This is a genomic window from Oerskovia sp. Root22 (genome assembly GCF_001429135.1).
Classification (GTDB): domain Bacteria; phylum Actinomycetota; class Actinomycetes; order Actinomycetales; family Cellulomonadaceae; genus Oerskovia; species Oerskovia enterophila.
The window spans coordinates 57,672-113,603 of sequence record NZ_LMIL01000001.1 but is presented as its reverse complement, the minus strand read 5'-3'; the positions used below and the strand labels follow the sequence as shown (position 1 = coordinate 113,603).

At 72.9% G+C, this 55,932-nt stretch carries 52 protein-coding genes, 2 tRNA genes, 1 pseudogene and 1 riboswitch (2 of these 56 running past the window's edge); of the genes and pseudogenes, 30 read left to right on the top strand and 25 right to left on the bottom strand.

What is annotated here, in order from left to right:
• On the bottom strand, positions 1-159 hold the 5' end (the start) of the coding sequence (locus ASE15_RS00475) for a hypothetical protein (RefSeq protein ID WP_235534045.1). It extends 309 nt beyond the left edge of the window; only the first 159 of its 468 coding nucleotides appear in the window; its start codon is at positions 157-159; its stop codon lies beyond the left edge, outside the window.
• Between the two features lie 107 nt (positions 160-266).
• Here ASE15_RS00475 and ASE15_RS00470 point away from each other — a divergent pair, with 107 nt between their 5' ends.
• Both ASE15_RS00470 and ASE15_RS00465 read left to right on the top strand, forming a co-directional pair.
• The gene (locus ASE15_RS00470; RefSeq protein ID WP_056645445.1) at positions 267-734 is read left to right on the top strand and encodes a MarR family winged helix-turn-helix transcriptional regulator; all 468 of its coding nucleotides are present in this window, start codon (positions 267-269) and stop codon (positions 732-734) included.
• On the top strand, positions 731-2,074 hold the full coding sequence (locus ASE15_RS00465) for an MFS transporter (RefSeq protein WP_056760487.1): 1,344 nt from the start codon (positions 731-733) through the stop codon (positions 2,072-2,074). Before ASE15_RS00470 ends, ASE15_RS00465 begins: the two co-directional genes overlap by 4 nt.
• Positions 2,075-2,186: 112 nt before the next feature.
• Here ASE15_RS00465 and serC read toward each other — a convergent pair whose 3' ends face one another.
• Entirely contained in the window at positions 2,187-3,320 is a 1,134-nt protein-coding gene (gene serC / locus ASE15_RS00460; RefSeq protein ID WP_235534043.1) for a phosphoserine transaminase, read from the bottom strand.
• Positions 3,321-3,452: 132 nt separating this feature from the next.
• Here serC and ASE15_RS00455 point away from each other — a divergent pair, with 132 nt between their 5' ends.
• From ASE15_RS00455 to ASE15_RS00445, 3 genes are all read left to right on the top strand, one after another.
• The gene (locus ASE15_RS00455) at positions 3,453-4,169 is read left to right on the top strand and encodes a metal-dependent transcriptional regulator (RefSeq protein ID WP_056645453.1); all 717 of its coding nucleotides are present in this window, start codon (positions 3,453-3,455) and stop codon (positions 4,167-4,169) included.
• Between the two features lie 221 nt (positions 4,170-4,390).
• Positions 4,391-4,580: riboswitch (cyclic di-AMP (ydaO/yuaA leader) on the top strand.
• A gap of 149 nt (positions 4,581-4,729) precedes the next feature.
• Complete coding sequence (locus ASE15_RS00450) at positions 4,730-5,368, top strand: C40 family peptidase (protein WP_231907562.1); 639 nt, start codon at positions 4,730-4,732, stop codon at positions 5,366-5,368.
• Positions 5,369-5,634: 266 nt separating this feature from the next.
• Positions 5,635-6,582, top strand: a complete 948-nt coding sequence (locus ASE15_RS00445; RefSeq protein WP_056645459.1) for a universal stress protein — start codon at positions 5,635-5,637, stop codon at positions 6,580-6,582.
• An 83-nt stretch (positions 6,583-6,665) separates the two neighbouring features.
• On the opposite strand, the gene ASE15_RS00440 is transcribed toward ASE15_RS00445, so the two are convergent.
• The 5 genes from ASE15_RS00440 to ASE15_RS21315 form a co-directional block, all read right to left on the bottom strand.
• Positions 6,666-7,508 carry an ABC transporter permease gene (locus tag ASE15_RS00440; protein WP_056645461.1) on the bottom strand — a complete coding sequence of 281 codons (843 nt, stop codon included), beginning with the start codon at positions 7,506-7,508 and terminating at the stop codon, positions 6,666-6,668.
• Entirely contained in the window at positions 7,508-8,515 is a 1,008-nt protein-coding gene (locus tag ASE15_RS00435; protein ID WP_056645464.1) for an ATP-binding cassette domain-containing protein, read from the bottom strand. Before ASE15_RS00435 ends, ASE15_RS00440 begins: the two co-directional genes overlap by 1 nt.
• 157 nt (positions 8,516-8,672) lie before the next feature.
• Complete coding sequence (locus tag ASE15_RS00430) at positions 8,673-9,944, bottom strand: aminotransferase class I/II-fold pyridoxal phosphate-dependent enzyme (RefSeq protein WP_056760484.1); 1,272 nt, start codon at positions 9,942-9,944, stop codon at positions 8,673-8,675.
• Between the two features lie 10 nt (positions 9,945-9,954).
• Positions 9,955-11,187 (bottom strand): aspartate aminotransferase family protein, encoded by a 1,233-nt coding sequence (locus tag ASE15_RS00425; RefSeq protein ID WP_056761349.1) that lies wholly within the window; start codon positions 11,185-11,187, stop codon positions 9,955-9,957.
• A gap of 137 nt (positions 11,188-11,324) precedes the next feature.
• Positions 11,325-12,290 carry a dimethylarginine dimethylaminohydrolase family protein gene (locus ASE15_RS21315; protein WP_056760481.1) on the bottom strand — a complete coding sequence of 322 codons (966 nt, stop codon included), beginning with the start codon at positions 12,288-12,290 and terminating at the stop codon, positions 11,325-11,327.
• Positions 12,291-12,827: 537 nt separating this feature from the next.
• Between ASE15_RS21315 and ASE15_RS21310 the strand changes: the two genes are divergently transcribed.
• On the top strand, positions 12,828-13,160 hold the full coding sequence (locus ASE15_RS21310) for a hypothetical protein (RefSeq protein WP_235534041.1): 333 nt from the start codon (positions 12,828-12,830) through the stop codon (positions 13,158-13,160).
• 11 nt (positions 13,161-13,171) lie between these two features.
• A complete protein-coding gene (locus tag ASE15_RS21305) occupies positions 13,172-13,615 on the top strand; it encodes a PadR family transcriptional regulator (RefSeq protein WP_068706591.1) in 444 nt (147 codons plus the stop codon).
• Positions 13,616-13,772: 157 nt separating this feature from the next.
• Here the strand turns inward: ASE15_RS21305 and ASE15_RS00410 are convergent, their stop codons facing one another.
• From ASE15_RS00410 to ASE15_RS00400, 3 genes are all read right to left on the bottom strand, one after another.
• Positions 13,773-14,345, bottom strand: coding sequence for an SRPBCC family protein (locus ASE15_RS00410; RefSeq protein WP_056760479.1), 573 nt, complete (start codon positions 14,343-14,345; stop codon positions 13,773-13,775).
• Entirely contained in the window at positions 14,342-15,361 is a 1,020-nt protein-coding gene (locus ASE15_RS00405; RefSeq protein WP_200960486.1) for a hypothetical protein, read from the bottom strand. Before ASE15_RS00405 ends, ASE15_RS00410 begins: the two co-directional genes overlap by 4 nt.
• A 64-nt stretch (positions 15,362-15,425) precedes the next feature.
• A complete protein-coding gene (locus tag ASE15_RS00400; protein WP_082608424.1) occupies positions 15,426-15,905 on the bottom strand; it encodes an OsmC family protein in 480 nt (159 codons plus the stop codon).
• A 163-nt stretch (positions 15,906-16,068) separates the two neighbouring features.
• On the opposite strand from ASE15_RS00400, the gene ASE15_RS00395 reads away from it, so the two are divergent.
• The 3 genes from ASE15_RS00395 to ASE15_RS00385 all read left to right on the top strand — a co-directional run bounded on the left by ASE15_RS00395 (position 16,069) and on the right by ASE15_RS00385 (position 19,092).
• Positions 16,069-16,908: a thymidylate synthase gene (locus ASE15_RS00395; RefSeq protein WP_056760476.1), complete on the top strand. Its 840-nt coding sequence runs from the start codon at positions 16,069-16,071 to the stop codon at positions 16,906-16,908.
• Positions 16,905-17,504 carry a dihydrofolate reductase gene (locus ASE15_RS00390; protein WP_056760474.1) on the top strand — a complete coding sequence of 200 codons (600 nt, stop codon included), beginning with the start codon at positions 16,905-16,907 and terminating at the stop codon, positions 17,502-17,504. Before ASE15_RS00395 ends, ASE15_RS00390 begins: the two co-directional genes overlap by 4 nt.
• Before the next feature lie 112 nt (positions 17,505-17,616).
• Positions 17,617-19,092, top strand: coding sequence for an ATP-binding protein (locus ASE15_RS00385; protein WP_235534040.1), 1,476 nt, complete (start codon positions 17,617-17,619; stop codon positions 19,090-19,092).
• On the opposite strand, the gene ASE15_RS00380 is transcribed toward ASE15_RS00385, so the two are convergent.
• Positions 19,089-20,555, bottom strand: coding sequence for a HAMP domain-containing sensor histidine kinase (locus ASE15_RS00380; protein WP_082618055.1), 1,467 nt, complete (start codon positions 20,553-20,555; stop codon positions 19,089-19,091). The two genes, ASE15_RS00385 and ASE15_RS00380, sit on opposite strands and share 4 nt — an antisense overlap.
• Entirely contained in the window at positions 20,552-21,208 is a 657-nt protein-coding gene (locus ASE15_RS00375; RefSeq protein WP_056645481.1) for a response regulator transcription factor, read from the bottom strand. Before ASE15_RS00375 ends, ASE15_RS00380 begins: the two co-directional genes overlap by 4 nt.
• Before the next feature lie 144 nt (positions 21,209-21,352).
• Between ASE15_RS00375 and ASE15_RS00370 the strand changes: the two genes are divergently transcribed.
• The 6 genes from ASE15_RS00370 to ASE15_RS00345 all read left to right on the top strand — a co-directional run bounded on the left by ASE15_RS00370 (position 21,353) and on the right by ASE15_RS00345 (position 26,626).
• Positions 21,353-21,973 carry a hypothetical protein gene (locus ASE15_RS00370; RefSeq protein ID WP_056760468.1) on the top strand — a complete coding sequence of 207 codons (621 nt, stop codon included), beginning with the start codon at positions 21,353-21,355 and terminating at the stop codon, positions 21,971-21,973.
• Complete coding sequence (locus ASE15_RS00365; RefSeq protein WP_056760465.1) at positions 21,970-23,142, top strand: efflux RND transporter periplasmic adaptor subunit; 1,173 nt, start codon at positions 21,970-21,972, stop codon at positions 23,140-23,142. Before ASE15_RS00370 ends, ASE15_RS00365 begins: the two co-directional genes overlap by 4 nt.
• Positions 23,139-23,999 (top strand): ABC transporter ATP-binding protein, encoded by an 861-nt coding sequence (locus ASE15_RS00360; RefSeq protein WP_369800524.1) that lies wholly within the window; start codon positions 23,139-23,141, stop codon positions 23,997-23,999. Before ASE15_RS00365 ends, ASE15_RS00360 begins: the two co-directional genes overlap by 4 nt.
• Positions 23,993-25,192 carry an ABC transporter permease gene (locus tag ASE15_RS00355; RefSeq protein ID WP_231907611.1) on the top strand — a complete coding sequence of 400 codons (1,200 nt, stop codon included), beginning with the start codon at positions 23,993-23,995 and terminating at the stop codon, positions 25,190-25,192. Before ASE15_RS00360 ends, ASE15_RS00355 begins: the two co-directional genes overlap by 7 nt.
• Before the next feature lie 107 nt (positions 25,193-25,299).
• A complete protein-coding gene (locus tag ASE15_RS00350) occupies positions 25,300-26,361 on the top strand; it encodes a glycoside hydrolase family 6 protein (protein WP_056760462.1) in 1,062 nt (353 codons plus the stop codon).
• A gap of 189 nt (positions 26,362-26,550) precedes the next feature.
• Positions 26,551-26,626, top strand: a tRNA-Arg gene (locus tag ASE15_RS00345).
• A 35-nt stretch (positions 26,627-26,661) separates the two neighbouring features.
• Here the strand turns inward: ASE15_RS00345 and ASE15_RS00340 are convergent.
• The 5 genes from ASE15_RS00340 to ASE15_RS00320 all read right to left on the bottom strand — a co-directional run bounded on the left by ASE15_RS00340 (position 26,662) and on the right by ASE15_RS00320 (position 31,502).
• Positions 26,662-27,849 (bottom strand): alpha/beta hydrolase, encoded by a 1,188-nt coding sequence (locus ASE15_RS00340; RefSeq protein ID WP_082618053.1) that lies wholly within the window; start codon positions 27,847-27,849, stop codon positions 26,662-26,664.
• 197 nt (positions 27,850-28,046) lie between these two features.
• On the bottom strand, positions 28,047-29,237 hold the full coding sequence (locus ASE15_RS00335) for an ABC transporter permease (protein WP_056760460.1): 1,191 nt from the start codon (positions 29,235-29,237) through the stop codon (positions 28,047-28,049).
• A complete protein-coding gene (locus tag ASE15_RS00330; protein ID WP_056760457.1) occupies positions 29,234-29,923 on the bottom strand; it encodes an ABC transporter ATP-binding protein in 690 nt (229 codons plus the stop codon). Before ASE15_RS00330 ends, ASE15_RS00335 begins: the two co-directional genes overlap by 4 nt.
• Entirely contained in the window at positions 29,920-31,023 is a 1,104-nt protein-coding gene (locus ASE15_RS00325) for an efflux RND transporter periplasmic adaptor subunit (RefSeq protein WP_056760454.1), read from the bottom strand. The genes ASE15_RS00330 and ASE15_RS00325 overlap by 4 nt, the downstream gene beginning before the upstream one ends.
• A complete protein-coding gene (locus ASE15_RS00320) occupies positions 31,020-31,502 on the bottom strand; it encodes a hypothetical protein (RefSeq protein WP_056760452.1) in 483 nt (160 codons plus the stop codon). The genes ASE15_RS00325 and ASE15_RS00320 overlap by 4 nt, the downstream gene beginning before the upstream one ends.
• A 189-nt stretch (positions 31,503-31,691) precedes the next feature.
• Here ASE15_RS00320 and ASE15_RS00315 point away from each other — a divergent pair, with 189 nt between their 5' ends.
• From ASE15_RS00315 to ASE15_RS21015, 4 genes are all read left to right on the top strand, one after another.
• A complete protein-coding gene (locus tag ASE15_RS00315; protein WP_056761338.1) occupies positions 31,692-32,354 on the top strand; it encodes a response regulator transcription factor in 663 nt (220 codons plus the stop codon).
• Positions 32,347-33,618: a HAMP domain-containing sensor histidine kinase gene (locus tag ASE15_RS00310; protein WP_082618052.1), complete on the top strand. Its 1,272-nt coding sequence runs from the start codon at positions 32,347-32,349 to the stop codon at positions 33,616-33,618. The genes ASE15_RS00315 and ASE15_RS00310 overlap by 8 nt, the downstream gene beginning before the upstream one ends.
• Before the next feature lie 326 nt (positions 33,619-33,944).
• Positions 33,945-34,589 carry a vitamin K epoxide reductase family protein gene (locus tag ASE15_RS00305; protein ID WP_056645508.1) on the top strand — a complete coding sequence of 215 codons (645 nt, stop codon included), beginning with the start codon at positions 33,945-33,947 and terminating at the stop codon, positions 34,587-34,589.
• A 462-nt stretch (positions 34,590-35,051) separates the two neighbouring features.
• Positions 35,052-39,194: a hypothetical protein gene (locus tag ASE15_RS21015; protein ID WP_369800523.1), complete on the top strand. Its 4,143-nt coding sequence runs from the start codon at positions 35,052-35,054 to the stop codon at positions 39,192-39,194.
• A 498-nt stretch (positions 39,195-39,692) separates the two neighbouring features.
• Here ASE15_RS21015 and mscL read toward each other — a convergent pair whose 3' ends face one another.
• Complete coding sequence (gene mscL, locus ASE15_RS00295; protein WP_056645515.1) at positions 39,693-40,139, bottom strand: large conductance mechanosensitive channel protein MscL; 447 nt, start codon at positions 40,137-40,139, stop codon at positions 39,693-39,695.
• A gap of 185 nt (positions 40,140-40,324) precedes the next feature.
• Positions 40,325-41,023 carry an RcpC/CpaB family pilus assembly protein gene (locus ASE15_RS00290; protein WP_082618051.1) on the bottom strand — a complete coding sequence of 233 codons (699 nt, stop codon included), beginning with the start codon at positions 41,021-41,023 and terminating at the stop codon, positions 40,325-40,327.
• Positions 41,024-41,102: 79 nt separating this feature from the next.
• Between ASE15_RS00290 and ASE15_RS21775 the strand changes: the two genes are divergently transcribed.
• Positions 41,103-41,312 (top strand): hypothetical protein, encoded by a 210-nt coding sequence (locus ASE15_RS21775; protein WP_056760440.1) that lies wholly within the window; start codon positions 41,103-41,105, stop codon positions 41,310-41,312.
• Positions 41,313-41,326: 14 nt separating this feature from the next.
• Here the strand turns inward: ASE15_RS21775 and ASE15_RS21770 are convergent.
• Positions 41,327-41,467: pseudogene (locus ASE15_RS21770) on the bottom strand (FmdB family zinc ribbon protein); the annotation flags it as partial.
• Positions 41,468-41,626: 159 nt separating this feature from the next.
• Here ASE15_RS21770 and ASE15_RS00280 point away from each other — a divergent pair.
• Entirely contained in the window at positions 41,627-44,329 is a 2,703-nt protein-coding gene (locus tag ASE15_RS00280; RefSeq protein ID WP_082618049.1) for a penicillin acylase family protein, read from the top strand.
• A gap of 153 nt (positions 44,330-44,482) precedes the next feature.
• On the opposite strand, the gene ASE15_RS00275 is transcribed toward ASE15_RS00280, so the two are convergent.
• Positions 44,483-45,121 (bottom strand): 5-formyltetrahydrofolate cyclo-ligase, encoded by a 639-nt coding sequence (locus tag ASE15_RS00275; RefSeq protein ID WP_056645528.1) that lies wholly within the window; start codon positions 45,119-45,121, stop codon positions 44,483-44,485.
• Between the two features lie 276 nt (positions 45,122-45,397).
• Here ASE15_RS00275 and ASE15_RS00270 point away from each other — a divergent pair, with 276 nt between their 5' ends.
• The 3 genes from ASE15_RS00270 to ASE15_RS00260 all read left to right on the top strand — a co-directional run bounded on the left by ASE15_RS00270 (position 45,398) and on the right by ASE15_RS00260 (position 47,732).
• Positions 45,398-46,021 carry a GNAT family N-acetyltransferase gene (locus tag ASE15_RS00270; RefSeq protein ID WP_056761332.1) on the top strand — a complete coding sequence of 208 codons (624 nt, stop codon included), beginning with the start codon at positions 45,398-45,400 and terminating at the stop codon, positions 46,019-46,021.
• An 81-nt stretch (positions 46,022-46,102) separates the two neighbouring features.
• Positions 46,103-47,581, top strand: a complete 1,479-nt coding sequence (locus tag ASE15_RS00265; RefSeq protein ID WP_157277079.1) for a hypothetical protein — start codon at positions 46,103-46,105, stop codon at positions 47,579-47,581.
• A gap of 78 nt (positions 47,582-47,659) precedes the next feature.
• Positions 47,660-47,732 (top strand) — tRNA-Ala (locus ASE15_RS00260).
• A 179-nt stretch (positions 47,733-47,911) separates the two neighbouring features.
• Here ASE15_RS00260 and ASE15_RS00255 read toward each other — a convergent pair.
• Both ASE15_RS00255 and ASE15_RS20570 read right to left on the bottom strand, forming a co-directional pair.
• The gene (locus ASE15_RS00255) at positions 47,912-48,598 is read right to left on the bottom strand and encodes a PAS and ANTAR domain-containing protein (RefSeq protein ID WP_235534038.1); all 687 of its coding nucleotides are present in this window, start codon (positions 48,596-48,598) and stop codon (positions 47,912-47,914) included.
• A gap of 117 nt (positions 48,599-48,715) precedes the next feature.
• Complete coding sequence (locus ASE15_RS20570; protein WP_157277078.1) at positions 48,716-48,871, bottom strand: hypothetical protein; 156 nt, start codon at positions 48,869-48,871, stop codon at positions 48,716-48,718.
• A gap of 191 nt (positions 48,872-49,062) precedes the next feature.
• Here ASE15_RS20570 and ASE15_RS00250 point away from each other — a divergent pair, with 191 nt between their 5' ends.
• From ASE15_RS00250 to ASE15_RS00240, 3 genes are read left to right on the top strand one after another with little or no spacing between them, the layout of a single operon-like run.
• On the top strand, positions 49,063-49,689 hold the full coding sequence (locus tag ASE15_RS00250; RefSeq protein ID WP_056760435.1) for a GNAT family N-acetyltransferase: 627 nt from the start codon (positions 49,063-49,065) through the stop codon (positions 49,687-49,689).
• A 45-nt stretch (positions 49,690-49,734) separates the two neighbouring features.
• Positions 49,735-51,645: an ABC transporter ATP-binding protein gene (locus tag ASE15_RS00245; protein WP_200960485.1), complete on the top strand. Its 1,911-nt coding sequence runs from the start codon at positions 49,735-49,737 to the stop codon at positions 51,643-51,645.
• An 11-nt stretch (positions 51,646-51,656) separates the two neighbouring features.
• The gene (locus tag ASE15_RS00240) at positions 51,657-52,520 is read left to right on the top strand and encodes a carbohydrate kinase family protein (protein WP_056645540.1); all 864 of its coding nucleotides are present in this window, start codon (positions 51,657-51,659) and stop codon (positions 52,518-52,520) included.
• Between the two features lie 49 nt (positions 52,521-52,569).
• Here ASE15_RS00240 and ASE15_RS00235 read toward each other — a convergent pair whose 3' ends face one another.
• Positions 52,570-52,878, bottom strand: a complete 309-nt coding sequence (locus ASE15_RS00235) for a hypothetical protein (RefSeq protein ID WP_056645543.1) — start codon at positions 52,876-52,878, stop codon at positions 52,570-52,572.
• A 215-nt stretch (positions 52,879-53,093) separates the two neighbouring features.
• Entirely contained in the window at positions 53,094-53,615 is a 522-nt protein-coding gene (locus tag ASE15_RS00230) for a DUF4190 domain-containing protein (protein ID WP_056760432.1), read from the bottom strand.
• 186 nt (positions 53,616-53,801) lie between these two features.
• Between ASE15_RS00230 and ASE15_RS00225 the strand changes: the two genes are divergently transcribed.
• Positions 53,802-55,481: a hypothetical protein gene (locus ASE15_RS00225; protein WP_157277077.1), complete on the top strand. Its 1,680-nt coding sequence runs from the start codon at positions 53,802-53,804 to the stop codon at positions 55,479-55,481.
• Between the two features lie 123 nt (positions 55,482-55,604).
• Positions 55,605-55,932, top strand: partial view of a family 20 glycosylhydrolase gene (locus ASE15_RS00220; protein ID WP_056760426.1) — the 5' end (the start) only. It continues 1,136 nt past the right edge of the window; 328 of the gene's 1,464 nt are visible here — the first part of the coding sequence; the start codon lies at positions 55,605-55,607; its stop codon lies beyond the right edge, outside the window.

Here is a 55,932-nt window from a genome sequence, read left to right as displayed (position 1 = left end):
GAGCTTGAGGGGGGCGGGCAGGCGCTTGACCTGGCGCGGTTCCGCGACGAGGTCGAGCGCGTCGTCGCGCCCCGAGACGGAGGTGATGAAGGACGGCAGATTGCGGCCCATGAGCCCGAGGAGGTGGAGCGTCTCGGCGAGGGTGAGTTCCTGATGCACGGCGCACACCATAGCGGACGTTCGGGGCGAGTCGGGTGCCCCGTCGGGAGCGTTCTCGTCCCACCCGAACCCTTTCCTTACCTAAGGTAATGAGTTAAGGTAAAGAGATGCCTGCTGCGGAACCGATCACGTCCTCGTCCCCCACGAAGGCGCAGTGTCGGCCCGCGACTCTCGGTGGTGACCTGCGGGTCGCCCTGACCCGCGTCTCGCGCGCACTGCGCTCGCAGCGCGGCGGCGCCGACCTCCCCGAGGGCCAGTTCGGGGTCCTGACCGTGCTCCACAAGCACGGCGGCATGACCCCCGGTGCGCTGGCCACGCACGAGCGCATCCGGCCGCCCTCCATGACGCGCACGGTCAACGCGCTCGTCGAGCTCGGCCTGGTCCACAAGGTCGAGCACCCCACGGACGGGCGCCAGGTCGTCGTCGCGCTGACCGATGCCGGTGTGCTCGAGGTCAAGGAGACCCGGCGCCGCCGCGACGCGTGGCTCACCCAGCAGCTGACCAGCCTGACCCACGAAGAAAGAGAGACCTTGGCCCGCGCCAGTGACCTGTTGACCCGGATCGCCGCACGATGAGCGCGACGTTCTCCTCCCTCAAGTACTACAACTACCGCCTGTGGTTCGGCTCCGCGCTCGTCGCGAACGTCGGGACCTGGATGCAGCGCATCGCCCAGGACTGGCTCGTCCTGACGGTGCTCACGGCGAACTCCGGTGTCGCCGTCGGAGTCATCACGGCCCTGCAGTTCGCGCCCGTCCTCGCGCTGTCCGCGTGGGCGGGCGTCCTGGCGGACCGGCTGCCGCGCCGCAAGATGCTCATGGCCACGCAGGGCGCCTCGGGCGTGCTCGCGCTCGGGCTCGGCGCCCTGGTGCTCTCGGGGCACGTCGAGCTGTGGCACGTCTACGGGTTCGCGCTCGCGCTCGGGTGCGTGTCCGCGCTCGACGGCCCCGTGCGCCAGACGTTCGTCGCCGAGATGGTGCCGAGCGACAAGCTGTCCAACGCCGTGGGCCTCAACAGCGCGTCGTTCAACGCGGCCCGGTTGATCGGCCCCGGCGTCGCGGGCCTGCTGATCGCCGCGGTGGGCACGGGCTGGGTGTTCATCATCAACGGCATCAGCTTCGGCGCGACCATCTTCGCGCTGTCCCGGATGCGCACGCGCGAGATGCACAAGCTGCCCAGCGCGTCGCGCGAGAAGGGGCAGATCCGCGAGGGCATCCGCTACGTGCGCGGACGCTCCGACATCATCGTCATCATGGTGGTGCTGAGCGTCGTCTCCACGTTCGGGCTCAACTTCCAGCTCACGTCCGCCATGATGGCGCGCGTCGAGTTCGGCATGGGCGCGGGCGAGTACGGGATGCTCGGGTCGATCCTCGCGATCGGCTCGCTGACCGGCGCCCTCATGGCGGCGCGGCGCGAACGGCCGCGCGTGCGGCTCGTGATCGGGTCCGCGTTCGGCTTCGCGGTGGCCACGGGGGTCATGGCCCTCATGCCGAGCTACACGACGTTCGCGCTCGCGTGCATCCCGGTCGGCTTCGCGTCGCTGACCATGATGACCGCGGCCAACACGACCATCCAGATGACGACGGACCCCGTGATGCGTGGGCGCGTCATGTCCCTGTACATGATCGTGTTCCTCGGGGCGACGCCCGTCGGTGCACCGATCGTCGGCTGGATCGCCGAGGCCTACGGGCCTCGCTGGGCGATCGGGATCGGCTCCATCACGGCGCTCCTGGTCTCGGTGGGCGCGGCGATCTGGGCCATGCGGAACTGGAAGTTCACGGTCAGCTACCGCGTGACGCAGCGCCCGCACCTCCTGGTGACCTACCCCGCGGGCGGCGCGGCGCGGCGTGCGAGCCGCAGCGACGCGCGCGAACGGCTCGGCGTCGACGACGCGCAGGACGTGGCCGAGGCGGCCTGACCTCGCTCGGCCACGGGCCGAGCGGCCGCGGCGAGCGATCGCTTCGAGCAGGCGCACACACAGACGCGGCCCGCCCCGGACGTCCGGGGCGGGCCGCGTCGTGTCTCAGGGCTCAGGCCAGCGCGTCGACCACGAAGTCGATGCTCTGCGTGAGCAGCTCGACGTCCGTGGGCTCGATCGCGGGGAACATCCCGATGCGCAGCTGGTTGCGGCCCAGCTTGCGGTAGGGGAACACGTCGAGGATCCCGTTGGTGCGCAGCGCCGCGATGACCTGGGTCGCGTCGATCGACTCGTCCAGGTCGATGGTCCCGACGACGGTGGACCGGTCCTCGGGGCGCGTCACGAACGGCGTGGCCCACTCGCGTGACTCGGCCCACGCGTAGAGCGTGCGTGCCGAGGTCGCCGAGCGGGCGCTCGACCATGCGAGGCCGCCCTGCTCGTTGAGCCAGTCGACCTGCTCGGCGAACGTCACGAGCGTCGCGACCGACGGGGTGTTGAGCGTCTGGTCCAGGCGCGAGTTCGTCAGCGCCGCCTGGAGAGAGAGGAACTCGGGCACCCAGCGGTCACCGGACTCGATCTCCTCGAGGCGCGCGACGGCGTCGGGCGACAGGATCGCGACCCACAGCCCGCCGTCGGACCCGAAGACCTTCTGGGGCGCGAAGTAGTAGACGTCGGTCTCGGCGAGGTCGACCGGGAGGGCGCCCGCGCCCGACGTCGCGTCGACGAGCGTCAGCGCGCCCTGCTCGCGCGATCCCGGGACGCGGCGCACGGGGGCCATGGCTCCGGTCGAGGTCTCGTTGTGGGGCCAGGCGTAGACGTCGACGCCGTCCGCGAGCTCGGGGAGCGCGACCGACCCCGGGGGAGCGGTGACGACCTGCGAGGGCTCGAGGAACGGTGCGCGGGTGGTCGCGGTCGCGAACTTGGCGCCGAACTCGCCGAACGCGGCGTGCTGGGCGCGCTCGCGCACCAGGCACAGCGTCGCGACGTCCCAGAACGCCGACGACCCGCCGTTGCCGAGCACGACCTCGTACCCCTCGGGGGCGTCGAACAGGTCCGTGAGCCCGGAGCGGATCCGGCGGACCAGGGACTTGACCGGTGCCTGGCGGTGCGAGGTGCCGAGCACGGACGTGCCGGCCTCGACGAGCGCGCGCACCTGTGCGTCGCGGACCTTGGAGGGCCCGCAGCCGAAGCGGCCGTCGCTGGGCAGCAGGTGCGGGGGGACGGTGATCTGGGTGGGCTCAGGCACAGGGCAACGATAGTCCGGCCTGGCGCGAACACCGTCGGGCGTCCACAATGTCGGTGGCTCGGACCTAAACTAAGGTCAGCGGCCCGCCGGTGCGGCAGGTGCCCCCAAGCCCCCAAGCGACAGGAGCGCGACGTGACCGACCTGATCGACACCACCGAGATGTATCTGAAGACCATCTACGAGCTCGACGAGGAGGGCATCGTCCCCCTGCGTGCGCGCATCGCGGAGCGACTCGGACACTCGGGACCCACCGTCTCCCAGACGGTGGCCCGCATGGAGCGGGACGGTCTCGTCGTCGTGACGGGGGACCGTCACCTCGAGCTCACCCCGGACGGCCACGCCAAGGCTCAGCGCGTCATGCGCAAGCACCGCCTCGCGGAGCGACTGCTGACGGACGTCATCAAGCTCGACTGGGAGTTCGTGCACGTCGAGGCCTGCCGGTGGGAGCACGTCATGAGCGAGCTCGTCGAGAAGCGCCTCATCGGCCTGCTCGACCACCCGCACTACGACCCCTACGGCAACCCCATCCCGGGGCTCTCGGAGCTGGGTGAGGACATCCAGGAGATCGAGTACCTCGACGGCGTGGTGTCCCTGCCGGCGTACGTGGCCGCCGCGGACCGCGCGGGACGCCAGCCGGGCGGGCTGCGCGTGGTCGTGCAGCGCATCGCCGAGCCGCTCCAGACGGACACGGACCTGCTGGCCCGCATCGCGGCCGCGGGCATCCTGCCCCGCCAGGAGGTCACCGTCACGCCGGAGGCGGGGTCGTTCACGGTGTCCGCGGAAGGTGCGGAGACGGTCCTCGACCTGCCCGACGACGTCGCTCGCCACATCTTCGTCACGGCGCCCTGAGCGCAGCGCACCACGGGTTCCGCCGCCGCCCCGCACCCCCTTCGTGGGGTGCGGGGCGGCGGTGTTCTCGGCGCCTTCTCGGGGTGCCCGGGGCAACGATCTTGTGCCGGTTCGTCCTGCTATACCAGGCCTTTCCAGGGCGTCGTGACGGGAACGTGACATTCACCCGGAGGTCGTGTACGTTCGGTTCTGCTTCACGGATGAATCGTCCGTCGAGGCCCTTGCGCGGAACGCCGAACCCTGTCACCGCGCGAGGAGCACCACGACCCGATGACAGGGACGGGGGACCCAAATTCGGGTACCGGAAACGGTGCCCTTGGGGTGAAGCCAGACGGACCTCGGTCCTGACGGCCGGGTGATTCTCCCACCCGAACCCGACAGCTGACCTCGCAGGCGTCCAGGAGAGGTATCCAGTGAACGCAGTCACGACCGGCGCACGCCACCGTGCAGCGCGACGCCCGCTTTCCACCCTTGCTTCGGCGGCGACGGCTTCCTCCGTCGGCCGCCGCACCGCTGTCGTCGCTGCCTCGTCGGGACTGATCGTCTCGATGCTGGGTGCGATGCCCGCCAACGCTGCGCCCGTCGACCACGACACGGCCAAGCTCAACACCGTCGACCTGAACGCGCTCACGACGCAGGCCCGCGCCGCGCTCGAGTCCGCTCCGTCCGTCACGGTCGCCGCTGAGGCCGGCTTCACGATCGAGAGCGCGGCCGTCGCCGTGACCCCCGCTCCTGAGCCCGAGCCCGAGCCCGTCGTCGAGCGCGCCACGCAGGCCTCCTCGCGCTCGGCCGCACGCACCGCGAACACCACGGCCACCACGTCGACGACCGAGAAGGCTGCTTCGGTCTCCGTCCCGGCCTCGGCCAACGGCAGCGCGATCGTCTCGATCGCCAGCCGCTACGTGGGCGTCCCGTACGTCTACGGCGGCACCACCCCGGACGGCTTCGACTGCTCCGGCTTCACGAGCTACGTCTTCGCGCAGGTCGGCATCACCCTCCCGCGCCAGTCGAGCGCCCAGGGCAACGTCGGCACCAAGGTGTCGCGTGCCGACGCTCAGCCCGGCGACCTGATCTGGACCCCCGGCCACATCTCGATCTACGCCGGTGACAACATGCAGATCGACGCACCGCGTCCCGGCAAGACGATCCAGTTCCGTCAGATCTGGCAGTCGAACCCCACGTTCATCCGCGTCGCCTGAGTCCCCTCGCAGGCCTCTGAGCCTCGCGGGAGCGATCTTCCGCAGCTCGAACAGCACCCCGTCACCCTGCCTCGTGCAGGGTGACGGGGTGCTGTCGTTCGCGGGGGAGCGAGGGCCGGGCCGACGGCAGGCGGGCCGTGGGAGCGCAGTGCGCCGACGAGGGAGCGACCCGCCCCTCCGGGGGTCCGGCGCCTCGGTGGACTTTGCCTGTTCTTTCGATAGGTTTGTCTCAGGATGGTGCTTCACCATCGGGAGGAGATGAAACCATGACTCGTGCAGAGATCGTGCTCGTCGGGGTCGACGGTTCGGAGCCCAGCCTGCACGCCCTGGACTGGGCGGCTGCGTACGCGCGCCAGGTCGGCTGGCCCCTGCACGTCGTGTGTTCGTACTCGCTCCCGTCCTTCACCGCGGCCTCGCTCGACGGCGGCTACGCGGCCCTGGACGACACCGCGATCCAGGAGGGTGCCAAGGCGGTCCTGGCCGAGGCCACCCAGCGGGCCGAGGCCGCGGGCGTCAGGACGACCGCCGCGATCGCGACCGGCGACGCCGCCGGTGTCCTGGTCGAGCTCTCCAAGGACTACAGCCTGGTCGTGGTGGGGACCCGCGGGCGGGGTGGGTTCACCGAGCGTCTGCTCGGCACCGTCTCGTCGGCGCTGCCCGCGCACTCGCGGTGCCCCACGGTCGTCGTGCCCCTGAAGTCGGGCGGGGAGGGCGGCGAGCTGCCGGCGATCCAGCCGCTCAAGCGGATCGTGGTCGGCGTGGACGGCTCACCGTCGGCCGACATCGCCCTGCGGCACGCCATCAAGCAGGCCAGGGCGTGGAGCGCCGAGCTCGTCGCCGTCGCCGGCGTGCCCGTCGGGGCAGGGGCCGGGTTGCTCGCCTGGCTGCCGGCCTCGATCGACCACCAGCAGGTCCTCGACGACATCACCGAGGGGCTCAACGTCATCGTGGACCGGCACGAGGCCGAGAACCCCGACGTCCCCATCAAGCGGATCGTGCTCGACGGGACGGGGGCCGAGCTCCTCACGGAGTTCTCGACGGCCTCGGACCTCGTGGTGGTCGGGTCGCGCGGGCGTGGTGGGTTCACGGGGCTGCTCCTGGGCTCGACGAGCCAGGCGGTCCTGCACCACTCGGCCTGCCCCGTCATGGTCGTGACCAAGCGTTGCGAGGACGAGAAGCCCCCGGTGGCGAAGGGCGCCTCGGCGGAGGGCTGACGACACCGCACCGCGTGGACGTGCCGGAGCGGGCGTGATCTCGAGGTCACGCCCGCTCCGGCACGCCGGCGGCCGGGGCGCGTTCAGTTGCGCGTGCGGTACAGGTGCATGGTGATCGGCGCGAAGACGGCCGTGAGGAGCACCGAGGCCAGCAGGACCCACCCGATCTGGTCGAACGTGGCGGTGCCGGCCATGAGGGCGCGGACCGCGGTCGCGAGGTGGCTCACGGGGTTGATCTCGGCCCAGGTGCGTAGCGCCGAGGGCATGGTGTCCGGGTCGACGAAGATGTTCGACGCGAACGTCAACGGCATGAGCACCAGCATCGAGACGCCCATGACCGCGTTGGGCGTGCGCATCACGAGGCCCAGGATCGTGAAGATCCAGCTGATCGCGAACGCGAAGACCAGCAGCAGGGCGACGGCCAGCAGGACGCCGACCAGCCCGCCGTCGGGCCGGAAGCCGATCGCGAGCCCCAGGCCCACCGTGATGACCGACGCGATCGTGTACCGGACCGTGTCTCCCATGAGCGCGCCCACGATCGGGGCGGGCCGCCAGATCGGGAGCGAGCGGAACCGGTCGAACACCCCCTTGGTGATGTCGGTGTTCAGGGTGAAGCCCGTGTAGACCGTGATGATCAGGACCGTCTGCACCAGGATGCCGGGCAGCAGGTACTGCAGGTAGGTCGTCGTGTCCCCGGCGATCGCCCCACCGAACAGGTACGTGAACATGAGCGTGAAGATGATCGGCGTCAGCGTGACGTCGAACAGCTGCTCGGGGACGTGCTTGATCTTGAGCAGCGCCCGCCACGCGAACGTCAGGGTGTTCGCGAGCGGCGACGGCCGGGTCGGGTGCTGGTCGATCGCGATGGCCTCGCGCAGGGTCTGTGCCTCCGGGGTGGTGATCACCTCGGTCTGGGTCGCGGCCATCAGGCCACCTCCTCGGTGTGGCTCGTGGTGCCACTTCGGTTCTGGTCTTCCTCGTCGACCGGCTGGCCCGTGAGCGCCAGGAACACCTCGTCGAGGCTCGGCTGCCCGAGCGTGAACTCCGGTACCCCGATGCCCGCGTCCGCGAGAGCGGGCAGGAGCTGTGCTGCCAGGTCCGCGCCGTCGTCGGGCACGCGCGCCGAGAACGCGTACGGGTCGGGCGCGAGCACGACCTCCGCGCGCAGCACGCGCTCGACGATCTCCGCGGCCCGGGCGCGCTCGGACGAGTCGGCGAGACGCAGGTTCACCGACCCCTCGCCGACCGAGCGCTTGAGCTCGGTCGCGGTGCCCTCGGCGATGACCTTGCCGTGGTCGATCACGGCGATGCGGTCCGCGAGCTGGTCGGCCTCCTCGAGGTACTGGGTCGTGAGCAGCACGGTCGCGCCGTCGGCCACGAGCACGCGCACGATGTCCCACACCTGGTTGCGGCTGCGGGGGTCGAGCCCCGTGGTCGGCTCGTCGAGGAACAGCACCCGGGGGCTCATGACGAGGCTCGCGGCGAGGTCGATGCGGCGGCGCATGCCGCCCGAGTACGTCTTGACGGGCCGGTTCGCGGCCTCGGCGATGCCGAACGCCTCCATGAGGTCCATGCCCCGGCGCCGCGCCGCGGGCTTCGAGAACCCGTAGAGCCGCGCGATGACGATCAGGTTCTCCGCGCCGGTCAGGTCCTCGTCGACCGACGCGTACTGGCCCGTGAGACCCACGAGCGAGCGGACGGCGTCGGGCTGGGCCAGGACGTCGTGCCCCAGGACGTGGGCCGTGCCCGCGTCGGGGCGCAGGAGGGTCGTGAGCATGCGGACGGCCGTGGTCTTGCCCGCGCCGTTGGGGCCGAGGACCCCGTAGACCGTGCCGGTCGGCACGGCGAGGTCGATCCCGTCGACTGCCCGGGTCTCCTTGAAGTGCTTGACGAGGCCGTGGGCCTCGATCGCGAGATCTGGTGCGCTGGTCATACGTGCTCCCTGAGTCGTGGGTGGTGCACGGGTCTGTCCAGGTTCGACCGGCGGTGGCGTGAGAACTCATCGGTGCCGGGCGGCCGAGATCTCCATCATGCGACGACGGACGGCCCCGGACCAGAGGTCCGGGGCCGTCCGTCGGGAGCGGGGCGGGTCAGGCGTCCGCAGCCGCCTTCTCCGCCGCGGCGAGCAGCACGCACGTCGCGACACCGTCGATCGCGACCCGGACCTCGTCGAGCGGGGGCAGGGTGGGGGCCAGGCGGATGTTGGCGTCCTGCGGGTCCTTGCCGTACGGGAACGTGGCCCCCGCAGGCGTCAGGGCGATGCCCGCCTCCTTGGCGAGCTGGACCACGCGCGCCGCGGTGCCCGGCACGACGTCGAGCGACACGAAGTACCCGCCGAGCGGCGCGGTCCAGGACGCGACACCGTCCGTCCCGAGGCGCTCGCGCAGGATCGTGTCGACGGCCTCGAACTTGGGTGCGATCACGTCCCGGTGCTTGCGCATGTGGGCACGAACGCCCTCGGCGTCGCCGAAGAACTCGGCGTGGCGGAGCTGGTTGATCTTGTCCGGGCCGATCGACTGGGCCGCGAGGTGCTTCTTGTACCAGGCGATGTTGGCCGGGGAGGCGCCCAGGAACGCGACCCCCGCACCGGGGAACGTGATCTTGGAGGTCGAGGCGTAGAGCAGCACGCGGTCCGGGTTGCCGGCCTCGGCGGCCAGTGCGAGCGCGGGCGCGGACTCGGTCTCGACGTCCGTGAGGTGGTGCACCGCGTACGCGTTGTCCCACATGATGCGGAAGTCGGGCGCAGCGGCGGGCATCGACACGAGGCGCTGGGCGACCTCGCGCGAGACCACCGAGCCGTCCGGGTTCGCGTAGGTGGGCACGACCCACATGCCCTTGATGCTCGGGTCGTCCGCCACGAGGGCCGCGACGGCCTCGGCGTCGGGACCGTCGGCCGTCATGGGGACGGTCACCATCTCGATGCCGAACGCCTCGCACAGCGCGAAGTGCCGGTCGTAGCCCGGGACCGGGCACACGAACCGGACCTTCTCCTCGCGGGACCAGGGGCGCTCGGAGCCGGGCAGACCGAACAGCATCGCGAACGCGAGCGTGTCGTGCATGAGCGTGAGGCTCGCGTTGCCGCCTGCGAGGAGCTGGGCGACGGGGACGTCCAGCAGCTCGGCGAAGATGCGGCGGATCTGCGGCAGGCCGTCGAGCCCGCCGTAGTTGCGCACGTCGGTGCCGTCGGCGTCGGTGACCGTTCCTGCGCCCGGCAGTGCCAGGAGGGCGTCGGAGAGGTCGAGCTGCTCGGCGGAGGGCTTGCCGCGCGTCAGGTCGAGCTTCAGGCCGAGGGACTGCAGGTCAGCGTAGGCCTGCTGCCACTCGGCGAGGCGGGTGGAGGTGTCAGAGGCAGGAGTGGTCACCCTCCGGACTCTACCGATCTGCGGCGAGCTGCGTCAGGGCGTCACGCAGAGCGGCCATCCCGAGGTCGAGGTCTGGACGCTCGATCACGAGCGGGGGCGCGAGCCGGATGGTCGAGCCGTGCGTGTCCTTTGCCAGGACACCCCGCGCGAGCAGGGCCTCGCACAGGTCGCGGCCCGTCCCGCGGGCGGGGTCGAGGTCGATCCCGGCCCACAGCCCCACGCCCCGGACGCCCGTCAGGAGCCCCTCGTCGACGAGGCTCCCGAGGCGTTCGTGCAGGTGCCCGCCCAGGTCGCGCGTGCGGGCCTGGAGCTCGCCCGTCTCGAGGAGCCCGACGACCGCGAGGCCCACCGCGCACGCGAGCGGGTTGCCCCCGAACGTCGACCCGTGCGTCCCGGGGGTCAGCACGTCGAGGATCTCGCGCCGCCCGACGACCGCCGAGACCGGCACGACGCCGCCACCCAGGGCCTTGCCGAGCGTCACCAGGTCTGGCCGCACGTCCCACAGCTCGCACGCGAGCGTGGTCCCGGTCCGGCCCAGGCCGGACTGGATCTCGTCCGCGATCAGCAGGACGTCGCGCTCGTCGCACACGCGGCGCAGCGCGGGCCAGTAGTCGTCGGGAGGCACGACGACGCCCGACTCTCCCTGGATCGGCTCCATGAGGACGGCGACCGTGGTCTCGTCGATCGCGTCCGCGACGGCACGGGCGTCGCCGTAGGGCACGAGGCGGAACCCGGGCGTGAACGGGTCGTACCCGTCGCGCGCGTCGGGGTCGTCGGAGAAGGAGACGATGGTCGTGGTGCGCCCGTGGAAGTTCCCGTGCCCGACGACGATGCTCGCCTGCCCGGCCGGCACGCCCTTGACCTCGTAGCCCCACTTGCGGGCGATCTTGATCGCGGTCTCGACGGCCTCGGCGCCCGTGTTCATGGGCACCATCACGGCGCTGCCGGAGTCGCCCGGGGCGCCCTTCTCGCCCGCCCGTCCGGCCGGCGTGCCGTGGTCGGCACCCTGGACGAGCGGCCCGATCAACCGGGTGAGCCGGTCCGCGAACGGGTGCAGCAGGTCGTGGTCGAACGCCCGCGACGTGAGGGTGACGCGTCCGAGCTGCTCGGTCGCGGCCGCGATCAGCCCGGGGTGGCGGTGCCCGAAGTTCAGGGCCGAGTACCCCGCGAGCAGGTCGAGGTAGCGACGGCCCGCGACGTCGGTGACCCAGGCGCCCTCGCCCGTCGCGATCGTCACGGGCAGCGGGTGGTAGTTGTGCGCGAGCGAGTCGCGACGGTCCGTGCGGGTGCCCGACGGCGCCGCTCCCGACGCGTGGGCCCGTGCGGCGTCGGTGGTGTCCGGGCTGGTCGCGGGCGCGGGGGCCGCCTGGCTCTGGGCGCTCACGGCCGGATCTCCAGGGTGCAGCACTTGGAGCCGCCGCCCCCGCGCAGGAGCTCGGACGTGTCGATCCCGACGGTCTCGTAGCCTCGCTCGGCCAGGGCCGCCGCGAAGCGGGTCGCCGCGGGCGTGTGGATCACGTGCAGCCCGTCGCTCACGGCGTTGAGGCCCAGGACCAGGGCGTCGTCCTCGGTCGCGTGGTGGGCGTCGGGGTAGCGCTCGGCCAGGAGCTCCTGGGACGCGGGGGAGAACGCCGGCGGGTAGTAGGCGACGTCGACCGTCACCTCGGCGGGGCGAGCGTGCGTGAGGTGCGGGGCGTCGCGCGGGGGAGCGCCGCCGTCGGGCAGGGGGGAGAGGAGCGGCGGCGGTGTGCCGCCCGGCGTGACGCGCGCCGTGCCGTCGCTGCCGTTGTCGCCCTCGCTGCCGCGCAGCACCACGAGCGCGGTGTCGAGGTGGTAGAAGCGGGGGTCGACGAGCTCGAGCGTGAGGACCTCGCGGCCCCACAGGTCGGCGGCCTCCTGGTGGGCGCTGACCTCGGTGCGGAAGCCCGTGCCCGCGAGGACGACGTCGCCCGCGACGAGCAGGTCGCCCTCGCCCTCGTTGACGTGGTCGGCCGAGTGGGTCACGTAGCCGCGGTCGGCGAACCACTTGAGGTAGGCGGGGCCCTCGGGGGCGCGCTCGGGGTGGCGGAACAGGGCCGAGTAGACGAGGCCGTCGACGACGGTCGCGCCGTTGGCCGCGTAGACCATGTCGGGCAGGCCGGGCTCGGGCTCGATGAGGTCGACCTGGTGCCCGAGGTCGAGGTACACGTCGCGCAGGCGCTCCCACTGGGAGACGGCGAGCGCGGTGTCGACGGGCCGGGCGCGGTCCATCCACGGGTTGATCTCGTAGCTGACGGTGAAGTACGTGGGGCGGCACATGAGGTAGTGCCGGGGGACCTGCGTGGGTCCCGGGATGCTGGTCGTCATCTGCGCCTCTGGGGTCTGGGTGGGCGTGGGACGTGCGACGGTGCGGGGTGTGCGTCGTTGCACGGTGTCTGCTGCGGGACCCCGGGTCGCGAGCCGGTCCGAGGCCTTCCCGTCACTGTACGACCTGGACGGTGACTTGGGTGGTCGGCGGACCGGCCCCGGAACACGATCGAGATCAGGGGTTGACTATCGATACGTCAACGATATATCTTTAACTCGTCGACGCAGAGAGTGCGGAAGAACGCACCGCGTCGAGGACCCGGATGTCAGGCCGAGGGCCCGTCGGAGAACCGACGAGAACCCGCCGGCACCCGCCACCCGAGCCCAGCGCTCGGACGCCCCGCGAAGGGGCTCCCCAGACACGCTCGACTCATCACAGGAGACACCACATGCGTACCCCCCACCAGCACCCAGATGCTTCCCGCCCGCCCCGCGACCGTTCCGGCCGCGCAGGCGCCTTCGACTCCTTCGGGGGCCGACCCCGTCGCCGACGCGACGACTTCCCCACCGCCGGAGAGGGCTTCGGCCCGGACTTCGGTGCCGACCTCGGCGGCCCGCGCGGTCGCCGCGGCGGCCGACCCGACGGCCCCGGCCGTGGCGAGCCCGGGCGTGGCGACGCGCCCCGTCGCGGGCCCGAGGGCTCGGGCCGTCCCGGGCGTGGTCCCGACGGCCACCCGGGCCACCACGAGCACCACGAGCACCACGACGGACCCGACGAGCGGTTCGACGACCGGTTCGAAGGACGCGGGCCCCGTGGGCACCGCGGCGGACCTGGCGGCGGCCCTCGCGGCCACCGCGGTCCCGGAGGACGCGGCCCGGGCGGCCGCGCCGGGCGCGGCGACATCCGCGCTGCCGTCCTGCTCCTCCTGACCGAGGCGCCCATGCACGGCTACCAGATCATCCAGGAGATCGGCGAGCGCACCTCGGGTGCGTGGCGTCCGAGCCCCGGTGCGATCTACCCCGCGCTGAGCCTGCTCGAGGACGAGGGCCTCGTGACCATCACGGCTGAGGGCGGGCGCAAGCTCGCGAGCCTCACCGACGACGGTCGCACCTACGTCACCGAGCACGCCGACGAGCTGGGCTCTCCCTGGCAGGACGCGGCCGACGGCGGCGTCCGCCCGGCGCGGCAGCTCCGTGGCTCGCTCCAGCAGGTCGCCGAGGCGCTGCGGCAGGTCGCCCGGTCGGGTTCGGACGAGCAGGTGGCCCAGGCCGTCGCGCTCCTCGAGCGCACGCGCCGCGAGCTCTACCTGATCCTCGCGGGACCGGCCGACGCGCCGGTCGCCGAGACGCCTGACGCGGCGGAGACGCCGGACCAGGAGGCCTGACCCCCAGCGGTGCCGAGCATGCGCTTGGCGTCAGGAACCGGCTGGTTCCGAGCGACGACCGCATGGTCGACGAACGACGACCGCATGCTCGGCAGGGGGGCCACACACGGATCTCGGCGCCGGCCGATGGGCCGACAGGGCCGACGAGCCGTCGGCGTCAGAGCCCGCGCGCGACGATCCGGTCCAGACGGCGCAGCGACACCCGGATCATGAGGTCCAGCACGCGCGCGGCGAGCGGAGCTGTCACGGATCGGGGCAGCGGACCGGCGAGGTACACGTCCTCCCACCAGGTCACGGCGCAGCGCGCCACGGGCTCGCGCGGGGTCGCGGCGGGCAGGTGATGAGCCGCGAGGGGCACGACGACGATCCCCGCCTCCCCGAGCAGCGCGGGCCCGAGCTTCAGGTACGTCGCGCGCCCCGCCTGGCCGCCGGGTCCGGGCGGCTCCCAGGCCGTGATCCGCATGCGGTCGGGGAAGCCCGGCGCACCCTGGGGTGCGAACGGCCCGGAGACCATGGTGAACTCGGCGCCGACCCCGGGCTTCCAGGCCGTCGCGGGGAGCGGCGAACCGTCCGCGCCGTGGAACGTGCCACGACTCAGGGGGACCCAGCGCGGGTGCGTCCGCACGTCCGCGACCAGGGCGAAAGCCCGCTCGGCGTCGAGGGGCAGGACGTGCGTGAGCTCGACGCGTCCCGGTCGTGCTGGGGTGCTCGGCCCGTCCGCTGCCGTCATGAAGACTTCTTGGGTCGGCGCCAGCGCACCGACCGGATGCCGCGCGGCGCACCGTCGGCGCCGGACCCATCGCGTGCCCGGCGGGCCGCTGCACGTTCGGCCGCCTCGTCGACCACTCCGGGCCCGGCCCCGGGCACGGGGGCGTCGACCAGGCTGAGCCGGTCCGCAGGTGCGGGGACGAGCAGAGGGGGAGCGGCGCCGTCGGGCACCTCGATGACCTCCAGGACGGGCCGGAACGCCTGGGGCGGCGGACCGAAAGCCCGCCGGGACTGGCTGATCACGGTCTTCCCGAGCGCCCGCGAGCCCGCCACCCCCACGACGGCGCCCACGCCGAACGGCACGAGCCGTCCGATCGCCAGGCCGCCGTGCTTGACCAACTGCGTGCGCATGAACTTGTTCGTCAGGGCCTTGTTGACCTGCTTGAGCGTGCTCGACGGCATGCTCGTCATGAGCACCTTGCCCCACGCGAGTGCCGACCCGCCCGACGCCTTCTCGACCGCCTGGGACCCCTTGTCCCCGAGGACCGAGGCCATGAGGAGGGCGCGACGACGTGCGGCGTCGTCGACCTCGAAGCCGTACACGTCCGCGACCGCGAGCGAGAACGCGGCCGACGACCCGAAGAACGTCGCGACGTCGCTCGCGGTCAGCGCGATGCCCACGCCCGTGCCGACGGCCGGGAACGCCGCGGCGGCACCCACCGCGCCGCCCGCGGTCCCGATGACCATGAGGTACTCGCGCTCGAGGATCCCGATGATCTGCGCGGGCGACGAGTGCGGGTTGCGGCGGCGCAGGCCGTCCACGTGCGCGTGGATGACCGACGACGGGATGGTGACGGCCTTGTCCAGGGCTGCGTCGAGCAGCGGCGTGCTGCGCAGGTCGCCCCAGTCGTCGGCGGTCTGTCCCTCGGGTGCGTCCTGGACCGCGGTCAGGTGCCCGTACTGCGGCTCCGGCCGGACGCTGTCCGACGTTCCCCAGACGGCCATCTGGGACTCGGTGTCCTTCTTCTTGCGACCCATCGGACGACTCCCTCCAGTGACGGCTGCTGTCCCTCGTGCCCCGGACCGCGGTGCCACGTGTCGACTACTCGCCGACCGCACCCACGACCGGGCCGAAGGTGTGCTCCACTGTCGCACCGTTCTTGACGGTACGCCCCACGGTGCACGTGGTCTCGATCGCGCGGTCGGCGACCTTGAGGAGACGCTCGCGCGCGTCGTCCTCGAGGCCCGACAGGTCGATCTCGAAGTGCTCGGTGATGGCCGTGTAGCGGTCCTCGGCCATGTCCTTGGCGCCGTCGACGCGGATGGTCACCTGGTAGTCGTCGCCCAGGCGGCGCGCGAACGGCGCGTCGCTGCTCATGCCTGCGCACGCGGCGAGCGCGATCTTGAGGAGCTCGCCCGGGGTGAAGACCGCACCCTCGCTCGCGGGGCCGATCGACACGCTCGCGCCGCGCGCCGAGAAGCCGGTGTACGTGCGGGTGCCGGTGCGCTCGACCCACAGGGCGTCCGTCGGGGACGGCGACGACGTGGGGATCTCTTCGGCTGCGGCTGCGGTGTTCGTCATGCTGCTGATCTTCCCATCCTCGGGGTACGGCCGTTCCGTGCGACCGGTGCCCGGACCAACGCCGCCGGGGGACCGCGCATTCCCCGGACGAGTCATCGGTCTCACAGCCTGGAAGGGGTCCACGAGTGCGCTGTGGGGAGACTCCCTCTCTAGACTGGCACCCGTGGTCACCGTCAGCGACAGCTCCAGCGCGCCCAGCAGCTCACCCGTCCCGACGCCCTACGAGGACCTCCTCCGGCTCGTCCTGGAGACCGGGACGCACAAGTCGGACCGCACGGGGACGGGCACGCGCAGCGTGTTCGGCCACCAGATGCGCTTCGACCTGTCGCAGGGCTTCCCGCTCGTGACGACCAAGCGCGTGCACCTGAAGTCGATCGTCTACGAGCTGCTGTGGTTCCTGCGCGGCGACTCCAACGTGCGCTGGCTCCAGGAGAACGGCGTGAAGATCTGGGACGAGTGGGCCGACGAGAACGGCGAGCTCGGTCCGGTCTACGGCGTCCAGTGGCGCTCGTGGCCCACGCCGGACGGGCAGCACGTCGACCAGGTCAGCCAGGTCCTCGAGACGCTGCGCACCAACCCGGACTCGCGCCGCATGATCGTCTCGGCGTGGAACGTGGGCGAGCTCGACAAGATGGCCCTGCCCGCCTGCCACGCGTTCTTCCAGTTCTACGTGGCCGACGGCAAGCTCTCGTGCCAGCTCTACCAGCGCAGCGCTGACCTGTTCCTGGGCGTCCCGTTCAACATCGCGTCCTATGCGCTGCTCACGCACATGGTCGCGGCACAGTCGGGGCTCGAGGTCGGCGACTTCGTCTGGACGGGCGGCGACTGCCACATCTACGACAACCACGTCGAGCAGGTGCGCGAGCAGCTCAGCCGTGAGGCCTACCCGGCCCCCACGCTGCGTCTGGCCCCGCGCGACTCCTTGTTCGACTACACGTACGAGGACGTCGAGGTCGTGGGCTACCAGCACCACCCGACGATCAAGGCCCCGGTGGCCGTGTGAGCCGTCCGGCGGTCGGACTGGTCTGGGCCCAGGCGCGCGACGCCGCGGGCCGTCCCGTGATCGGGGCCCGTGGCGGGATGCCGTGGCACCTGCCCGAGGACCTCGCGCACTTCCGCCGCGTCACCACGGGCCACCCGGTCCTCATGGGCCGCGTCACGTGGGACTCGCTGCCGCCGCGCTTCCGCCCCCTGCCGGGCCGGCGCAACGTGGTCGTCACGCGCCAGGAGGGCTGGGTGCCCGACGGCGCCGCTCAACCGGGCGCCCTCGGCACCGGCGTCGTGGTCGCCTCGTCGGTCGAGGAGGGGCTCGCGCTCGCGTCGGCCGCGGCCGAGGAGTCGGGCTCGGGGCAGGTCTGGGTCATGGGCGGCGCGCAGGTGTACGCGGCGACCCTGCCGCTCGCGGACCGCTGCGTCGTCACGGAGATCGACGTCGAGGTCGACGGCGACGCGTTCGCGCCGGCGCTCGCGGCCGGTCCCGGCGGCGACTGGGACCTCGTGGCCGGCACCCCGGACGCTCCGGGCGCCCCGGACGGCGGCTGGCAGACCTCTGCGGCGGGGGTCCGGTTCCGGATGCTCACGTACGAGCGGCGGCGCTAGCCCGGTCGCGGGAGCCTGCGCGTGCGCTCGCGCGCCCCCTGGTCGATCCTTGTCCTGCACGGGTGGCGCGATGACGCCCGCCCGCCGCGACCTGCGACCACGGAGGCCCCGCATGACGACCGAGACCACGCTCGCCGAGTCCTTCGACGGTCGGCGCTTCACCTATCGCCTCCCGCGCGTGTCGAGCATCGGCCCGGGAGACTTCGTGACGATCGGCGTGACGTTCCCGGAGACCGCCGAGCACCCCGGTGCGGCCCTGGTCATGGGGCAGGTCCTGACGCGGGCGACCAAGGCGGGGGACGCCGTCGGGCACGGGCGGATCCTCGGGGAGCTGCGCCCGGACGGCACGGTGGCCACGTCGGGGGGCGACCCGTTCACGTCGGACGACCTCGCCCCGGCCGGGGCAGGCGTGCTCGAGGCGCTCCAGGCGCGCGAGCGTGCGACGCTGCGGATCGGCGACCTGCACCACAGCCGCGGCAACGTGGACGCGCTGCTCCAGCCGCACCGTTTCAACCGGCACACGTTCCTGTGCGGGCAGTCGGGCTCGGGCAAGACGTACGCGCTCGGGGTCCTCCTCGAGCAGCTCCTCATCGACACCGACCTGCCCATGGTCATCCTCGACCCGAACTCGGACTTCGTGCGGATCGGCGAGCTGCTCGAGTCCGCGTCGTCCGAGGACGCCCAGCGCCTGCGCGAGCTCGACGTGCGCGTCCTGCGCAACGACGGCGAGCACCACCCCGTCACCGCGCGGCTCACCGCGATGGAGGCCGCGAGCCAGGCCGCGGTGCTCCAGCTCGACCCGCTGACGGACCGGGGCGAGTACAACACGTTCCTACGGATGCTCGAGAGCGCGACGGGTCCGGGCGGCGTCGCGGGAGCGCTCGGCGCCGCGGCCGGGCCGCCCGCCATCGCGACCGAGGGCATGCTCAACCCGCACACGATCCCGTCGGCCCTGCGCGCCACGGGCGAGCCCGACGCGCTCCGGCTCGCCCAGCGCGTCGAGAACCTCGGGATCCTCGACTGGGACGTGTGGGCGGGCGTCGGGCAGTCCGTGAGCGAGGTGCTCGACGAGGGGCCCCGCGCGGTCGTGGTCGACCTCGGGAGCCTGCACACGCACGAGGAGCAGCTCGCGGTCTCGCTCGCCCTGCTCGACGAGCTGTGGGCCGACCGCGCCACGCGCAAGCCCCGACTGATCGTGATCGACGAGGCGCACAACGTGGTCTCGGCCGAGCCCGCGACCCAGCTCCAGCGGCTCACGACCGAGCGCGTGATCCAGATCGCCGCCGAGGGACGCAAGTTCGGGCTGTGGCTGCTGCTCTCGACGCAGCGGCCCTCCAAGATCCACCCGAACGTGCTCTCGCAGTGCGACAACGTGATCGTCATGCGCATGAGCTCTCCCGCCGACCTGGTCGAGCTCGAGGCCGTCTTCGGGTTCGCGCCGCCCGAGCTGCTCGCCGCGACCCCGTTCTTCCACCAGGGTGAGGCGCTCATCGCGGGCGGGTTCGTGCCGGCCCCCGCGATCATCCAGATGGGCGCCCGGCGCACGGTCGAGGGCGGCTCGGACGTGCCCGTGCCGATGCCGGGCTAGACACCCGCGACGGCCCTCACGCTCGCGGCCCCGGGCCGGGTCGTCTCGACGGCCCGACCCGCCCGTGCGCCCGCAGTGCCCGCAGTGCCTGTCGTGCCCGCAGTGCCCGTCGTGCCCGCAGTACCCGTCGTGCCCGGCGGCCGCGCAGCACCCGGCGGCCGCGCAGCACCCGGCAGCCGCGCGACGACCGTCAGCCCGCCGCCCTCGCGCGGCTCGGCCGTGACCTCGCCGTCGTGCGCGGCCGCGACCGAGCGCACGATCGACAGGCCCAGCCCCACGCCGCCGCGCACGTACCCGCCGCGCCGGTCGGCCACGGCCCCGTCGCGCCCGAGTCGCCGGAACGGCTCGAACAGCGCCTCGACCTCGTACGACGGGACGACGGGGCCCGTGTTGGACACCGCGACCTCGACCGTCCCGCCCGGCCCGGGCCGCGTCGCGACGGCGACCCGGCCGCCGGGCTCGTTGTAGCGCACGGCGTTGTCGACGAGGTTCTGGACCAGCCGTTCGAGGAGCACGGCGTCACCGAGCAGGGGGGTCGGGGCCGTGTCGAGGCGCAGGTCGACACCGGCGTCGCGCGCGGAGACGCCCGCGGTCGCGACGGCCTGCGCGGCGACCTCGGCCAGGTCCACGGTCTCGGTGACGATCGGGGCCCGGTCCGCGGCGGCGAGCGTGAGGAGCCCCTCGATGAGGCGCTCCTGGCGCGCGTTGACCGCGAGCAGCGTCGCGCCGAGGTGGCGCGTGTCCTGGTGCGTCTCCGGGTCGTCGAGCGCGACCTCCAGGACCGTGCGGCTGATCGTGAGCGGGGTGCGCAGCTCGTGCGAGGCGTTGGCGACGAAACGACGTTGCCCGTCGAACGACCGGTCGAGGCGCTCGAGCATCGCGTCGAACGTGTCGGCGAGGTCCTTGAGCTCGTCGTCGGGCCCAGAGTGCGCGATGCGCTCGTGGAGGTTGGTGTCCGCGACGCGCCGGGCCGTGGCCGTGATGCGGTGCAGGGGCGCGAGCACGCGCGAGGACATGACCCAGCCGAAGCCCACCGCGAGCACGCCGATCCCGAGCAGCGCGACGACCGACCACGTGAGGACCGTGCGCAGGGTCTGGTCGCGGGCCTCCTGGTTGTTGAGCTGGACGACGTCGCGCAGGTCGGTGAGAGTCCCCGCAGGGTCGGAGTACGTCGCGGCGGGCGTCAGGTCCTCGACCGGGCTGCTGAGCGGGATGGCCTCGCCCGAGACCAGGGCTGCCGTCGCGGAGGGTTCCAGGGTCGCGTAGAGGCTGGGGTCGGTCGCCTGGACGGCGCCCACCGCGATGCCGACCGAGTCGAGCGGCTGGCGGTCGATCGCGGCCGCGAGCAGGACGTACAGGACGGCGATGAGCACGGCCCCGGCGACCACGAAGGCCGCGGCGTAGACGGCCGTGAGGCGAGCGCGCAGCGTGGGGCGCAGCACGGGGCGCGGGAGCGGCCTCATGCGACCCGGTACCCGACACCCGTGACGGTCTCGACGAGCGAGGCGTCCTCGAGCTTGCGGCGCAGCTGCTTGATGGTGAAGCGCACGACGCCCGTGAACGGGTCGATGTTCTCGTCCCAGACCTTCTCGAGCAGGTGCTCGGCCGACACGGGCCGCCCGTCGGCGCGCAGCAGCTCCTCGAGCACGCCGAACTCCTTGCGCGACAGGTGCACGAACCTCCCCTCGCGGTAGACCTCGTGCCGGCTCGTGTCGAGGCGCAGGCCCGAGCGTTCGAGCACGGGCGGGGCAGCGGGGCGCGCCCGCCGGCCGAGGGCCCGTACGCGGGCACTGAGCTCGGCGAACGCGAAGGGCTTGACGAGGTAGTCGTCGGCGCCCAGGTCGAGCCCGTTCACGCGGTCCAGCACGCCGCCCGAGGCTGTGAGCATGAGGACCCGCGCGTCGCCGCCCGAGGCCACGAGCGCCCGGCACACGTCGTCGCCGTGGACGCCGGGCAGGTCCCGGTCGAGCACGACGACGTCGTACGCGTTCACGTCGATCCGCGCCAGGGCCTCGTGCCCGTCGAGCGCGACGTCGACCGCCATCGCGAGCCGTCGCAGCCCCGTCGCGACCGCTTCCGCGATCAGCTCCTCGTCCTCCACCACCAGTACTCGCACCTGAGGAGCATGCCGGTGAGCACTGTGAGATCTCTGTGAGGGCGTGACTCACGGGGGTCTCACGGGCCGCCCGCTGAACTGTTCGTGCACCCCGTCCCCGAGGCCGTGCGGCCACGGGGACCGACCACGACGTGAGGACGCACCATGACCATCCACCAGACCCCGGCCCCGGCCCCGACCACGGGGCGCAGCAGAGTCCGCTCGCGTCGCAGCGCGGCGTCGGTCGCGTTCGTCGTCGCGCTCCTGTCGGTCACGCTCTCGGCGTGCGCGCCCGACGGCGCCCCGGACGTCGCGAGCGCGGGCGGAGGCAAGGGCGAGAACAGCCAGGCGAAGGACGGGAAGTCGTACGAGGAGATGACCGACGCCGAGCGCGACGACCTGTCCCGCAAGTTCGCGAGCTGCATGCGGGACAACGGCGTGGACATGCCGGACCCGGACTCCTCGGGCGCCGTCGCCCTCACGACCGAGTCGGGCGCCGACAGGGACGAGATGGACAAGGCCTTCGAGGCCTGCAAGGAGTTCCTGCCCAACGGCGGTGAGCCCATGAAGCCGAGCCCCGAGGACCTCGAGTCGCAGCGCGAGTTCGCGAGGTGCATGCGCGAGAACGGCATCGACATGCCGGACCCCGACCCGAACGGTGGCATGACGCAGGCGCTCGAGGTGCCCGACGACGTCGACGCGTTCGACGCGGCGATCGAGGCGTGCAACGGCGAGGGCGGCGCGAGCCTCTCGGTCGGCGGCGCGGTCCCGGCGGGTGGCGAGTGAGCCGCCGGCGGCACGTCGCCCCGGGCGACGGCCCCCGGAGCGCCGAGGTCAACGCACCGGCCGACGCGGCACCGGCGGCCGCCGCGCCCCGACGGCGGCGTCGCCGCGGGGCGATCGTCGGCGGCGTCGCCGGCGCCGTGGTGATCGGTGCCGGCGCCGTCCTGGTCCTGGGCGGGTTCGGTCGGGGCGCGGAACCCGACCCGGCCGCGTCCGGGCCCGGTGCGACCGCGACCGTGACGCGCCAGACGCTCGTCGAGCGGAGCACCGTCAAGGGTGTGCTCGGGTACGGCGAGGCCGTCGTCCAGGGACACCAGGGCGCGGGCGGCGACGGCGGGGGAGGAGGCGGGACCGTGACCTGGCTGCCCGGGGTGGGCGACGTCGTCGACCGCGGGGGAGTCCTGTTCAAGGTCGACGAGCACCCCACGGTCCTGCTGCTCGGCAGCCTGCCGATGTACCGCGACCTGGGAGTCGACGCCGAGGGGGACGACGTGCGCCAGCTCGAGGAGAACCTCGCGGCGCTCGGCTACACGGGCTTCACCGTGGACGCCAAGTTCACCGCAGCGACCGCCAAGGCCGTGGAGAAGTGGCAGAAGGACCGCGGGCTCGAGAAGACGGGGAGCGTCGGCCCGGCCGACGTGCTCGTGGTCCCCGGACCGGTGCGGGTCGACGCGCTCAAGGTGCGCGTCGGGGCCCCGGCCGCGGCCGAGATCCTCACGACGACGGGCGTCGACCGGGCGATCTCGGTCGACCTCGACCTCGCCGACCGCGACCTGGCCGTCGAGGGGGGCGCCGTGAGCGTCGCGCTCCCCGGCGGCGGGTCGGCCGACGGCGTGATCACTTCCGTCGGGAGCCCCGAGATCGTCAAGGACGAGAGCGGCATGCCCGGGGCCTCCGACACGACCGTGGTCCCCGTGACCGTGACCCTCGCCGACGGGACCGAGGCCGACGCGGGGACGGTCAAGGTCACGTTCGTCGCCGACGAACGGCCCGACGTGCTCACCGTGCCCGTCGCAGCGCTCCTCGCGCTCGCCGAGGGCGGGTACGGCGTCGAGGTCGTCGAGGGCGGCTCGACCCGTATCGTCGCGGTGACCACCGGGCTCTTCGCCGACGGGAACGTCGAGGTCACGGGCGACCTGGCCGAGGGTGACGTCGTCGGGATGCCGTCGTGAGCGCCGCGACCGTCGCGCTCGCGCCCTCCGCGTCCGTGCCCGGGCCGGGGACCCCGGAAGGCGGTGGCGGGCCCGTGGTCACGCTGCACCAGGTCTCGCGCGTCTTCCCCGGGGGCGTCGCCGCGCTCCGCGACGTCCACCTCGACGTCGCGCGCGGCGAGCTCCTCGCGATCGTCGGGCCCTCGGGGTCGGGCAAGTCGACCATGCTCAACGTGATCGGCACGCTCGACCGGCCCACCTCGGGGCACGTCATGATCGACGACTTCCTCGTCGAGGACCTCGACGACCGCGAGGTGTCCGCGCTGCGCGCGAGCCGCATCGGGTTCGTGTTCCAGCACTTCCACCTGGCCGTCGGGGTCTCGGCGCTCGACAACGTGGCCGACGGGCTCCTGTACCGCGGGGTGGGGCGGCGCGAGCGGCGTCGTCGGGCGGCGGAAGCGCTCGAGCGGGTCGGACTGGGGCACCGGCTGACGCACCGGCCGCACGAGCTGTCGGGCGGGGAGAAGCAGCGGGTCGCGATCGCCCGCGCGGTCGTCGGCGACCCGCCCCTGCTGCTCGCCGACGAACCCACGGGCGCGCTCGACACGGTGTCCGGGGCCGGGGTCATGGACGTGCTGCGCGGGCTCAACGCGGCCGGCACGACCGTCGTCATCATCACGCACGACCGCGATCTCGCGGCCTCGCTGCCGCGTCAGGTCGTGATGCGCGACGGCGCGATCGTCGCGGACGTCTCGGGCCCGGCCCGCGAGGACCGGGGGACCGTCTTCGACGCGTCGCCGGGAGTCCTCGGCGCGGTGCCGGACGGCGTGGTCGCCGGCCACCCGACCGACGCGTCGACCGAGGAGGCGTCGTGCTGACCGTGCTGCGCCCGGCCCGGCTCGCAGCCCCCGACGTGCTCCGCGTCGGTGCGACCGGGCTGCGGACCCGCCCGCTGCGGGCCGTGCTGTCGGCGCTGGGCATCGCGATCGGCATCGCGGCCATGGTCGCGGTCGTCGGGATCTCGAGCTCCTCGCGCGCCGAGCTCGACCGGACGCTCGCGACCCTCGGGACCAACCTGCTGCGGGTGGCTCCGGGCACCGACCTGTTCGGGGAGGCGGCCAGCCTCCCGCCCGAGTCCGTCGAGATGGTGCGCCGGATCGCGCCCGTCGAGACGGCGACGTCGGTCGCGCTGCTCAAGGCCAAGGCGTACCGCACGGACCTGGTCCCGGCCGGTGAGTCGGGCGGGATCGGGGTGTACGCGACCGACCTCGACCTGCTCGAGTCGATCGGGGGGAGCGTGGCCCAGGGCGCGTGGCTCACCGAGGCGACCTCGCAGTTCCCGGCCGTCGTCCTGGGGCACACGACCGCCGAGCGGCTCGGGATCTCGGCCCCGGACCCGGCCGTCAAGGTCTGGATCGGCGGCGAGTGGTTCACGGTCGTCGGGATCCTCGACCCCGTCCCCCTGGCTCCCGAGGTCGACCTCGGGGCCCTCGTCGGGCGCGAGGCCGCGGCGGAGCACCTCGGCTGGGACGAGCTGCCGACGACGATCTTCACGCGGACCCGGGAGGACGCCGTCGAGCAGGTGCGCAGCGTGCTCGGCCCCACGGCCAACCCGCAGGCGCCCAACGAGGTCGACGTCTCGCGCCCCTCGGACGCGCTCGCGGCCCAGCAGGCGACGGACGAGGCGTTCACGGGTCTGCTCGTCGGGCTCGGCGCGGTCGCGCTGCTCGTGGGCGGGATCGGGGTCGCCAACACCATGGTGATCTCGGTGCTCGAACGACGGGCGGAGATCGGGCTGCGCCGCTCCCTCGGGGCGACGCGGGGGCAGATCCGCGGGCAGTTCCTCGTCGAGTCCCTGGTGCTCTCCCTCATGGGAGGGGCCGCCGGGGTCCTGATCGGCGTCGGCATCACGGCCGGGTACGCCACCTCGCAGGGGTGGCCGGTCGCCGTGCCGCCCGTCGTCGCGGCCGGAGGGCTCGTCGCGACGCTCGCGATCGGGGCCGTCGCCGGCCTCTACCCCGCGGTGCGGGCGGCGCGCATGGCGCCGACCGAGGCGCTCGCGGCGGTCTGACAGCCCAGGTGGGGTGCCGGGCCTCAGGTCCGGCACCCCACCGTCGACAGCCCGGCGGGATGGGACGCCCGGGCCGGTGCACCGTAGAGGCCGTAGTGTCCCGACACATGCTCACGCGACCGGACCGACACCTCACCGCGACCTGGCTGGGCGCGGTGATCCTCGCCGTCGGGCTCGCTGCGTGCAGCGCGGGGACCGGCGACGAGACGGGGACCGGAGACGAGGCCGCGTCGCCGAGCGCCGATCCCGCTCCGGCCGTGACCCCGCCAGGGCCCCCGGCCGGTGCGGACACCAACCCGTTCCTCGCGGGCGCCCCCGCGGCGGACCCGGACATGCAGTCGGTGCACGCCGCCGACGCGCTCCGGGCGAGCGACCCCGACGGGGCCGCCGCGCTCGACGTCATCAGCGAGGTGGGGGCGTCCCTGTGGGTCGGGGACTGGTTCGACCCCGCCGCGGCGCAGACGCTCGTGCACGACTACGCGACCGCGGCCCACGCGGCCGGACGCACGGGCGTCGTCACGGTCTACGCGATCCCGGCCCGGGACTGCGGCTCGTTCTCCGACGGCGGCCTCACGCCCGAGGAGTACCCGGACTTCGTCCAGGCCGTCGCCGACGGGCTGCGGGGCACCCGGACCGCCGTCGTCCTGGAGCCCGACGCGCTCGCCGACCTCGGCGCGTGCGACGCGCAGGGCGACCGTGCCGGACTGCTGCGGCAGGCGACCGTGGCGCTCGCGGACGCCGGCGCGAGCGTCTACCTCGACGCCGGGAACTCGGCGTGGATCGACGCGCCGACCATGGCCGACCGCCTACGGCAGGCCGGGATCGAGGACGCCCGCGGGTTCGCGACCAACGTCTCGAACTTCCGCACCACGTCCGACGAGCGCGCGTACGGCGACGAGCTCGCCGCGCTGCTCGGCACGCACTACGTGGTCGACACGTCGCGCAACGGGCTCGGGCCCCTGGGCGACGGGCCGCTCGACTGGTGCAACCCCGTGGGGCGCGCGCTCGGTGAGAAGCCCGCCGCGGTCGACGACGGCAGCGCCCTGGACGCGTACCTCTACGTCAAGGTCCCCGGGGAGTCCGACGGCGAGTGCGACCGCGGCGACCCGGCCGCCGGTCAGTTCTGGCCCGAGTACGCGATCGGGCTGGTCGAGCGCGCGGGCGGGTAGGGCGGCCGGCGTGGCGCCGAGTAGACGGCCGGGTGCGTGGCTGGTTGGGCGGCCGGTGGTCGCCGGGCCGTGGCCGGGTCGCCGCGGTCGCGGGGTAGACGCAGGGTGGGCGCGGTTGGGACAGTCCGGGGCCGGGACGCTAGGCTGTCGGGCGTCCCACCGGGCCCGATCCTCCGTGTTCGCGCCCACGCGCCTGTAGCTCAGGGGATAGAGCACCGCTCTCCTAAAGCGGGTGTCGCCAGTTCGAATCTGGCCAGGCGCACCACCGTTCTCGAGGCGCCATGCCCCGATCCGCGCGGTCTACCGCTCGTCGCGCCGCTCGACCGACGTCCTCGTCGCCTCCGGCGCCCGGTCCCGCGCCACCACCCGCTCGGCGAACTCCTCGACCGCTGCGACGACCGCGTCGAACCTCATCGAGTGGAACAGGTCGAACCCGTGCTGCGCCCCGGGCAGCTCGGCGTACACGACCGGCGACGACGAGACCTCCCGCAGGTGCCGCACGAACCGTCGCGCCCCCTCGACCGGCACCAGGGTGTCCTGGTCGCCGTGCACCACGAGGAACGGGGGAGCGTCGGGCCGCACGTAGTCGGCCGGCGACGAGTCGACGGCCAGGTCGCGGCCGCTGCCGTAGTACTCGCCGAAGTAGCCGTAGAGGCAGACCACCCCGACCACGGACGTGTCGGCGCCCTCGAACCCGGGCTGGAACCGGGCGTCTCCCGGGGTGAGCGCCGCGAGCGCCGCGAGGTGCGCGCCGGCCGAGCTGCCCGCGACGACGACGCGAGCGGTGTCGGCTCCGTGCTCGGGGCCGTGCTCGCGGACCCAGGCCAGCACCTGCTTGGCGTCGACCAGGTGGCCGGGGAAGTTCGTCGTCGGGCGCAGTCCGTAGTTCGCGCTCACGCACACCCAGCCGTGGCTCGCGAGGCGCGAGAGCATCGCCCGGGCCTCGAGCTCCTTGCGCCCGCTCACGTACCCACCGCCGTGGAAGTACACGAGCGTCGGCCCGTCGGGCGGGCGCGACCGGGGGCGGTACACGTCGAGCCGGTGGTGCTGGGCGCCGTCGCCGTACGCCAGGTCGCGCACGCGCACGACGTCGCGTCGCCGCACCGCGAACGGGGCCAGCAGGATCCGGCGCCAGGGCAGCCCGCGCGCCGTGACGGCTCCCGGCGCGGTCGCGAGTCCCGCGACGAGCGTGCGGTCGAGCGCGGGCACCGCGCGCAGGCCACGTCGCGCGACCACGACGAGCCCGGCCGCGGTCAGGACGGCCAGGGCGAGCCCGACACGGCCGGCGGGCGTCGCGCCGTCGCCGTCGACGACCGCGATCACCGACAGGGCGGTCAGCGCGGCCAGCATGACGAACGGCTGCTCGTTCACCAGGACGCTCAGGCGAAAGCTCAGCCGTCCCAGCCCGGGCGGCCGGCGGGCGGGGACCAGGGACGTCGTGGTGCAGCACGCGAGCAGCAGCACCGGGACGAGGTACCCGATCGCCATGGCCCGCTCCTTCGCCGCCCGCGCGTGGACGCGTCGTCGTCCGCGTCTTCCGGTCTACACCGCCGGGCCCGACGGCGCGCGGGCAGGTCCGGACGACCGGACGCCGCGGCCGGCCAGCCGGGGTGGGCTGACGGCCACGGCGTCAGGTTCTGTCCTCCCGCCGGTGCGGCACCTGTCGCCGCACCGACGGGCCCGGGTCAGCTGCTCAGCGCCGCGGTCGGCGAGGTGCGGGACGCACGCACGGCGGGCAGGACGCCCGCGACCGCCCCCACGAGGATCGTGACGACGACCCCCAGCACAGGGACCTCGGGGGGGATCGCGAGGCTCCACCCGTTCGTCCTGGCGACGACGGCCGTGATAACCCACCCGAGGGCGGCGCCGGCGACCCCGCCGAGGGCCGAGAGCAGCATCGCCTCGAAGAGGAACTGCACCCGGATGTGCTTGCGCGTGGCACCCAGGGAGCGCCGCAGGCCGATCTCCTGGCGACGTTCCAGGACCGAGATGACCATGGTGTTGGCCACCCCGATCCCGCCGACGAGCAGGGCGATCGAGCCCACCCCGACCAGGAGCCCGGTGAAGGCCTGGTCGACCGTGTTCTTCGCGGCGAGGGCGTCCGAGGGGCGGCTGACCTGCACCTGGCTCGGCGAGTCGGGGTGGATCGTCGGCGGCAGCAGCTTGCGCACCTGGGCGACGCTCTCCTCCGTGGACCGCTCGTAGATCGTCGTCGGCGCGCCGTCGTGGTCGAAGAGGTCGGAGGCGATCGGTTCGCCGACGAGTGCCGTCGAGTCGAGCTCCGGGGCGAGGGGCGACGACTCGAGGATGCCCACGACGGTGAACGGGTGACCGCCCACCGACACGAGGCTGCCCACCGTGCCGATCCCCAGGCGTTCGGCCGTCCCGCGGCCCAGGACGACGGCCGGGTACTGCGCGGTCGACTCGTTGAGCCACGACCCGTGCATGAGCCGGGCACCGGTCGCCTCGAGCAGGTCGAGGTCGGCGGCCGCCACGGTCAACCCTCCGGTGCGGCCGGGATCGACCTCGGAGCTGCGGAAGATCGTGATCGTGTCGAGCGTGCCGATCGAGCTCACGTGCAGGACGTCCGGGATGCGCCGCACGAGCGCGACCGCGTCCGGTGGGAGGGGCGCGTCCTGGCCGAGGACGTCCGTGCCAGCCGTGACCGTGAGCAGGTTGGTACCCAGCGCGGACAGCTTGTCCTTGATGAGCGCCTGGCTCGAGGTCGAGATGCCGATCACGGAGATCATGGCGGCGATACCGATCGCGATGCCCAAGGACGAGAGGATCGCGCGCATGGGGCGGGCGCGCAGTCCGTGCAGGCCGAGGCTGAAGAGGTCGCCGGGCCGGAGCCTGGAACGGCGGTCGAGGCTCATCGGCTGTCCTCCCGGTCGTCGGAGAGGATCCTGCCGTCGCGGATGCGGACCTGCCGGGGCAGGCGGTCGGCCAGCTCCTGGTCGTGGGTGATGACCACGACCGTGGTCCCGGACCTGTTCAGGTCGTGGAGGATCTCGACGACGCCCTCGCCGGAGGCGGTGTCGAGGCTGCCGGTCGGCTCGTCCGCCAGGAGCAGGCGAGGTTCGCCGACGACGGCGCGCGCGATCGCGACGCGCTGGCGCTCTCCGCCCGACATCTGCCGCGGGTGGTGGTGCAACCGTGCGCCGAGGCCCACGCGTTCGAGAGCAGTGCGCGCCCGGCGACGGCGCTCGCGGGGCGCCAGGCCGGTGTACAGCAGACCGGTCGCGACGTTGTCGAGGGCCGTGACGCCGTCGGACAGGTGGAACTGCTGGAAGATGAACCCGATCGTGTAGGCCCGCAGGGCCGAGAGGCTCGCGTCGCTCATGGCGGTCACGTCGTTCCCGGCGATCCTGGTCGCGCCGGAGGACGCGCGGTCCAGGGACCCGATGATGTTGAGCATGGTCGACTTGCCGGACCCGCTCGGGCCGACGATCGCGACCATCTCACCCTCGTCGATCTTCAGGGTGACTCCACCGAGCGCGACCGTCGGTGGTGACCCGTAGGTGCGGGTCACGTCCTCCAGGTCGATGATCGCTGTGCTCACTTGGCCACCACGATCGTGTCGCCCACCTCGAGGTCGCCCCCGGTCACCTCGACCAGGCCGTTGGCGAACGTGCCGAGCTCGACAGGCACCAGGTGCGTGCTGTCGCCGTCCGAGGTCTCGACGGCGAAGCCGCCCCCCGGCTGCGCGAGCAGGGCCAGGACGGGCACGGTCAGGACGTCGGTCGCGCGGGTCCGGGTGAGCAGGAGCGTGACCGCGACGTTGTCGAGAGACTCGGCCGCAGCAGGGTCGTCGAGCGTGAGGGTCACGGGCACCTTGAGCGTCTTGTCGTCGCCACCCTCCTGCTCGACCGGTGCCCCCACCTCGGCGACCGTTCCCGTCGTGGAGACGCCTCCCGGGAGGGTGATCGCCACGTTGGTGCCGACGGGGGCGATGGGTGCCTGTGCCTGGTCGAGGAAGGCCTGGACCTGCTTGTCCGGTCCCGTGACGGAGAGAATCTCGGGACCGGCGGTGTCGCCGACCTGCGCCTTGTGCGACTGCACGCGGACGTCGACGAGCGAGAAGACGACCCGGCCCAGGTCGATCGTGCCGGTCTGCTCGACCTTCAGCGACTTCTGCCACTTCTTGATCGCGGCCGTCGTGCTCTCGCTGAACGTGGAGTCGGGCTTCGCGACGAAGAAGCCCAGCGCAGCGAGGTTCTGCTCGAGCTGGAGGACGTCGTTCCCCGGGGACATCCCGGCGGTGAACGTGCGCCAGGCGGGCAGGGGCCCTCGCAGCAGGGTCACGGGGAGGTCGTCGATCCGGAGGAGCTCCTGGCCCACGGTGACCACGGTGCCCGGCGCAGGGAGCCCGGTGATCACCCCGGTGAGCTCCGTCCCCAGGTCGCGTTGTGCGTTGTAGGCCAGGGTGCCCTGGGTCCGGACCTGCTCCGTGAGGTCGCCCCGGGTCACGGTCTGGGTCTCGATCTCGAGCCGGGTGCCCGTCGGCTCGGGGGCCGCGGGCGGACGCGTGAGAGCGACCACGCCGACGACGGCCGCGACGGCTGCGAGGGCGCCGAGTGTCGTCAGGATCCAGCGTCGTGCTCGGTGCGGGCGGGCGGTGGTGGTCGCCGAGGACTGGTCGGTGGTGGTGGGAGCGCTCACTGGACGGCTTCCTGGCTCTTGGCGTAGCAGGTGTCGACGACGTCGGGGTCGATCTCAGGACCGAGCGCCTCGCTCATGCCCGATCCCTTGACGGGGTCGGGGTAGTCGTAGCCGGCCTCGCGCATGCACGCGGCGAAGGCCAGCTGGGCCTCGAACATCTCGTCCTCGGACGGCATGTTCTCGTCGACGGGGGCCTCGCCGATCTCGTCGATGCAGGCCGTGTACTCGGTGTCGAACGCCGCCGACTCCTCGCTCGTCATCGACGGCGTGCTGCCACCCCCCTCGCTCATGGCGACGAGGTCGTAGCCGGCGTCGAGCATGCAGTCGTCGACGTCCTGCCGCCACTCCTCGATGGTCATCTTGGCGGCTCCCGTGTCGAGCTCGGGGTCGGCGTCCGCAGCAGGGGAGCAGGCCGAGACCGCGAGGAGCAGGCCCGTCCCGAGGAGCGCGGTGAGGGAACGGATGGTCGTCGTGCGCACAGTGTTGTCCTTTCGTCGCGTCGAGGTCGGGCGACCTGACGTGCTGCGCCGATCTCATCAAGCCCTTGGTTGCGGAAACGTAAGGTCCGCGCCTTACCTCGACGCAACCTTCTCCGTGGTCTCCTGAGGGAGATGGGTCGGCGAGGCGCCGCGAACGGCGGAGCGAACGAGAGGTAGGTGGACACGCACGTGAGAGTGCTGATCGTCGAGGACGAGGAGTACCTGGCCGACGCCGTCCGGGCACGTCTGGCCATGGAGGCGATCGCGGCCGACGTGGCCCCGGACGGCGACGCGGCGCTCCTCGCCGTCGAGCTGTACGACTACGACGTGGTGCTGCTCGACCGGGACATCCCGGGCGTGCACGGGGACGAGGTCTGCCGGCGCCTGGCGGCCGACCCTGCTGCGCCCGCGGTGCTGATGCTCACGGCAGCGGGGACCCTCGACGACCGTGTGGAGGGGCTCGGCCTCGGGGCCGACGACTATCTGTCCAAGCCGTTCGAGTTCCCCGAGCTCATCGCCCGGCTCCGCGCCCTCAACCGGCGCAGCTTCACGTCCCGGCCTCCGGTGCTCGAGCGACGCGGAGTCCGCCTGGACCCGTTCCGCCGCGAGGTCACGGTCAGGGGTCGGCGCGTCAGCCTGACCCGGAAGGAGTTCGCGGTGCTGGAGCTGCTCCTGGCGGCCGACGGAGCCGTGGTCAGCGCGGAGACGCTCCTGGAGAAGGCCTGGGACGAGAACGCCAACCCCTTCACGCACGCCGTCAAGGTGACCGTCAGCACGCTGCGGCGCAAGCTGGGCGACCCGGGAGTCATCGCGACGGTGCCCGGTGCGGGGTACGTGATCAGCGATGACTAGCCCGCGGCCCACCCCGCCGCCGTCGGACCTCGACGGCGGGGAGCCGGTGACGAAGCGCTACCGTCTGACGGTGCGCGCGCGGCTCGCACTGACCTACTCGGCGCTCCTCACGGGGGCGGGCATCGTCCTGCTCGCGATCGTCTACGTCTTCATGCGCTATGTCCCCACCTACGACTTCGCCGCGGCCACGACGGCGTCCACCGACGCGGCCTCGGTCGCCCCCGGGGGCTCGCTGGTCCCCACCGACGACCCGACGGCACCGGCAGCGGTGGTCGTCCCCGCGTCCGAGCTCCTGGTGACGTCGAGCGAGCAGCTCCTCAACCTCCTGCTCGTGACCTCGATCGTCGTGCTCGTCGTCCTGGCGGTGCTGGGCACCGCGGTCGGCTGGGCGGTGGCGGGCCGGATGCTCCGGCCGTTGCAGGACATCAACTCGGCCGTGCACCGGGCGAGCGAGGGCGACCTGGCGCAGCGGATCCGGTTGTCCGGACCCCGGGACGAGATCTCGGAGCTCGCCGAGAGCTTCGACGAGATGCTCGATCGCCTCGACCGGTCCTTCACGGCCACGCGCCGCTTCGCGGCCAACGCCTCGCACGAGCTGCGGACCCCGCTCGCGACGACCCGGGCCATGCTGGACGTCGCCCTGGCCCAGCACGACGACCCGGAGGAGAGGGTCGTGTTCGACCGCCTCCGGGTCATGAACGAACGGAACATCGAGACGGTGACGGCCCTGCTGGACCTGGCGAGGATCGACTCGTCGCCACCGCGCCTCGAGCAGTTCGACCCGTCCAGGGTCGTCGCCCAGGCGATCGAGTCGTGCGCCGAGGAGGCAGCGGCCCACGCCGTGCGGATCGAGCACCGGCTGACCGAGACGACCATCGACGGCGAACCCGTCCTGCTCCGCCAGCTGGTCACCAATCTTGTGCAGAACGGGATTCGGCACAACGAGCCCGGCGGATTTCTCGCGGTCGAGGCCGCCCCGTCCGACGTTCCGGGGGGATGGGAGATCGAGGTCGTCAGCTCCGGCCAGGTCCTCGATCCCGAGGCCGTCGAGAGATTCACCGATCCGTTCATGAGAGGAACCGGGCGCACGAGGAATGCGAGCTCGGCCGGACAGGGACTGGGGTTGTCGATCGTCGCGGCGATCGTCGACCGGTTCCGGGGCGAGCTCCGGCTCGCGCCGCGCCAGGGCGGGGGCCTGCGGGTGAGCGTGGTCCTCCCACCGGCCCGCAGCGTGAACGGCGAGCACCCGCGGTCCACGACGTGAAGAAGGTGATCCGGTGCCCGGGTCGCCTCGCCGGGGCCGCCCCTCCCGACGAGGGGCCGGTCGGATATCGAATTCCAGAGGGGTCTCTTTCCGGGCAGCCTTGACAAAGGCGTCAGGAATGTTCGCCCCAGCATCCGTGGCGAATTCTCCAGATGTTTCTTCCGGAGGTGCACGGCTTCTTTCGTGCATCGTACCCGCGCGGTCGGTCCATCTGCTGATCGCGCATTGTCCGCGAGAAGCCGTACCCGCACGTGCAGCGGGCACCACGCCCCTAGGCTGGAGGCGCCCCGGGGATGGCCGGGGCCACTGCCTGAAGGGCCGCACGCATGAGCGACGTTCTGCACGACGACCAGACCCTCGACCCGCTGACCGTGAAGGGCTTCCGGCACAGCCGCCAGTGGGTGTTCGGCACCATGCTGTTCTCGGCGCTGGTCAGCCTGACCGCGTCGTTCGTCCTGTCCTACGACGCGGTGCTCCTTGCGGCGAACCCGACGGCCGAGCTCTCGTGCAACGTCAACGAGGTCCTGTCCTGCGGTGCCGTGGGGGTCGCGTGGCAGTCGTCGTTGTTCGGCTTCCCCAACGCGTTCCTCGGGCTGATCGCCGAACCCGTGGTCATCACGATCGCGGTCGCGAGCCTCGGCGGGGTGCGGTTCCCGCGCTGGTTCATGTTCTCGGCGCAGGTCGTCTACACGCTGGGACTGATCTTCGCGTACTGGCTCTTCTACCAGTCCATGTTCGTGATCGGCGCGCTGTGCCCCTGGTGCCTGCTCGTCACGCTCTCGACGACGCTCGTCTTCATGACGCTCCTGCACTGGAACATCCTCGAGAACAACCTCTACCTCCCGGCCAGGGCGCAGGAGCGCGCGCTGTCGTTCGTCCGCTCCGACGCGGACGTGTTCCTCACGGCGGCCTGGGTCGTCCTGATGATCGCGGGCGTCGTGCTCAAGCACGGTTCCAAGCTCTTCGGCTGAGCCCCGCGCAGGGCGGGGAAGAGCCTCCCGCCCGACGGCGGCGCTCACCCTCGCGGCCGCGCCCCACCCGGGGCGCGGCCGCTCGTGCGTCACCACGCGATGTGGCCGGTGTGGCACTGAATGCCACGTTGACGGCCGTCCAGGAAGAATCTGCCGCAGCGAACTGGACGCTCGTCCACTTTCACCCGCTGCCGTCCGCTCACAGGTTTGACGAACCGTAGAAGACCTTGCAGAATCATCTCTGACGGTGCGTATCGCCTGCCCCCTGCGCGGTGCGCACCGTCCTCACACTTTCTCGGCCCGTTCTCGGTGCGCAATGACGCTCACAGCGAGTTCACAGGAGCCGGACTTCCCTCCCTGCAGTCGCCCTGGTGGCCTTTCTCGTCGCCCCGAGCAACCCGAAACGGCCGCCCACGGCGTGCCGGTGCCGGTTCGGCCACCCGCGACGGTTAGCGTTCCAGAGTGAACGCAGCCGCCCGCACCTCATCTGCCCACGAGTCCGTGGCCGATCCCGCTCGGCCGCTCACCGACCAGACCGCGCCCGACGGCGCATCAGCCGGTGCCCTGCCGAACGGGTCCGACGGCGCGACCGTCGCAGGGCCGCCCGTGCTCGTCGAGCCCCCCACGACCGCCGAGCTCGTCGAGGACGCCGTCCGGTCCTGGCGTGCCTCGCTCGTCGAGCTCGCGGGCGGTTCCTCGCTCGCGGACATCGGGCTCCTGGGTGACGCCGTCATCGATCTCACCGCGGCCCACCCGTCGGGGGTCGCACAGCTCTTCGCCGGCCGACCGACGCGCCTGTCCAACCTCTTCCGCGAGGGGGCGTCGCTGCCCGCTGCTCGCCGCCGGGCCCGCGCCGTGGTCGTCCGGTCGCAGGAGCACGCCCAGCGCTACGGCGTCGCACCGACCTACCTCGCGATCGGTGTCACGACCTGGACCGAGGAGGAGCCTTCCCGTCTCCCCACCGACGACGTCGCCGCGCTCGCGCACGTCGCCGGCTCGTCGCACGGCCGGACCATCGACGGGGCGACCGGCCTGCCGGCCGATCCCGCGGACCTTGCCCACGACCCCTCGGCCGACCCGGCCCAGGCAGCGCAGGGCGACCACGAGGCCGCCGCCGGCGCGCCGCACGCGGTGAGCGGCGCCGTCGGGCCCGAGGACGCCACGGTGAACGCCGCCGAGGCCCACGCGCCCGACCCGGTCCTGCCGCGCACCGTGCGCGCCCCCGTCCTGCTGCGACCTCTCACGCTCACCCCGCGCGGCGACAGCGAGACCGACTACGACCTCACGCTCGAACCGACCGTCGAGATCAACCCCCTGCTCGCCCGCACCCTGCGCGCCCACGGCGGGCTGATCGACCCCGTGACGCTCGCCCGCAGCGCCTTCACGCCCGCGGGCTTCGACCCCTCGGACGCGCTCACCAGGATCACGGCCGTGGGCCGGGCCGTGCTCGGCGACTTCGAGATGACCCAGCGCGTGCTCGTCGGGACGTTCGTCCACCCCGGCCAGGTGCTCGTCGACGACCTCGACGAGCTGGCCTCGGGCCTGGAGCGGCACGAGGTCGTCGCAGCGCTCGCCGGCTCCGACGAGGCCGCGACCGCGCTCGAGCGCGAGCTCCCGGCCCCGCGCGTCGGGGACGCGGACCCCACCCAGGAGCGCGGCGTGGGCGACCTCGACCCCGCCCAGCGCCACGTGATCGACACGCTCGCGACCGGCAGCCACCTGTTCGTCGACGCTCCCGCGGGGTCCGACGTCGCGGGCACGCTCGCGGCCGTCGTGGCCGAGGCGGCGGCCAGCGGGCGCAGCATCCTCTACGTCCCCGGGCACCGCCGGGCGGCCGACTCGCTGACCCACCGGCTCGAGACGCTCGGTCTGGACGGACTGATCCTCGACATCGAGCCCGAGCCCACGTGGCGGGCCACGGCCTCGCACCGCCTGCTCGCGGCCATGGCCGCCGAGGCCGAGGTCGTCGACACCGACGCCGTCGCCCGCGTGCGCGACGGGCTCCTCGGTGCGCGTGCCCAGCTCTCGGGATACGTCGAGTCGCTGCACCTGGTGCGCGAGCCCTGGGGGGTGTCCGCGTACGCGGCCCTGCAGGCGCTCGCCCGCCTCACCGCGCAGCGCCCCGCTCCCGCGACGACCGTCCGCCTCGGACCCGAGGTCACGCTCCGGATCGGCGCCGAGCGCCGCGCCGAGCTCGCGGCGCGCCTCGAGGGCGCGGCCGACGTCGGCGCGTTCACGCTCCGCTCGACGTCCACGCCCTGGTTCGGCGCGGACATCACGAGCAGCGAGGGCGCCCAGGACGCACTGGTCCGGGTCGAGCGGCTCGCGGGCCGGACCCTGCCCGAGCTCCGCGAGCAGGTCGAGTCGGTCGCCCGGACCACGGGCCTCACGCCCGCTACGTCGGTCCGCCAGTGGGGCGAGCAGCTCACGATGCTCGGCGGGATGCGCGGCACCCTCGACGCGTTCCAGCCGCTGATCTTCGAGCGCACCGCGACCGACCTCGTCGAGGCCACCGGGACGCGCCAGTGGCGCGCCGACAACGGGATCGACATGGGGTGGGCCCACCGGCGACGGCTGCGCAAGCAGGCCAAGGACATGCTCCGCCCCGGGGTCCGGGTCGCCGATCTCCACGCGGCCCTCGTCGAGGTCCAGGCGCAGCGCGCGGTCTGGCAGGCGCAGTGCCCCCGCGGCGGCTGGCCCACCCTCCCCGAGGGGCTCGCGGCGATCGAGGACACGTTCGAGGCCGTGCGCCTCGACCTCGAGTACCTCGAGCCCGTCCTGTCCACGACCCCCGTCGGTGCGGACCTGATGGATCTTCCGCTCCCCGAGCTCGCCGCACGCCTGCTGAGCCTGAGCGAGGAGAAGGACGCGCTCGAGCACCTGCCCGCGCGCACCGCGGCCCTGCGGTCGCTGCGTGACGAGGGGCTCGGCGAGCTGCTCGACGACCTCTCGGCCCGACGCGTCGAGAAGGAGCTGGTGGGGCCCGAGCTCGACCTCGCGTGGTGGAGCTCGGTGTTCGAGCAGATCCTCTCGCAGGACCCAGCGCTCGCGGGTCAGGACGGTGCGGGCCTCGAAGCGCTCGCGGGCCGGTTCCGCGAGCTCGACCGGACCCACATCACCGCGCTCTCGGCCCCCGTGCGGGTCGCGGTGCGCGAGCACCTCGGCGGCGCGATGCGCGATCACCGGTCCGAGGCGGAGGCTCTGTTCACCGAGCTCCTCGAGGGGCGGCTCACGAGCCTGCGCGACGCGCACGAGCTCTACCCCGAGATCCTGCGCCGGCTGCGCCCGTGCGTCGTCGCGTCGCCCACGCTCGTGCCGCACCTGTTCACCCCGGCGCGCACGGTCGACCTCGTGATCCTCGACGCCGTCCAGCACCTGCCGGTCGAGCTCGTGCTGTCGTCCCTCGCCCGCGGCCGTCAGGTCGTGGTCGTCGGGGACCCGCGTGCAGCGTCCGGGTCGGCCGTCAAGGAGCTCGCCGCGGTCCTGCCCACGGTCGCCCTGTCCGCGGGTGGTGCACGACGCGACCCGTACCTGACGGCCTTCCTCGTCGCGCACGGGTACGAGGGCGTGCTCCGCCCGAGCCCGCTGCCGCGGGCCGAGCCCCTGGTGCACCTCGACCTGGTCGACGGCGCCGGGATGCCCGACCCGACGTCGGGAGCGGTCGAGAGCACGCAGGCCGAGGTCGACCGGGTCGTGGAGATCGCGATCGAGCACGCCATGACGCGCCCCGAGGAGTCGCTCGCGATCGTCACGGTGAGCGCGGTGCACGCCGACCGGATCCGGGACGCGCTGCTCGCCGAGGTCCGGCAGAACCCGGCCCTCGCCGCGTTCTTCTCCGGTGCGCGGGCCGAGCCCGTCGTGGTGGCCGAGGTCTCGGCGGTCGCGGGGCTCACGCGTGACGCGATCGTCCTGTCGGTCGGCTACGGCCGCACCCCGCACGGGCGGGTCCTGCACCGGTTCGGCGTGCTCAACGCCGCGGGCGGGGACGCGATGCTCCTCGACACGCTGGGCTCGACGCGCCGTCGGCTGCACGTCGTCACGTGCTTCACCGCGGCCGACCTCGACCCCGAGAGGCTGCGCGGGCACGGCGCCAAGCTGCTCGCCGAGGTCCTGGACCTGGCCGAGCAGCGCAACGGCCGCGCGGACCAGGTCACGCTCGGCAACGGCGTGGACGTCGGGGGGAACCCGGACCGCCTCGTGATCGACCTGGCCGAGCGTCTGTGGCGCGCGGGACTCGTGGTCGAGACCGACTACGGGGTCGCCGGGGGCGACCGGATCCCGCTCGTCGTGGGGCACCCCGACCTCCCGGGCGAGCTCCTCGTGGCGGTCCTGACCGACGACGACGCGTACGTCGCCGAGCGCAGCGTCCGCGTCCGCGACCGGCAGATCGCCGAGCGGCTCGAGTCCGCGGGATGGGTCGTGGCGCAGGTGTGGTCCGCAGCGGCGTTCCTCGACCCGGCCAAGGAGGCCGAGCGCATCCGCCGCGTGGTCCAGGCGGTGCGCGACGCTCGGCTGCCCGAGCGGGGCGGGATCGCGCAGACGGGCGGCGGTGACCGCATCGTCGTGGTGCCCGTGGTCGCGGACGACGAGTTCGGTACCGACTGACGGCTGAGAGAATGGACGGGTGCTCCCCGACGACCCAGCCTCCCGCCCCGATGCCCCGGCCCCTGCGGGGGACGCTGCGGGCGACGTTCCGGCGGTGGGCGCGGCGAGCGGGCATCCGCCGCGGCGCAGGTCCCGCCGGGTCGTGCGACGGGGCACCGAGCAGGCAGGAGTCGCTGGACTGGGGTCCGACGACGACGCCGCGACCTGGGGCGACGCCCGCCCGGGGGCTGCGGAGAGCAGTCACGACGCCGAGCTTCTGCGAGACGTCCCGCCGCACTGGTCCTGAGTCGTCCGCTGCTCGGCGGGCTGCCCGGTCGGGCCGGCGCTCTTGCGGGCCGCGCCGGTGGGTCGGTGCCGGAGGTCGGTGTTGCCAGGGGGGCGGTGTTGTCTCTGCGTAGCCACCACCACGGTTGTGGCTACGCAGAAACAACACCCTCCTCTACCCGCAGGTGAGGTGGGCGGCACGCGGCCGCCGCCCAGAGGGCGCGAGCACGAACCTCAGCGGATGCCGGGCCCGTCGACCGGACCGGAACCCGGGCCGGCGCCGCGTGCGTTCTGCGCCGCGAGCAGGTCGCGGATCTCCTGGAGGACCAGGACGTCCTCGGCCGGTGCCTCGGGCTCGGCCTGCTCACCCGTCTTGCGCATCGATGCCAGGTGGTTCATGGGCAGGATGATGACGAAGTAGAGCGCAGCGGCGACGCACAGGAACTTGAAGAGCGCGTCGAGGATGAGACCGATGCTGAAGTCGGCACCGTTGAGGGTGAAGTTCAGGACACCCGTCAGGTCCGGCTTCCCGAAGATGGCGGCGACGAGCGGGTTGATGAGGCCGTCGACGATCGACGTCACGACGAGCGTGAACGCCCCGCCGATCACGACACCGACCGCCAGGTCGATCGCGTTGCCGCGGAGCACGAACTCCTTGAAGCCGTTGAACACGTTCTTCATGCCAGGGTCCTTTCGAGAGGGGCGCAGACCCGGTCTGCGCGCCGAGGTCTCGGCGGCGTCCGGCCGGCAGGTTTGTCCTGACGTGATCTTTCCATGCTCGGGTGGTCGCGCATCTGGACGTCTCGGCGCGCCGCGTGTCCGGGCCCCGCCGCCGGCGGGGGCGCGACCGCGGCCGCCACCCGCCACTACGGCACCAGCACGGCCGACAGCCCACCCCACTGACCGAGCCCCGCGAGCGACGCAGCCTCCTCGGGCAGCACAGCCACGAACGTCACGCCGCCTTCCGCGGTGTCGCCGCCGAGCAGCCCGCCCGCCGACTCCTCGGCGGGTGCCCCGGCCAGCACGAGCGCACGCCGCGCGACGTACGTGCCGGGCGCCCCGTCAGAGGACCCGTCGGCGCCGGACGCGGCGACGAGGAGGTCCACCCGGTCCCCGGGGCTCAGCATGGTCGCCACGGCCGGGTCGGCCAGCCGCACCGGTGCGACGACCGTCCCGGCGGGGGCGGCCGCCGCGAGCTCGCCCGCGGTCACGAGCGAGGGGGAGATGGTCTGCCCGCGCGGGAGTGCGACGGACGTCGTGCGCCCGACGGCGTCGCTCACCCTGGTCAGGGAGACCTGCGGTGCGAGCGGCGACGCGACGTCCTCGACCCGGAGGTCGCGTGCGGTCAGCACGACCCCGGCACCGACGTCCCGGGCGGCGACCAGCACGGGGCTGGTCTCGGGGGGCGGCGGGCTCACCCTGCCCACGACGACCGCGGCCACGAGGCCGCACCCCACGGCGACCACGACGGGACGTGACCGCCACGCGAGGGCGTGCAGGCGCCGTCGGGCAGCTGAGGACCGCGGCCGGGACGTGCGCCGGGAGCGCTCTGAGGCAGGAGGCATGGCGCGACCGTAGAGCGCCCGCGGGGCGTCGGGCGTCGCCTCGGGTCTACCTGTGGACGGACCGCGCCGCCCACGGCCTGTGGACGGCCAGGAGGTGCGTCAGCTCGCGGAGGAGCCCGACGAGCTCGACGAACCCGACGTCCCGCTCGACGAGGACGTGCCTGTCGAGCCGCTCGACGACGAGCCGCTGCTCGACGAGTCCGACGACTTGGACCCTGCGGAGGGCGCGGTCGACGCGCTGCCGGCTCCCATGCTGGACGACTTCGAGGACCGCGAGTCCGTCCGGTAGAAGCCCGAGCCCTTGAAGGTCACGCCGACCGACGAGAAGACCTTGCGCAGGCGTCCGCCGCACTCCGGGCACACCGTCAGAGCATCGTCGGTGAACGCCTGGTGGATGTCGAAGGCGTGGCCGCAGGCAGTGCACGTGTACGCGTAGGTGGGCACGGTCTCTCCTCAAGAGGTCGCGGGGGGAGTGCGGTCGTCGCGGGCCGGGCGCGAGCCTGGACCGGGTGCCCGGCGCCCGCTCGGAGGCAGGGCCGGACTGGCACTCGGGGCTTCTGAGTGCTAATCATACGCCTGGCCTGCCCGGGGTAGTCTCGCACCGTGTCTGCTGAAGTCCCTGCCGGAGTCCACGGCGACCCGTCGCCGCCCGCCCACACGTCCCGACGGGGAGGTTCCCGAGCCCGCCGGGCCACGATCGCGATCGCCGCGCTGCTGGTCGTGCTGCTCGTCGGAGTGTCGATCTTCGCGTTCGTCACGGTCCGCCGCCCCCTCCCGCAGACCGACGGCACCCTCACGGTCCCCGGCCTGGACGGCGAGGTCAGCGTGCTCCGCGACGCCCAGGGCGTGCCGCAGATCTACGCCGACACCCCCGAGGACCTGTTCCGCGCGCAGGGCTACGTCCAGGCGCAGGACCGGTTCTTCGAGATGGACTACCGCCGCCACGTCACGTCCGGCCGTCTGGCAGAGCTGGTCGGGGACAGCAAGGAGGCGATCGACGCGGACAAGGTCACCCGCACCTTCGGCTGGCGCCTCGTCGCCGAGGAAGAGTGGAAGATCGTCGCTCCCGAGACCAAGGCCTACCTCCAGGCGTACGCGGACGGCGTGAACGCGTACCTCGAGGACCGGGACCCGAGCGAGATCGCGCTCGAGTACACCGTGCTCGGGACGAGCGTGAGCGTGGCCGACCCCGAGCCGTGGGACCCGATCGACTCGCTCGCCTGGCTCAAGGCCATGGCCTGGGACCTGCGCGGCAACTACGACGACGAGCTCGAGCGCGCCATCGCCTACGGCAGCTTCGCCGGCAGCGGGACGGGCACCGAGGACCCGGCCCGCGTCGCGCAGGACGTCGCCCGCGTGGGGACGCTCTTCCCGGCCTACCTGTCGGACGTGAACCTCCCCATCCTCGACCCCGCCGACGTCCCGACGGCGACCGCCCCGGCCGAGGTCGACGTCGAGGACGTCGAGCAGACGAGCTACATGCCGACCCTCGGGGGCAGCGAGCTCCAGTCCGCGGTCGGCGCCGCCGACCGTGCGCTCGCAGCCGTCCCGGTCCTCGTCGGGCGTGGCGAGGGGACGGGCTCCAACTCCTGGGCCGTCTCGGGCGAGCACACCGAGAGCGGCAAGCCGCTCCTGGCGAACGACCCGCACCTCGCGCTCCAGGCCCCCGGGGTCTGGGCCCAGGTCGGGCTCCACTGCAACACCGTGAGCCCCTCGTGCGGGTTCGACGTCGCGGGCTTCTCGTTCGCCGGGTTCCCGGGCGTCATCATCGGTCACAACGCCGACGTCGCCTGGGGTCTGACCAACATGGGCGCGGACGTCACCGACTTCTTCATCGAGCGCGTCCGCGACGAGACGTACCTGCGGGGCGACGACTGGGTGCCGCTCGAGACCCGCACGGAGACCATCAAGGTCAACGGGGGGCAGGACGTCGAGCTCGAGGTCTCGTCGACGCTCCACGGCCCGATCGTCTCGACCGTGCTGTCCCTGGACGAGGTCGCGGAGGCCCCGACCGAGGGCACCCCGCTCGGGGACTACGAGGTCGCGCTCCAGTGGACCGCGCTCGAGCCCGGCCGCACGGCCGACGCGGTCTTCGCGTTCGACCTCGCGGCGAGCGCCGACGACATGCGCGAGGCCGCCGCACTCTTCGAGGTGCCCGCGCAGAACGTCGTCTTCGCGACGACCGACGGCCACATCGGCTACCAGGCCCCGGGCAGGATCCCGGTGCGCGAGGTCGTCGAGGGACCGGTGCCCTCGGACGGCACCTGGCCCCGCCCGGGCTGGGACGAGCGCTTCGACTGGACGGGCTACGTGCCCGCCGCGCAGATGCCGGGGGTCGTCGACCCCGAGGAGGGCTTCATCGTCGCGGCGAACCAGGCCGTGCTGCCCGCCGGGACCACCCCGTTCCTCACGACGGACTGGGACTACGGCTACCGCTCGCAGCGCATCCGGACGCTCCTGCAGACCGAGATCGACTCGGGCCGCAAGATCGACGTCGAGACGATGAACACCATCCAGAACGACGACTGGAGCCCGTTCGCCGATGCCCTGGTCCCGTCGCTGCTCGACCAGGACATCGAGAACAGCAAGGGCGTCCGCAACGACTTCGCGGCCGAGGGGCAGGACCTGCTGGCCGACTGGGACGGCTCGATGGACAAGGACTCGGCAGCCGCGGCCTACTTCGCGGCCGTCTGGCGCAACCTGCTCGAGATCACGTTCTGGGACGACCTGCCCGAGGAGATCCGTCCCGCGGGCGGCAGCAGGTGGCTCGCCGTGGTCCAGAACATGCTCCTGGACGAGACCAACGCGTTCTGGGACGACCGGCAGACCGTGAGCGTCGTCGAGACCCGTGACGAGGTCCTCAACCAGGCACTCGTCTCGGCCCGTCTCGACCTGACGACCGAGCTGTCCAAGAAGACGACCGACTGGGAGTGGGGCAAGCTGCACACGCTGTCCCTGGGGCACCTCGTCCTGGACAACGACGCCGTCCCGGGCTTCGTCCGCGCGTACATGAACCCGCGCACGGTGAGCATGCCGGGCGGGTCCTCGATCGTCAACGCCACGTCGTGGGACGCCGCGTCGGGGAACTTCGAGGTCACCTCGGGCCCGTCGATGCGCATGGTCGTCGACCTCGACGACCTGGACTCCTCGACCTGGGTCACCGTGACGGGTGTCTCGGGCCACCCGGCCTCGAAGCACTACGAGGACCAGCTGGGCACGTGGGCCGCGGGCGAGACGTACGCGTGGCCGTTCTCGGTCTCGGCCGTCGCCGCCCAGACGAAGGACGAGCTCCGCCTCGTCCCGTGACGGGCGTGGCGCCGTCGGGCACCTGCTGCCCGACGGCGCCACGCACCCGCCCGCCCGGCCCGCCCCGGCGGGCGGTCGGCTGAGCACGACGAAGGGGCCGGTCCGAGCGCATCGCGCCCGGGCCGGCCCCTTCGTCGTCGGAGAGGTGCGGGGTCAGTCCTGGACGAGCCAGCGCCAACCCTGCGGGGTCGCGACGCCGTCGATCGTCCGGTCGTGCTTCTCGAGGGGGAGGGGACGCTCGTCGGCGTCGTAGACCTCGTCGGGGAAGACCACGGCGATCACCTTGGTGCCGGGGCGCATGTGCTCCAGGGCCCGGTCGTACCAGCCGCCGCCCTGGCCCAGCCGGACCCCGCGCGTGTCGACGGCGAGCGCCGGCGCGATGACGACGTCGGCGTCGACGAGCGCGGCCGCGCCCAGCGCAGGTCCGCTCGGCTCGGGCGGGCGGCCAGGGGCGCGCTCCCGCAGGTCGTGCGAGCCCGCGTACTCGGCCCAGTCGCGCTGCAGTCCCGCGCCGAGCACGGGGAGCAGGACGCGGACGCCGCGTGCGGCGAGGCGGTCGAGCATCGCGGTCGTGCCGGGCTCCGTGGGGCGTGCGGCGTAGGTCGCGACGCAGCGGGCCGACAGGACCTCGGGGATGGTCTCGATCACGTCCGCGATCGCGACGGCCGCTTCGTCGCGGCGCCTCTCGCTGCGCGTGGATCGGGCGGTGCGGATGGCTTTTCGGAGGATCTCCTTCGCGTCCTCGGGTTCGATGCTTCCGTGCAAGGGGTAGGGCTGAACCGGGCCACTCATGCGCCTATTGTCGCAAAGGTTCGGGCAAGAAGTGTCCGGGGTCCCGTCGTCGGACGGAAAGGGTCCGGGACGCGGGGGCTCGTGCGCGGCCGGGCGTGGTGCGTGACCCGGCGCGCGGCGCTATCGTCGGTGCGCCAGATCGTGATACACCCTGTCCACCGGGCCTCACGTCAGTGATCCTGGTGCTCGGAGGCAGGACGTCTCGGGCTCTGCTGCCGGGAACGGATGATCGATGGGCGCACGAGGATGACCAACAAGATCGCACGAGCATGGAGCATGTCGAAGCCCTGGCCGGTCACGCTGCGCGAGGACGCGGTCGACGGCAGCGTGGTGCTGCGCCCGCTCCACCGCCGTGACGGCCACGACTGGATGACGCTGCGGGCCCGCAACGCGTCCTGGCTCGAACGCTGGGAGGCGACCTCGCCCCGACCCGGCACGGGAGCCGGCGGCCCGCCGACGTTCGGCGAGTACGCACGCATCCTCGCCGCCCAGGCGCGCGCCGGGACGTCGTTGCCGTTCGCGGTCGAGCTCGACGGTGAGCTGGTCGGTCAGCTCACGGTCTCGAGCATCACCTACGGGTCCCTCTGCTCCGCGAGCATCGGCTACTGGGTCGGTGAGCACGTCGCGGGCCGCGGGGTGATCCCGACCGCGGTCGCCATGAGCACGGACTACTGCTTCCAGGTGCTCGGCCTGCACCGCATCGAGATCAACATCCGCCCGGAGAACGGCCCCAGCATCCGGGTCGTCGAGAAGCTCGGGCTGCGCGACGAGGGGCTGCGCGAGAGATACCTGCACATCCAGGGGCAGTGGTGCGACCACCGGACCTTCGCGATCACGGCCGAGGAGGTCCCCGACGGCCTGCTCGCGCGGTGGCAGGAGACGCGGCGCTCGGCCTCCTAGCGCACGGACGCGACCGCGAAAAGGACCGACACGCCGCCCGGCGTCCGGTCGACCGCGAGGGGCCTCGCCTACGGTCGGGATGTGGATTCGACGACGGGCTCAGGAGGCGTGGCGGTCCTTGCGCTGTTCGTCCTGTGGTTCGCCTACTACGTCCCGCACCGGGTCAAGCAGCGCCAGCAGCTGCAGGACGCCCGGGTCGAGGACAGGTTCTCGGGGTCCTTGCGGGTCCTCGCGGTCGTCTCGGGACGTCGGCGCGCGGCACCGGGGGAGGGCGCGGAGCACGCGTCGTCGGGCGAGGGGCGCTCGTTGCTCCTGGGCCCGGTCCCGGTCAGCGAGCCGGACGTCGCCCTGATGTCGAGGGCGTCCGACGCGTCCAGGTCGACCTCACGCGTCCTGCAGGTCACGACCGGGGTCACCACCGACCGCCGGCCATCGTCGGAGGAGGAGCCGCAGACCATGGAGACAGACGTCCGCGCGAGCGATCCTCGCCCGAGCATCCCGCCGCGCCGACAGCCGGCCGGTGGAGGGTTCGACGACCCCTTCCCCCCGCGCAAGGTCGCGTCCCCGTCGCGCATCGCGATGCTGGAACGCCGCGCCAAGGCCGCGCGCCGTCGTCTGGCGCTGACGGTCGTGCTGCTCCTCGTGAGCGTGGGGGCGTGGGTGGCCTTCGGGTACGGGCTGGTGCCGTGGTTCGCCGCAGCGGGCCCGACGGCGGTCCTCGCCCTCGTCCTCGTCCTGGGCCGCCAGGCGGCGCTCGCCGGGAAGCGGGCCGACGCCACCTGGCATGCCGACCGCCGCACGGCTGCGCGCGACGCAGCCCGGGCCGCCCGGGGGCCCGTCGCGGGCAGCCCGGTCGCGCCCCGCAACGTCCACCCCTCGCGCGTCACGGGGCACGCGGTGCGCTCCTCGCAGACGAGCACCCAGATGATCCCGCGCGTGACCGCCGAGGACCTGGCCCGTGGCGCCGCGCGCGGCAGGGAGCAGCGCCCGGCGACCGGGTCGACCGCGCGCGTCGAGTCCTCGACGGAGCCCGACCAAGCACGGCCCCGGACGGGCGCGAGCGGCGGCGACCTGTTCGACGACCGCGACCGCTCGACGGGCTCGGAAGGCTCCGCGTCGGAGCAGACCGGTACCGCTCCTCGTGGGGGGACGGCAGCAGGCGCCTCCGCTGATGTCGGCTCGGCCGCGACGGCGACCTCTCCGGTGTCGGCGCCGACCCCTGTCGTGCCCACGGACCGTCCGGAGACCCCCGAGGCGGAGATCGGCGCCGCCTGGGACCCGGTGCCGGTGCCTCGCCCGACGTACACCATGAAGCCCACGGCTCAGGAGACGGGTGTGCCGCCCGTCCAGGTGGCCGTCCCGACCGCCTCGCCCGCCCAGCCGAACCCGGCCCCTCCGCGGTCCGCGGAGTCGGAGGGCACGCCGTCGGGCGTCGGGGCTCCTCAGGGCGACCAGCCCGTGCCGTCGCCCGCCCCCGGGGACGAGAAGAAGCCCCGGACCGAGACGCTGGGTCTGGACCTCAACGAGATCCTGGCTCGCCGACGCGTCTCGGGGCAGTAGCCCGCGGGCCGCTCACCCCGCCGGGGGGAGCGGATTTGTCGAAGTGCGCTGGTCAGGTGTTAATGTTGACCTCGTTCTGGGGCTATGGCGCAGTTGGTAGCGCGTCTCGTTCGCAATGAGAAGGTCGGGGGTTCGAATCCCCCTAGCTCCACCCGGCACAAGGCCCGGAACCTCACGGTTCCGGGCCTTCGTCGTTCCCCTGCTCGGTGGGGTCAGTGCTTGCAGGGGGCATCAGCAAGCAGGGCACGCGACCGGAGCGGATGGACCAGGGGCACGTTGCATCGGGCTGCGCAGGAAGCATCGGGCGCTGCAGCCGTGTCCGCGTCGGTCCTATGCGGGATCGGCCGGCGCAGGCGGGGCCTCGAAGAACAGGTCCAGGTCGCCCGGCGTCGGAGAGCTCACGTCGCTCCCTTCGGCGATGCTCTCCATGAGGCGGCGTGCGAGGCTGCGCAGCGATTCGTTGGTGACGTTCGAGTGATGGCGCAGGAGGTCGAAGGCTTCGTTCTCGGTCATCCCGTAGACCGTCATGACCGCTCCCTTGGCCTGCTCGATCACGGCCCGACTCTCGGCAGACGCTCTGATCGACTCGGTCGCCTCACGCTGGGCGAGCGTGCGCTGGGTGATGGTCAGGTCCACGAAGTAGCCGGAGACCTGGACGACCTCCCCGGTCTCGTTCTCCTTGCGACCACGGCCGACGACGCCGAGCGTGCGCGTGTGCCCGTTCGCGTCGAGGATGCGGTGCACGCACGCGAACGGCTCTCCGGACGAGCACGCCTGCGCAAGGACCGACTCCACGCGAGATCGGTCGTCGGGGTGCTTGTGCGAGAGCATGAGACCGGTGGTGGGAACGACGCCGCCGGGCTCGAAGCCGTGCATCGCATAGAGCCCGTCGGACCACCACCACTCGCCGGTGCGCACGGTCAGGACGAACTGGCCGACCGGCTGAGGAGTCCCAGCGAGCAGAACCTCCATGAGGTCCGCATCAAGAGGGCGAGCCACGTTGTACGAAGTCGTCATCTCAACTCCTAGGTGCAGGGAAGCGAAGGGCCTACTTCCAGACTCCTGGCGGGATCCTGTCGCCGCGCCTCTGAGCCTGTCCTGACCGGTTCGCTGCCGACGAACCGGCCTCGCCGATCAGATGAACTCGTGGCCCGCGGCGTCGAACCCCACAGCCACCCCGTCCACCGACTCCCCAGGAGCCTCCGGCACCTGCATGCTCCACTCGACCAGCACCACGCCGCCGCACTGAGCGCACAGCTGATCCTGCTTCCAGCCTCGAGTCCTGGACACGCTCGCTGACCCCCTTCATGCATCGGACGACAAGGAACATCTGCACCACGGCACCGAGTGCCAGTCCGGAATGTTAGCGGATCGTGACACCCGGTCAAGACCGCTCGAGGACCTCCCTCCGAGCGCTGTGGGGACGCCCTCGCCCAGGACCCGACCGCAGCCCGCGGCCCCCGCTCGGGTACTGTCGCGGGATGACCGAGCCGTTCCTTCCTGACTCCCTCGCGCTCGCCATCGGGTGCCACCACGACGGCCCCGGGCTGGCGGACCTCTCGCGTGCACGTCTGCCCAACATGCCCCACCTGCACGACGAGGAGCTCTGGAGCACGACCTACCGGTTCGGTCCGGGCTTCCACCCGCGCGACCGGTACTTCCCGGTGCTGCGCGAGCAGGGCGAGGGCTCGGACGTCCGTGACGAGCGCGTCGTCGCGTTCGCCTGGGTCGACGCCGCGCTCGACGAGCAGGCCGGTGTCGCGGAGCCGTGGTGGTGCCTCAACGCGATCGCGGTCGCGGACGGGCGCTCGGGCGCCGGGCTGGGCTCCTACCTGGTCCGCAAGGTCGTCGAGCAGGCGCGTGCCGCGGGGGTCTCGACGCTCTACGGCCAGACGCCGCCCGAGGCCGCGGGCTTCTGGGACCGGCTCGGGTTCCGCGTCGGGGGCGTCGACGAGATGCTCGCGTCGGACCGGCTCGTGACCCTCGCCGACGGGCGGACGCTCCGCCCGGTCGTGACGCCCGAGCCGGGGCACCGCTTCTTCGTGCTCAACGGTCTGCAGGGCCAGACCGACGCCCCGAGGCTGCTGCCCGCCCAGTACGAGGCCTGAGCCGCAGCCCAGGCCGATCCGCTCGCCGGTTCCTACGATGGTCGGATGACGACCGAGGGCGCTGTCCGGCCCAAGAAGCTCGAGCCCGCCCAGTACGTCCGCGCCCTGTCGGAGATCGTCCGGCTCTCGGCGCGCACGTCGCCGCTCGCGGTGACCATGAAGGTGGTTGGGTCGATCGTGGCGGCCGCGCTCCCGCTCGTGACGACGTTCTTCGCGGCGCTGACCACGACGGCGCTCGCGGACGCCTACGCCGGCACCGACGGCGCGGGCAACCGGGCGATCGTGTACGTGATCGTCACGGCGGCCCTGGGGCTGTTCATGGTCGCGTTCAGCAGCGTGGACCGCTACATCCAGCGCTCGATGCAGTACAAGGTGGGCGCCAAGGTCTCCGACATGATGTTCGAGCGCTTCATGTCGCTCGAGTTCTGGCGCTACGACGACAAGGAGACGGTCGACCTGTTCGACCGCGCCAAGCGGTTCTCCGAGGCGTACCCCCGCGTGCTGGACCGGCTTGCGACGATCTTCACGCAGGTGGTCTCGGTGATCCTGTCGGTCGTCACGCTGTTCTTCGTGAGCTGGTGGATCGCGCTGATCGTGCTGGTCGCGATCCTGCCGAGCGTGTACCTGCAGTTCAAGCTGTCCCGGGCCCAGATCGCGCACTGGAACTCCCACATCGAGGTGCGGCGCCGGCGCGGCATGATCGAGCGCGGCCTGCTCCAGCCCCAGTACATCTCCGAGCTGCGCGTCTACGGCATGGTCCGCCACCTGCTGGGGCTGCGCCGGGAGCTGCGCGACGAGGACGAGAAGCGCCGCATGGAGTTCGAGAAGACGTACATCCCCAAGCAGCTCCTGGGCGACGGCCTCCAGGCGGCGGCCGAGGTCACGGCCCTGGTCTGGGTCGTGCGCCAGATCGTGCTCCAGGCCCAGCCCGTGGGGCAGTTCGTGCTGGTCCAGCAGGTCGTCTCGCGTGCGCTGGACAGCGCGAACGGCCTGGTGGACTCGCTCAGCAGCATCGACGAGGACCTCGCGAACCTGTTCGACTACGAGGCGTTCATGGCGTTGCCCGTGCGGGGCGAGCGTGAACGTCAGCTCGCCGCGGCACCGGAGACCATCGCGGTCGAGGACGTCACGTTCCGCTACACGGGCTCCGACGTCGACGTCCTCAAGGGGGTGTCGCTGACCATCCACCGCGGGCGGCACGTCGCGATCGTCGGCGAGAACGGCGCGGGCAAGTCGACGCTCGTCAAGATCCTCGTGGGCCTCTACGCGCCCACGACAGGAGCGGTCCGGCTCGACGGCGTGGACCTCCAGGAGCTCGACGTGAACTCCTGGCACGAGCAGCTCGCGGTGCTCCAGCAGGACTACCTCAAGTACGACTTCGCGACGGCCCTCGAGAACATCCAGTACGGCGACATCGAGGACCCGCCCAGCCGTGAGCGCGCGCTGGCCGCCGCCCACGACGCCGAGGCCAAGGAGTTTCTCGAGAAGCTCCCGCGCGGGATCGACTCCTACCTGAGCAACTGGATGGAGGAGAAGGGCAGCCGCAAGCGCGGCACACAGCTCTCGGGCGGTCAGTGGCAGCGCCTCGCGCTCGCGCGCAACTTCTACCGGGCCGCGCCCGTGGTCATCATGGACGAGCCGACGTCGGCGATCGACGCCCTGGCCGAGGCGCACATCTTCCGCCGCCTGTTCGCGGACAGGTCACGCACCATCATCGCGATCAGCCACCGGCTCGCGACCATCGAGAAGGCCGACGTGATCTACATGCTCGCCGACGGCGTGGTCGCCGAGCAGGGGACGCACGCCGAGCTCGTGGCCCTGCGCGGCAGGTACTACACGATGTTCGAGGCCCAGCTCTCGGACCGGGACCGCGAGCAGGGTGCCCCAGGCGCCGACGTCGACGCGCCGGAGCGCCCCGCGCCCGAGCCGACCGTCGCGGCGGGCGACGACGGGTAGCGTCGGGCGGCATGGAACCCCAGCCCGCTCCGGTCTTCGTCGCCGGCCCCGTGTCGTGGAACGAGCTCGTCTACCTCGACGCCCTGCCCGAGCCCCGCTCGCAGACGCTCTTCGCGCAGCGCCACCGCGCCACGGTGGGCGGCACCTCGGCGGGCAAGGCACTCAACCTGCGCGCGCTGGGGCGCGCGGTCACGCTGCGCACGGTCCTGGGGTCCGACGACGTCGCTCCCCGTGTCGAGGACGTCCTGCGAGGGGCGGGGGTCACGCTCCTCGTGGAGCCGGACCCGGACGGCCGGACCGAGCGGCACCTCAACCTCATGGGTGGCGCGGGCGAGCGGCTGTCGATCTACCTCCAGGCCCCGGGCGACGTGCCTCGTGGCGAGACCTGGGAGGCCGCGGTCGCGGCGCTGAGCGCCGCCCCGGCGGTCGTGATCGACCTCGCGGTGCCCGCGCTGCCGCTGCTGCGCGAGGCGCGGCGACGGGGCAAGGAGATCTGGTGCGACGTGCACGACTACGACGGGGAGGCCACGTTCCACCGCGAGTTCCTCGACGCCGCGACCTTCCTCTTCCTCAGCTCGGACCGTTTGCCGGGATACCGCGCGTTCATGGAGGAGCGGGTGGCGGCCGGCGCGCGGCTCGTGGTCTGCACGCACGGAGCCCGGGGAGCGAGCGTGCTGACGGCAGACGGTGAGTGGTTCGACGTGCCGGCCGTGGCGGTCGAGCACGTCGTGGACACCAACGGGGCGGGGGACGCGTACTTCGCGGGGTTCCTCGACGCGTACCTGTCGGGGGCGACCGTCGTCGAGGCGCTGCGGGCGGGTGCGGCGCGTGGGGCGCTGTGCGTCCAGAGCCCGGACCTCGCGCCGCCGGCCTGAGCGCAGCGCGAGGGGCTCCGAGCGGGGGTCGAGGGGTGGGGCGTGCCGGTCAGGACCCGGCGGGCGCGACGCACTCGATCGGACGCCCGTCGACCTCGTGGATCCCCGGGCCGAGCTCGGCGCACTCGCCCATGAGCCAGACCAGGGTCGCGGCCCAGATCACGATGGCTACGATCACGAGGAACGAGACGATGATCGCGGCCACGGCCCACCAGTTGCTCCTGTGCGCCCGGCGTGCCTTGACGAGTCCCACGATCCCCAGGACCAGCCCGACCAGCGACAGGGGGATCGACAGCACGAGCGCGACGATGCCCAGGGTCTTGCCGGGGGTGGGGGTGATCGGCTCGGTCTGGGTCACGGGGATCCTCACGGTCGGTGCGGGCGCTCGTCGGGGCGGCGTGCCCGGGTGCGGTCGGTGCTGCGGGTGCGGTGGACGTTCGGCGGGCCGTCTGGGTCCGCCGGCCGGCCGTCTCCAGTATGGCCGAGCGGCGGTCTCGCCCGGTGCCCGTCCCAGGAACGCCCGTGGGCCCCGACCGGCGAACGGTCGGGGCCCACGGACGTCGTGCGGAGCGGTCAGGAGCAGGTGTACTCCACGCCGTCGACGTAGTGGGTCCCGGGACCGAGGTCGGCGCACTTCTCGAGCACCTCACCGATGAGCCCGCCGAACGCTGCGAGGGCGATGATGCTGCCGACCAGCAGCACCGCCCCGACGATGATGCCGGCGAGCGCGATGCCGTTCTTGTAGCCGGCCTTCTTGGACTTGTTGAGCGCGACGATGCTCAGGATCAGGCCGATGAGCGACGTGCAGCCGATGATCGAGAGCACGAGCCCGACGATGCCGAGCGTCTTGCCCGGGTCCTGGGCCGGGGCGCCGGGGACGCCACCGGGCGTGTACGGCGCCTGCGGAGCGCCCGCCCCGTAGGGGGCCTGGGGTACGCCCGGCGCCGGCGCGCCGTACTGCGGGGCCTGCGGGGCACCGTACTGGGGAGCCTGGGGAGCCTGGGGTGCCTGACCGGCAGCAGGGTCCTGGGGGCCGCCGGCGTACGGGTTCGGCTGACCGGACGGGTTCTGCTCGGGCTGCTCGGGGTAGGACATGTCACTCCTCGTGGTGCGGTCGATGATCGCCGACAGTATGTCGTGCGTGAAGACCCACGACAATGGTGAGGACACCCCGTGTCGGGTGCGGCGCCGTCGGGCCTCCTGGGGCGCGGCGGGCCGCCCCGGATGTCCACGACTCGCCCACGACTCGGCGCGACAGACCAGGTAGGCGATGATAGAGACGTGAATTCACGGAAGGTCCGAATCGTCGCTCTTGCCGCCTCTGTCCTGGTGGCGACCCCGCTGCTGGCCGGTTGTGGGGAGGAGGGCGGTCCAGCGAGCACGGCCGAGGCGCCCGACGGCGGACTGCGCGTCGTCGCAGCCGACGAGGTCGCGCCCGTCGTCGTCCTCGGCTCGAGCGACCCCGCCGAGCTCACGCTCACGGCGAGCCAGGCGTTCTTCGCCTCCGCGCCGGTCGTGATCCTCGCCGACGCGGAGGACGAGACCGCCCAGGCGGCCGCGGCAGCTGCTGCGCTCCCGCTCCACGCTCCCGTCCTGCTCACCGGCGGGGCGATCGCCGACAGCGGTCTCACCAAGGAGATCGCCCGGCTCGGCGCAGTCACGGCCGTCGTCGTGACGCCCGACCCGGCCCCGCGCGTCGACGCGTCGGGCACGTCCGGTGCCTCCGGCGCGGCGGGCGTCGCCGCGGTCTCGTCCGTGTCCTCGTCCGAGGACCTCGAGGAGGAGGCGCGCAAGACGGTCCGGGCGATCGACCCGGACCTGCAGACGGTGCTCCTCGGGGCCGGGGCGCTCGTCGAGACCCAGGACGGCGGTACGGAGATCGACGACCGGGACCTCGCGGATGTCCAGGAACAGCTTCCCGAGACCGAGTCCCCACGGCTCCTGACCGAGGTGCTCGCGCTGGTCGACCAGACCCCGGGGCAGGCGACGGCGCTCGCCACGGCGCAGGCCGCGGGCGTGGTCCCGCTCGCGGTGCCCGGTGGCGACCCCCGGGCCTCGAGCGTCTCGGTCCAGGCCATGGCGCAGGCCAAGGCGCTCGCGGTCGTCGGGATCGGCGAGTCGTTCGGGACGGTCGAACAGCTGACCGCCCGCGTCCGGTCGGCCGAGACGGGTGTCGAGCTCACGGGCGGCGGGCAGCTCGTCACGGCGGGCAAGCGCTACGTCGTCCTGCCGGGGACGACCGTCCCGGCGACCCCCGCCAAGATCAACGACGCCGTCGCGCGGACCGCCGCTCGCGCCGAGCCGTACGTCGCGGTCGCGGGGGAGTCGGGTGAGACCGACACGACCGTGACCGTCCCGACCCTCGAGCTGGTCGTCACGGAGGCGTCCGGCGCGGCGGGCAAGGACGGGAACTACTCGACCGAGCTCACGGTCGAGGCCGTGCGCCCCGCGGTCGAGGCGGCCCTCGGCGCGGGCCAGCACGTGCTCCTCGAGTTCCAGCCGGGGAAGGCGACGTTCGTCGAGCAGGTCCGGCAGTATGCGGAGCTGCTGGCCCTGCCAGGCGTCGGGGTCTCGCTCGATCTCGACGCGCGACGGGCGAGCGGCGCCGTCAAGAAGGACGGCGTGGTGCCCGCGCAGGAGGTCGACGCGGTCGTCGACTACCTCGCCGGGGTCGTGGAGGGCAAGGCTCTGCCGCAGAAGATGCTCGTGGTGCACGTCTCGCGGCCCGGGGCGCTGACCGAGGCCCAGTCGCTGTCGACGACCGACGACGCCGTGGCCGTGGTGCTGCACTCCGACGTCTCGGGTCCGTCCGCCGCGCGGGAGAAGGCCTGGAACGAGCTCACCAAGGCCGTCCCCGGGGTGTCGTGGTGGGGCTGGACGGACATGGCGGGCGACGCGACCGCGGGCCCTGCCGCTGCCGGTGGCGGAGCGGGTGCACCGCTCGTCGTCGTCGTGGAGTAGGCAGGGCGCTCGCGCAGGAGGCCGCTTGTTCGCGCCTGCCGGGGCAGTTACGGTATGTCGACCAGAACAGACGAATCGATTCGACACGCTCGGGTCGAGAGACACGACGACGAGGTCCCCCCGATGGTCGCCATCATCCCCCAGCCCCTGCACGTCGAGTCCCCCGTGGACGGTGCCGCGCTCCCGCTCGAGGGTGCCGTCCTCGTGGCCGGGCCCACCGAGGCCGAGCAGCGGGTCGCCGCCTACGCCGCGGACCTCCTGACGCGTGCCGCGGGCACGCACGTCACCGTCGCGGGCTCCGTGCCCGACGGCGCCCCCTCCATCGCGCTGCGGCTCGCCGACGTCGCGGGCCCCGCCGGCTCGGACAGCCCCGAGCGCTACACGCTCGAGGTCGACGGCTCGGGTGCCGTGCTGACAGCCACCGCGACGGTCGGCCTGTTCGACGCGGTCC

Coding starts and splice junctions, on each gene's coding strand:
- ASE15_RS00385 (WP_235534040.1), top strand. CDS start 17,617: ATGACGACCGAGACCACGCTCGCCGAGTCCTTCGACGGTCGGCGCTTC.
- ASE15_RS00370 (WP_056760468.1), top strand. CDS start 21,353: ATGACCATCCACCAGACCCCGGCCCCGGCCCCGACCACGGGGCGCAGC.
- ASE15_RS00275 (WP_056645528.1), bottom strand. CDS start 45,121: ATGAGTGGCCCGGTTCAGCCCTACCCCTTGCACGGAAGCATCGAACCC.
- ASE15_RS00335 (WP_056760460.1), bottom strand. CDS start 29,237: ATGAGCCTCGACCGCCGTTCCAGGCTCCGGCCCGGCGACCTCTTCAGC.
- ASE15_RS00405 (WP_200960486.1), bottom strand. CDS start 15,361: ATGGGTCGCAAGAAGAAGGACACCGAGTCCCAGATGGCCGTCTGGGGA.
- ASE15_RS00270 (WP_056761332.1), top strand. CDS start 45,398: ATGTCGAAGCCCTGGCCGGTCACGCTGCGCGAGGACGCGGTCGACGGC.
- ASE15_RS00380 (WP_082618055.1), bottom strand. CDS start 20,555: ATGAGGCCGCTCCCGCGCCCCGTGCTGCGCCCCACGCTGCGCGCTCGC.
- ASE15_RS21305 (WP_068706591.1), top strand. CDS start 13,172: ATGCACGGCTACCAGATCATCCAGGAGATCGGCGAGCGCACCTCGGGT.
- ASE15_RS00410 (WP_056760479.1), bottom strand. CDS start 14,345: ATGACGGCAGCGGACGGGCCGAGCACCCCAGCACGACCGGGACGCGTC.
- ASE15_RS00250 (WP_056760435.1), top strand. CDS start 49,063: ATGACCGAGCCGTTCCTTCCTGACTCCCTCGCGCTCGCCATCGGGTGC.
- ASE15_RS00305 (WP_056645508.1), top strand. CDS start 33,945: ATGAGCGACGTTCTGCACGACGACCAGACCCTCGACCCGCTGACCGTG.
- ASE15_RS21315 (WP_056760481.1), bottom strand. CDS start 12,290: ATGACGACCAGCATCCCGGGACCCACGCAGGTCCCCCGGCACTACCTC.
- ASE15_RS00245 (WP_200960485.1), top strand. CDS start 49,735: ATGACGACCGAGGGCGCTGTCCGGCCCAAGAAGCTCGAGCCCGCCCAG.
- ASE15_RS00350 (WP_056760462.1), top strand. CDS start 25,300: ATGCTCACGCGACCGGACCGACACCTCACCGCGACCTGGCTGGGCGCG.
- ASE15_RS00440 (WP_056645461.1), bottom strand. CDS start 7,508: ATGGCCGCGACCCAGACCGAGGTGATCACCACCCCGGAGGCACAGACC.
- mscL (WP_056645515.1), bottom strand. CDS start 40,139: ATGAAGAACGTGTTCAACGGCTTCAAGGAGTTCGTGCTCCGCGGCAAC.
- ASE15_RS00255 (WP_235534038.1), bottom strand. CDS start 48,598: ATGACGACTTCGTACAACGTGGCTCGCCCTCTTGATGCGGACCTCATG.
- ASE15_RS00310 (WP_082618052.1), top strand. CDS start 32,347: ATGACTAGCCCGCGGCCCACCCCGCCGCCGTCGGACCTCGACGGCGGG.
- ASE15_RS00465 (WP_056760487.1), top strand. CDS start 731: ATGAGCGCGACGTTCTCCTCCCTCAAGTACTACAACTACCGCCTGTGG.
- ASE15_RS00230 (WP_056760432.1), bottom strand. CDS start 53,615: ATGTCCTACCCCGAGCAGCCCGAGCAGAACCCGTCCGGTCAGCCGAAC.
- ASE15_RS00240 (WP_056645540.1), top strand. CDS start 51,657: ATGGAACCCCAGCCCGCTCCGGTCTTCGTCGCCGGCCCCGTGTCGTGG.
- ASE15_RS00400 (WP_082608424.1), bottom strand. CDS start 15,905: ATGACGAACACCGCAGCCGCAGCCGAAGAGATCCCCACGTCGTCGCCG.
- ASE15_RS00290 (WP_082618051.1), bottom strand. CDS start 41,023: ATGCCTCCTGCCTCAGAGCGCTCCCGGCGCACGTCCCGGCCGCGGTCC.
- ASE15_RS00470 (WP_056645445.1), top strand. CDS start 267: ATGCCTGCTGCGGAACCGATCACGTCCTCGTCCCCCACGAAGGCGCAG.
- ASE15_RS00435 (WP_056645464.1), bottom strand. CDS start 8,515: ATGACCAGCGCACCAGATCTCGCGATCGAGGCCCACGGCCTCGTCAAG.
- ASE15_RS00445 (WP_056645459.1), top strand. CDS start 5,635: ATGACTCGTGCAGAGATCGTGCTCGTCGGGGTCGACGGTTCGGAGCCC.
- ASE15_RS00340 (WP_082618053.1), bottom strand. CDS start 27,849: ATGGCGATCGGGTACCTCGTCCCGGTGCTGCTGCTCGCGTGCTGCACC.
- ASE15_RS00450 (WP_231907562.1), top strand. CDS start 4,730: ATGCCCGCCAACGCTGCGCCCGTCGACCACGACACGGCCAAGCTCAAC.